Raw genomic sequence first — 57,671 nt, forward strand, 5'->3', positions numbered from 1 at the left:
AAATCCACCTACAAACACAGATGAATTATTAGATATTAAGATAGACGGGAACATTATCTCAGCTGTTGAGGCTGGTATTGTTCCCGTTTTTTCTGATGAAGTTATTGATGCCAAAGGATGCTATGTTATGCCGGGCTTCATTGATATGCATGTGCATTTCAGAGATCCTGGCCAGACTGCAAAGGAGGATATTGAGACTGGTTCGAAGGCTGCAGCAAGAGGCGGTGTTACCACAGTTCTTGCCATGCCAAACACAAAGCCAGTGGTAGATAATCCTGAGCTTGTAAAGTACGTTCACGACAAGGGCGCGCAGGTCGGTTTGACCCGTGTTCTTCAGGTTGGCTCTGTCACAAAGGGGATGGAAGGCAAGGAGCTTTCTGATTTACAGGGAATGATTGATGCAGGAATTCCTGCCATTTCCGAGGATGGTAAATCTGTTATGGATTCAGGTCTTTACAGGGAGGCTATGAAGATAGTTGCAAAGGCTAATGTGCCAGTGCTTGCTCACTGCGAGGATATCAATCTTGTTCAGGGCGGCGTCATGAACATGGGAGCAAAATCTGATTCTATGGGCGAAAAAGGAATCAGCAACGCAGTTGAAAACATCATCGAGGCTCGTGACATTATGCTAGCAGAAGAGACAGGTGCAACCCTTCATCTTTGCCATTGTTCAACAAAGGAAAGCTACCAGATTTTAAAGGAAGCTAAGGAGGCAGGCATCAAAGTCTCTGGCGAGGTTTGCCCACATCATTTCACCCTTACAGAGGATGACATTGTGCCAGGTGATGGCAATTACAAAATGAATCCTCCAGTTCGTACAAAAGAGGATAGAGAATTTCTTAGACGAGGATTGGCTGAGGGAATATTCGAAGTGATTTCCACAGACCATGCTCCACATACAGCAGAGGAAAAGTCAAAGGGCTTTGCATCTCCATTCGGAATTGTTGGTTTGGAAACCTCTGCAAGTCTTACATATACAGAGTTAGTATTATCAGGTTTAATCACACCACTTACAATGGCTGCATATATGAGTAGCAATCCTGCTGGCATACTTGGCCGCGACGATTTAGGAAACATCGCACCAGGAAAGGCTGCGGACATCACAATTTTTAATCCTAGCATAGAGTATGAAATTCATGCAGCAGACTTCGTAGGAAAATCAAAGAATATGCCTTACGAGGGCCGAAAGGTTCACGGCCGTGTCGTGAAGACAATCTTTGGTGGTAGTGTGGTATTCAGTTGTTAATTATTATGGAAGCAGTATATTAATTAGATGAGCTAGTAGGCATCAAGCTCTGAGGTCTCTCAAGTGAACCATTCTAAGTTGAGCGGAGAGACTCTCAGGCTTGTAGCCGTAACTGGCGGACTAGGAGGATATATGATACAAAAATTAATTAATCAGATCCAAGAAAAGAACGCACCTATAGTGGTAGGCTTGGACCCAACACTTAAGCTGATGCCAAAGTCACTTGTTGATGCTCACATCAACGAGCATGGTCAGACCTTGGAAGCAGTGGGAGAAGCCATGTTTGACTACAACAAGCAGATTATGGATGCTTGCTTTGATTTAATCCCAGCGGTAAAGCCACAGATTGCCATGTATGAAAGCTTCGGCATTCCAGGAATGATTGCTTACAAGAAGACAGTGGATTACGCAAAGGAACTTGGTCTTGTTGTTATTGCAGATATCAAGCGTGGAGACATCGGTTCAACATCAACAGCTTATGCCCTTGGGCACCTTGGTTCTGTTCAGGTTGGTGATTACAAGTATCAGGGCTTTGATGCAGATATGGCTACAGTTAATCCTTATCTTGGTACAGATGGTGTAAAGCCATTTGTAGATGTTTGCAAGGAAGAGGACAAGGGTATCTTTGTGCTTTGCAAAACTTCAAATCCTTCTTCTGGTGAGTTCCAGGACAGACTTATTGATGGCAGACCTCTTTACGAGCACATGGCTGAAAAGATTGAGGAGTGGGGCGCTGAGACAATGGAAGGCAACTACACAAACGTTGGTGCAGTTGTTGGTGCTACTTATCCTGAAATGGGTGCAAAGCTTCGTAAGCTCATGCCTCATACATATATCCTTGTTCCAGGCTACGGCGCACAGGGAGGCAAGGGCGCAGACCTTGTAAACTTCTTTAATGAAGATGGACTTGGTGCAATCGTAAACTCAAGCCGCGGAATTATCGCAGCATATCAGCAGGAAAAATATGCAAAGTATGGCGAAGAGCATTTCGCAGAAGCCAGCCGCGCAGCGGTTGAGGATATGCTTGAGGATATACGTAGCGCATTATAATAAGACACCTCATCAGTCACCTTCGGTGACAGCTTCTCCTCAAGGAGAAGCCGAAAAGGAGATAAAATGAAAATAAAAGAAACAGCAACCGTTTTAGGGCAGCAGGAGCTGGCAGCCGGTGTATACAGCCTTTTGCTTCAGACAAAGATTGTGGACTATGCCATCCCAGGGCAGTTCATCAGCATCTTTTCAAATGATGGCAGCAAGCTTTTGCCACGCCCAATTAGTATTTGCGAGATAGATAAAGAATATGGAACTCTCAGAGTGGTGTACCGTGTGATGGGCCAGGGAACAGAAGAGTTTTCACATCTTAAAAAGGGAGACAAGATTCAGGTTATGGGACCACTTGGAAATGGGTTCCCACTTGAAGGTGAGACCGCAATTGTTGTGGGCGGTGGAATCGGTGTTCCTCCAATGCTTCAGCTTGCCAAGGAATTGCCAGGCACTGTCACAGCAGTAATGGGATATCGTAATGATGACATGTTCCTTACTGAGGAGTTTACTGATGTGGCAGCAGATCTCATCATCGCCACAGATGACGGATCCGTTGGAGTGCATGGTACTGTTGTGGATGCCATGAAAGAGAATCAGCTTACAGCAGATGTTATCTATGCCTGCGGTCCAAAGCCTATGTTGAAGGGGGTAGCTGAGTATGCTGCTGAGCATGATATAAAATGCTACGTCTCAATGGAAGAAAGAATGGCCTGCGGTGTTGGAGCATGCCTGGGCTGTGTATGTCAGTCTACCGAGGTTGATGACCACAGTCACGTGCACAACAAGCGTGTTTGTAAGGATGGGCCAGTATTCTTGTCAACGGAGGTGGTATTATAATGAAGACTTCAGTTAATATTGCAGGTGTTGAATTTCAGAATCCAGTTATGGAGGCTTCAGGAACCTTCGGTTCAGGTATGGAATACTCTGAGTTTGTTGATCTAAACAAGCTTGGCGCGGTGGTTACAAAGGGCGTTGCAAATGTGCCATGGCCAGGAAATCCTACACCAAGAATCGCAGAGGTTCGCTCAGGAATGCTTAATGCCATCGGCTTGCAAAATCCTGGTGTGGAAGTATTCTGCGAGAGAGATTTAAAATTCCTTGAAGAATTCAAAAATACAAAAGTTCTGGTTAATGTTTGCGGTCATTCCGCCGAAGAATATATTGAAGTAGTTAAGAGATTGGCTGACGAGTCAAGAGTCGACATGCTAGAGATTAACATCTCATGTCCTAACGTAAAAGAAGGTGGAATCGCCTTCGGTCAGGACCCAAAAGCTGTGGAGGAAATCACACGTCAGGTTAAGGCTCACGCCAAGCAGCCTATTGTAATGAAACTTTCGCCAAACGTCACGGATATTAAGGTTATGGCAAAAGCGGCAGAGGCTGGGGGTGCAGATGCTATTTCACTCATCAATACTCTTACAGGAATGAAAATCGATGTAGAACGTCAGCAATTTGTTCTTGCAAATAAGACCGGTGGTATGTCAGGTCCAGCAGTTCATCCTATAGCAGTAAGAATGGTTTATGAATGCTCAAAGGCAGTAAAGATTCCTATCATAGGAATGGGTGGTATTTCAACTTGGGAGGATGCCATCGAAATGATGCTCGCCGGAGCTACAGCCGTTTCAGTTGGAACTGCAAACTTCTATAATCCTACAGCGACACTTGATATTCTTTCAGGCATCGAGGATTATATGAGAAGGAAAAATATTGACGACATCAACTCTATAGTGGGTATTGTATAATCCCAACGGATCGCAACAATTTTATCCCTCTTGGGAATCAGTAAACAGTAGTTTACAGTGGGAAGAATTATAAAAAATTTGGTTCGCTACAATATAAAGATAATTGGGTACTGGTTCACTGAATGTTCAGACAATATTCTCAGAAACTTCCGTGACATACTTTAATAATCTTGCTACACTTTATATACGTCGACAGAAAATTATCTTTATATATAACGTTTACTTTAGATTTCGAAAGGAGGGGAGCTGATGAAGTTCAAGAAGATAGGTGAAGACAAGATCCGTTGCGTCATTACCAAAGAAGAAATGGAACAGAACGGAATGGAGCTTGGTGATTTCGTCAGTGACCAGGAGAAAACCCAAAGCTTTATCCGGGATATATTAGCTGAGGCATGCGAAACCTTAGGTATTGAAACCCATGCCAAGGCTTACAGCGTTCAAATGACAGTTATGCCACAGGGTGATGTTGCTTTACTCATATCCCCAGATTCAAGTTCAGGTCTGGCTACAGCAATAGAAGAATTAAAGAAGCACTTAACAGGCTTGCAGGAAACCTTATCTACTACAAAGCAGGAAGCTCCAATTTCTGGTAGCACTGCAGATGTTCCTGTTCAGCCAGCACAAGCACTCAGAGATGAGAAGGATGAGGTTACAAGCCAATATCTTAACACTCCTCTTTGGGCTATACTTCCAGACTTAGATTCTTCTATTGAGCTTTGCAAACACATACCTAAGTTTGCTGGAATACAGAGCGTGCTCTATCGCTATGGCGATGACTACTACGTAAAGCTTAACTTCGAGCTTACACGTCGTCAGATATCAGCAGTAATTCTTGTTATTGCTGAGTTCGCAACACAGATGTTTACAGAAAGCTTCGATGGAGCCTTCTTACTAGAGCATGGCGATGTAATCTGCGAGGACTGCGTAAATGTACTTTCACAGATTTAATCAGATAATAATAAATCCTAGGTGCTAATTTGCACCTAGGATTTTTTTGTTGAATGAAGGTATCTCCTAGGAATTCAAAATGTTGAATACTTTAAAAATTTAATATTTTTTCACAATCATTATTCAAATAGTAAATATAATTTAAGGTAAGTATTATTATATTTGGAAACAGATGGAAAGGAAATCCTGTATATGAATGAAACACAGGACTATAATTAATCTCGAGGATATAAAGATGAATAAAAAAAGACTGTGTGTGGCAGTGCTTATATTATTTGCTATGGTGCTTGGAATCTATGGTCTCTGGAAAATAAGCCGTGAAGGAAAAATTGTTCCAGCAGAAGATGGTTCTGCATATTATTTTATTGATACTAATGGTGATATTGTCTGTGATACACCTTTTCAATATGTGTATTGGAAAAAAATAGGATATGTAGAATTTTATAAAATTGAAAATGGAACCCGTCAAAAAAAATATGGTTACATTGATAGTTCTTTTGACTTAATTAAAAACAAGTGCTGGAGTACATTTGCAGATTATGAAATGGTTAATATTAGAGATGGGTATATAGTTACAATAGATAGATATCCCTCTTCAACTTTAAAAATTCTTGATTATGATTTAAATGTAAAGACTATAATCAAGGATGTTCAGATTAATAGCCCATATTCTTTCTTTTCGTCTGATGATATTATTAGTGTAAAGGCTAAAAATGGATTATGGGGAGCTGTAGATATAGATGGAAATTGGATTCTAGAACCGAAATATGATGAATTGAGCTGGTTTAAAGATGGTTATGTAGGTGCAAGAATAGAGGATTTATGGGGGGTGCTTGATTTGTCTGGAAACTGGGTTATCCCTCCTCAATTTTATAGCCAAATATTCCCTAATAAAGCATATTTTCCGGTAGATGTTAATGAAAATTATTGGGAGGCCTGTACTATTTTTATTAATATAAATGGTAAAAGATTAAATGATGAAATGTATTATTCTTTATATACAGGACATGAATTTAATGAAGGTTTAGTAAATGTTGCTGTAGGTGATCGAGTAAATCATTTAGTTGGTTTTATAAATGAAACAGGTGAAGAAATCATCAAGCCACAATATGAAGAAGTATTTGGTTTCTGCAATGGTTGCGCAGCAGTTTCAAAAATAATTGATGGGAAAGAAAAGTGGGCATATATCGACAAAAATGGGAATAATATAACAGATTTTATATTTGATAAGGCTTACGCGTTCAGTGATGATGGGTATGCAAAGGTAAAGCTTAATGGAAAATATGGGTTTATAAAACGAGATGGCTCTTGGCTTCTTGAACCCCAGTTTGATGATGTTACATCATTTTCGTACGGATATGCAACAGTTAAGCTCACTAAAGGACAAAAGATAAAGAAGTAAACAAGATTTTCAAATAAATCCTAGGTGCTAATTTGCACCTAGGATTTTTTTTGCATTCTCAATACGTTCAGCTGATGGTGATTCCACGCCTTCAAGACGATATGGAATTCCAAGCTCGTCATACTTTGGAACACCTAAGGTATGATATGGAAGTACTTCTACCTTTTCTACGGTTTTAAGAGTATCAATGAACTCTCGAGTATGTTTTAGATAATCATCGTTGTCACTGCCACCTGGAACAAGCACGTGTCGAATCCAAATTGGAATGCCCATGTCGGAAATTTCACGGGCCATCTCAAGAATATTTTCATTAGAGACACCAGTCAGCTCTTTATGAGCTGCTGGGTCTATATTTTTGATATCAAGTAAAACTGTATCTGTGAGGCTCATAAGCTCCTTCCACTTGGTGTAGAAAGGCTCGTCATGGGTGAAAGGCTGGCCTGCTGTGTCGATGCAGGTGTTGATTCCTTTTGATTTAGCCTGTCTGAATAAATCTAGCATGAAATCAATCTGAAGCAATGGCTCGCCACCACTGACAGTGATGCCGCCTCCATTTTTCCAGTAAGGTTTAAAACGAAGTGCTTTTTTTAAAAGCTCCTCAGCGGTGAACTCTTGTCCTTGCGCCTCAGCCCAAGTCTCAGGGTTGTGACAAAAGGCGCATCTCATCTTGCAACCATTAAGGAAAATAAGGTAGCGCACACCCGGACCATCCACAGCCCCAAAACTTTCCAATTTATTAATATATCCTATTATTTCACTCATTTAACACCTCATCAAAACGGGAAAGCAGGGCCCATGCAAATTGCCTTCGGCAATGGGCCCGCTGTGGCAGACGCGCAACTCCCACTAAAGTGGGACCCTCCCGTCTGCGCTTTATAAAGCCTCGTGGCAAGTACGAGAAATTACATCAAGCTGCTGCTCCTTTGTTAAGTCGATGAACTTAACAGCGTATCCAGAAACGCGGATAGTAAAGTTTGCGTACTCAGGCTTCTCTGGATGCTCCATAGCATCAATAAGTTTCTCTTTACCAAATACGTTAACGTTAAGGTGATGAGCACCCTGATCGAAGTAACCATCAAGAACGTTAACAAGGTTTGCAGTACGCTCCTCATCTGTGTGACCAAGAGCTCCAGGGTTGATGGTCTGTGTATTTGAAATACCATCAAGTGCCTCTTCATATGGAAGCTTAGCAACAGAGTTGAGGGAAGCGATAAGTCCGTTTACTTCTGCGCCGTATGATGGGTTAGCACCTGGTGAAAGTGGTTCACCAGCTGGACGTCCATCTGGAAGAGCACCTGTAGCCTTACCATAAACAACGTTTGATGTAATAGTAAGGATTGATGTTGTAGGCTCTGAGTCACGGTATGTATGGATATGACGAAGCTTGCCCATGAATGTACGAAGAAGCCAGATTGCGATTTCATCAGCTCTGTCATCATCGTTACCGTAGCGTGGGAAGTCTCCCTCGATTTCAAAGTCCTTTGTAACACCGTTCTCATCACGGATAGCCTTAACCTTTGCATACTTAATAGCTGAAAGTGAGTCTACACAGTGTGAGAATCCAGCGATACCTGTTGCAAATGAACGGCGTACATGTGTATCGATGAGAGCCATCTGGCATGCCTCATAGTAGTACTTGTCGTGCATGTAGTGAATCATGTTAAGTGTACCAACATAAAGGTGTGCAAGCCAATCCATCATCTGATCGAACTTCTGCATAACCTCATCATAGTCAAGGTACTCAGAAGTGATTGCCTTGTATTCTGGTCCAACCTGGTCTCCAGATTTCTCGTCAACACCACCGTTGATAGCGTAAAGAAGACACTTAGCAAGGTTTGCTCTTGCACCGAAGAACTGAAGCTCCTTACCTGTCTCTGTAGCAGATACACAGCAGCAGATTGAGTAATCATCGCCCCATGTAACACGCATTACATCATCGTTCTCATACTGGATTGAAGATGTAGTAACAGAAATCTTTGAAGCGTACTTCTTGAATGACTCAGGAAGACGGCTTGAGTACATAACTGTAAGGTTTGGCTCTGGTGAAGGTCCCATGTTCTCAAGTGTGTGAAGGAATCTGTAGCAAGTCTTTGTAACCTGGTGACGACCGTCAAGACCGATACCACCAACCTCGAGAGTAGCCCAAACTGGGTCACCTGAGAAGAGCTGGTTGTAAGACTCGATACGAGCAAACTTGACCATACGGCACTTCATTGTGAAGTGATCGATGATTTCCTGTGCCTCTGACTCTGTGATGATTCCCTTTGCAAGGTCACGTGTGAAGTAGATATCAAGGAAGGTAGAAACACGACCTACTGACATAGCAGCACCGTTCTGTGTCTTGATAGCTGCAAGGTAACCGAAGTATAACCACTGAACAGCTTCCTTTGCGTTTCCAGCTGGCTTTGAAATGTCGATGCCATAGATAGCAGCCATTTCCTTCATGCCCTTAAGAGCATTAATCTGATCTGTGATTTCCTCACGAAGCTGGAAGTCGTAACGACGCATACCCTGACGCTCTGTTGCAGCGAAATCTGCCTGCTTCTTTTCAATAAGGTAATCGATACCGTAAAGAGCAACACGACGATAATCGCCTACGATACGTCCACGTCCGTATGTATCTGGAAGACCAGTAAGAATCTTGTTGTGACGTGCCTTCTTCATCTCTGGTGTGTAGATGTCGAATACGCCCTGATTGTGTGTCTTGTGATATTTAGTAAAGATTTCGTGAAGCTTCTCACTTGGCTCGTAACCGTACATTCTGCATGACTGCTCAGCCATTGTGATACCACCGAAAGGCATGAATGCTCTCTTAAGTGGCTTGTCAGTCTGAAGACCAACAATCTGCTCAAGGTTCTTTGTCTCTTCTGAGATGTAACCTGCACCGTGAGAAGTAAGAGATGAAACGATATCAGTGTCCATATCAAGAACACCGCCCTTAGCACGCTCAGCTGCCTGAAGCTCCTGAAGCTTGCCCCAAAGAGTGTTTGTTGCCTCTGTAGGGTCTGCTAAGAAAGACTCGTCTCCATCGTATGGAGTGTAGTTTTTCTGGATGAAGTCGCGGACATCAATATTGTCTCTCCAAACGCGACCTTCAAAACCGTCCCATTGTTCGAAATCGTGATTTGCCATTATTATTTCCCTTTCCATTGTAAATAAAAATGAAGTGTTAATAACTACTAGCTAGGGGGTATGTTAAATCAGTCTATGGACAGTAAGACGTATCTAACAGTCTAGCCGTTGTATACTATACCATATAGTTGTCAAAAAATTAACAAGCCTATTAATAATTTTTCTCATTACTTGTATTTATATAAAGACAATGACGCATACCATTATTGTTGGTAACAATAGAACAATTTGTTGTACTCATTTCCTTATTTAAATCTGCACCTATGTCTTTATTTTTAATTGAATTAATTTAAAGTTTTTTCACATATTCTGGGGCGAAAACGTTTAGAATGAACAATTGAAAACATATATTTTTGAAGGGAGTAGAGATAGAATATGAGAAAAGAATGGAAAAAGGTATTAGCATTATCAGCTGCCATTGCAATGACTTCAGGAATGCTTGCTGGATGTGGTGACAAGACAGAAGAGGCTGCAACAGAAAACACCCAGGCGACAACAGAAACTACAGAGACTACTGAAGCAAAGACCGGAGCACCTTACTTTATTAAGGGTGTATATGCAAACTATTCAGCAGAGCTTGAGAATCCTACAAAGGACTACTTCTATGTTTTTAACGACGAAGGAGCAGGACATACTGAGGATGCTACAACAGGATTACCATTTTCTTGTACACAGGAAGAGGGCAAGGTTATATTTACCTTTGGTGGCGAAGGTGAGTCTGAAGAGAACCTTATTATTACAGATGTAAAAGATGATTTTATCTATGGTTATTTTGAGGATGTGAAGGATAAACCTCTTGTGTTTGAATTTTTACCAGACGTAGATCCTGACACATTTGTTGCAGAGAACTATTTGAGTGATGGCACAAGTAATGTTTATAGCGATGCAAATGGTTGGAGTGTTCATTACAATCCAGATCTTATAACAGTAAACACTCAGGGGAATGTAACTACCTTCGTTTACACTGGAGATTGCCCAGGAACTTGCATGGTATCAGTAACCTATGATGTAGATATGAAGGCAAAGGAAAAGAGCGAGGCTCTTGCAAAGGATTACGGGGAAGGTTCAAATGTTAGCGAAGGTATCTTCCCAGGCACAGAGGATGTAAAGGGATACTGGGTAACTAACGGTCCATCAGAAGGTGGCCCTGGCATGTACAACACAGCAATCTTAAGAGACTACATGGATGGATATCTTGTATTCGAAGACATCACTCATGTAGGCGGTGACGAAGAACAGGATATGGCAATATCTGATGCTTTGGCTGGTATTATTGATTCACTGGAGTTTACTAATAACTAGAACAAGTTCGCAATTTGTATATTAATTATTCTTAAATAATGAAGAAGGTGACGTTTGAGGACGTCACCTTTTTTTATTGTCTTAGTTGCTAACGTGTTTTGACTTCATAGGACTTCTTTTGAGACTGCTTAGGGCATATAAGATTCCTTTGGACATCCTCATTTATCGCGGCAAGACGAAAGTATGCGGGGCCGGGAGATATCCATTGATAAAAAATGGTAATTTTGGAGGAAATTTTATCAATCATAAAATGGAGTTATTGGGTTTAAGGGGCATGCCGCGATAAAAAAATTCCCAAAAACATGATTTTTTATCAATGGCCTAACGGAAAATAGGGCTTTTTATTACTGTCGATAGAATACATATCCTTGTATGCTTCCGTAGAAATAATTATCGGTAGCACCTGCAATATAGTAAGTGATTCCTGGCTGATCAGCTCCAAAGGTATGAACTACTAGCATTGGACATAATCCGTTGGCAGATCTGTCTGTAACATCCCAGGTATATAAAGTGTCACCATAGTAATCTAACAATGGATAATACAAATATGCTCCTTCTGCTGTCAATCGCATAGCGCAATTATCTTCTGGTGAATACCAAGTTCCTGTATAATCTCGCTTCATTAAATCTGCAAAATTCATGAATTTGTTAGTATTCTTTGGGCCTTCACAAGTCTTCTTAAAGGTTGCAAATTCCTCTGCTGTAATTGGACCTGTTTTTGCTGTGCTTTGAACAGATGCTTCTTTGTTTTCTTGTACTTCATTTTGAGTGTCTGTTTGAGCATCCGCTTGAGTATCTATATCCTCTGTGTATAAGTTTTCATCAACAGATTTAATAGATGAAATGCTATAACCACTAAAACAGCTATATGGATTCTTAGTCAGCATTACATCATAGTACTGTGTGTCACTTGCAACTACAATATCTTCCCCATTTGACGTGGTATGTTCAACGCCGATTGTTGCATGCACAATGACATCATCGCCCTCAAGTTCATAAGCATAATCTTCAAAATATGCATCGTTAAGGTATGACGCAGCATCATTATAATCAAGAGGCTTATCAAACTTAAAATCAACCTTTTTTCCTGTTAGAGAAAACTGCATATATTCAGCCTGCTCTTCGCTAATCTTATTATCATTTTGCTCTGTTATAAAATTCAAATAATCAAAAGCATAATGCGAATTCAAAAGAAAATGTGATACAAAGTATTCTTGCCAATCATCCTTGTTAGTATCATTTGTATTAAAGTTTTGATATGAATATGCTAGTAAAGCAATGGCTCCTTTTAAATCCTCTGAAAGCTTAAACTTTTCAGGATATACATATTCCTTCACACCTATCTTTTCAAAATCAAATTCATCTTCAGGTGCAGTTGAAGTGCTTTCTTCTAAGTTACCTTCTGAATTACTTTCTGTGGTAACGGTTGCTTCCTGCTCAGCTTTTTGTTCTACATTTGCATCGTTCAGTCTGCTGACCATCCAATACACAAGTAAGCCTATCAATAGTACAAATGCTATGCCAATTAATACTAGTGAAATAAATCTTTTTTGTCTCTTCTTTTTGTGTCTCATTATTATTACTCTTTTCATATATTTTATGGTGTTCAAGAACCAGATTTGATTTTACTACTTCAGGAAGATTATTCAACAAAAATAATAAAGAAGGACTAGTGGATTTTCACTAGCCCTTAAATCTTACTTATATTCAGGTGTGATAGTCTGGATAGTTCCATCAGCATTGAAGTTAAGCTCGCAATACTTTACATTGCGGCGGTGGTTGATTCCGTTTGAAAGCTCACAATCATGATAGAAGAGATATGTCTTTCCATGGTAATCAACAATTGAGTGATGAGTGGTCCAGCCAAGTACTGGCTCAAGGATACGACCTTGATATGTGAAAGGTCCATATGGTGAGTCTGATACCGCATATACGATATAGTGTGTTGTACCTGTTGAGTAAGTGAAGTAATACTTATCACCGCGCTTGTACATCCATGGATCTTCGAAGTATCTTCTATCCTCATCTCCGGCTAAAAGTTCTTTGCCATTTTCATCAAGGATAACAAGGTCTCTTGGTTCTTCAGCAAAGCCTGTCATATCATCCTTCATAAGTGCAACCTTTGGCCATACAGCATGCTCATTCTTTGGTGGCTCTGTGCCGTTTGGATCAAAGCTTCCTGTGCGGTATTTCTCAAGCTGGCCGCCCCATAATCCTCCGAAATAGAAGTACACCTTTTCATCATCATCGATGAAAGAGCAAGGATCGATAGAGAAGCTTCCCTCGATGCATTCCTTTCTAGGAGTGAATGGTCCTTCAGGTGATTTGCCTTCAGCAATACCAAGTCTGAAGTTTCCGTCCTTGTCTCTTGCAGGGAATACTAAGTGATAAATTCCATTTTTAAATACGCAATCTGGAGCCCACATTTGGTTGCTTACCCATTCTACATCGTCCTGATGTAAAACCATTCCATGGTCAGTGACTTCATCACTGTTTTCATCCATAGAGAAAATGTGGTAATCCTCCATTTGATATTCGTCGCCGTTGTCGTTGTCTTCCCCGTTGTGTGGGATGTCATGTGATGGATAGATGTAAATCTTATCCAAGTAGACATGTGCAGATGGGTCTGCAGTAAAAAGATTAGTAACAATTGGGGTGTTTTGTGCTTTCATTTTCTATTCTATTCTCCTTATCCCTTCACAGCACCTGCAGTCAATCCATCTACAATCTGGTTAGAGAAAGCGCAATATACAATGATAGTTGGTATGATTGCGATGATGATGGCTGCAAACATTTGTGAGTAGTTTGTATTATAAGGTCCGACGAATTTTGAAAGAGAAACAGGAAGTGTTTTCTTCATATCGTCAGATATAAATACCATTGCAAGTAAGAGTTCGTTCCAGTTACCGACGAAGGTCATAAGACCTGTTACGAACAAACCGGTTTTGCCAAGTGGAAGGCAAACCTTAAAGAAAATTTGGTAGATTGATGCGCCGTCGATGCAGGCACTTTCAATCAATTCGTTAGGCATTCCTTCAAAGAAACCAACCATAATAAAGATGGTGATTGGAAGAGCGAAGGTAAGGTATGGAAGAATCAAACCTGTAAGGCTGTTTGAAAGTCCAACCTTCGCAAAACGTGTGAAAAGTGGAATAAGTACGCAGTGTACTGGAATCATCATTCCTGTAAGGAAATATACAAGTGCAAGATGTGCACCTCTCCAGCGAAGTCTTGCGATTCCAAAGGCTGCCATTGAGCCGATAATCATGCTAAGCACTAAGGTTATAACGCACACAAGGAATGAGTTAAGTGTTGCGATACCAAGCTTGCCGGCTGTCCATGCAAAGGTGAAGTTTTCAAAGGTTGGATTCTGTGGTAGCGCAAATGGTGCGGTGAAAATCTCTTTGTTGGTTTTGAAGGCTACGTTGAAGGTCCAAAGCAATGGAGCTAAATAAACTACAGCCATAACCACCAAGAAGATATATATAATAATTTTCCATATAGAAACTTTTTTCATGCTAATCTCCTAGTCCGTCAGTTACGCCTACAAGCCATAGATATCTTCTGCTCAACTGAAGAAAGTTTCACAGAAGACATCTATGAGCTTGATGTCTACTGACTCATCTAAAATCCTCAGATTCATATAGACTTTTTATATGAATCTATTATTTTTACATCTCGTATGGTTCTGTTTTTACTACCTTGTTAATAAATAATGTAACGGCCAAGCAAAGTACCAAGAGCAACACGCCGATGGCGCTGGCATAGCCATACTTAAAATATTTAAAGCCTTGCTGGTAAAGGTGAGTAGCAAGAACCTCTGTCTTGTGGTTTGGTCCACCTTCTGTCATGTTGAAAATCATATCGAAGAATTTTAAAGAACCAATTGCATTTAGTGACATTGCGGTTGCAACCATAGGTCGTATGAGCGGGAGAGTGATATATCGGAAGCTCTTGACCTTGTTACAACCATCAATGTAACTAGCTTCATAAAGTGATTTGCTTATGCCGGAAATCTGTGCCATGTAAAGCATCATTGACTGTCCAACATATTGCCATAACGCAACAAAGGCGATTACCCACATTGGAAGGATGATGAAACCTTTTGTATCCATCAGCCATAAAGGTCCTTCAATACCAAACTTCTGGATAAGCTGGTTGATACCAAGCTTTGGGCTGAAGATGAACATCCACAAAAGACCTAAAGCTGCAGATGAAAGAACACATGGAAGATAAATAATGTTTTTGAACAGGTTTCTTCCTTTATCTATATTTGTTAGAAGAGCCGCTAAGAAGAGGCCCATAATAAGCTGTGTCACACAGGAATAAATCAGAAAGAAAATTGAATTCTTTAAAGCGATGTGAAGTGTTTTATCCTGAATTAATCCTTTATAGTTTTTTAATCCTACAAACTTTGCAGGAGTCAGAGCATTGTAATCGCAGAAGGAATAATACACTGACTGTAAAATAGGAATGAACAATATAAACGTAAATAATATTAATGCTGGTGCCATGAATATAACGATGGCTTTTTTGTTTCTTAATAATTTATCCATAACTTGTTTTCCTTACATGATTTTTGGTAAAAGAAGTGGGGCGCAGGGAAGTTGCGCCCCATATAATAAAGGTATTGAAGAAAAAGAATGTTATCGGCAGTTTGCCTGGTAGTACTCTTCCATGTCTTTTGCGGCATCAGCAGGTGTTAAATCACCAAGGAATACTGAAACCATTGTGTCATCGAAGTGTGCACCTGTTTCTGTTGTAGGCATTGACTCGTTGTAGAATCCGAATGTGCCCTTTGCATTTTCAAAGATATCCATTACATATGAAAGCTGAGCTGGAGCAGCTGATGCATCGTACTCAACCTTTGTTACAGGAATCTTTCCACCAACTTCTGCTGTATACTTCTGAGCTGTGTCATCTGTGAAGTACTTCATGAATGCTGCGCAAGCTTCAGGATTCTTTGTTGATGAGCTCATGCAAAGTGAATCTGACTTAGCAATAAGTCTTTCAACACCTGGGAACTGGAATACGCCACACTTAGACTCGAACTCTGGGTTCTCACCGTTGATCTGACCGATTGCCCATGAACCCTGGATAAGGATTGCAGCTTCTTCGTTGTAGAAGTTTGCTGTAGCAACGTCGTTTGTATCACCAGCAGCTGTTGTCTGGAAGTACTTAGAAAGGTCTAAAAGCTTATTAGCAGCAGCTTCAAGTTTTCCATCCTCCCATGAAGCAGAACCATCTGCAAGCTTAGCAAGGTCAACGCCTTCAGCTTCGCAAAGGTAACCAGCTACCATTGAAAGACACCAAGCTGTACCAGCTGAGATAGTGATTGGTGTGTAACCAGCCTTCTGGAGCTTGTCGCAAGCGTCAAGCATTTCGTCCCAGTTTGTAGGAACCTTTGCGCCGGCCTTTTCAAACATCTCTGTGTTATAGAAGCAGCAAGCTGCAGCTGTGTTAAGAGGTACAGCGTAAATCTTGCCGTCATATGTCTGCTGTGTAAATACTGCATCACTTGTGAAGGTATCCTTCCAACCATCTGCAAGATAGTCATCAAGTGGAGCTGCGATACCAGGAGCTACATAATCTGTAAGCTGTGGACCTGGGCTGACGATGAATACATCAGGTGTCTCACCTGCAGCAACTAAAGCATTTAATTTGTCGTAGTACTCTTCAAGGTTTGTTGTAACAACGTTTACGTGATACTGACCTTCATAATCTTTGTTGAATCTCTCAACGTTCTCTTTGTATCCAAGAGATATAAGATCCTGAGTAGCATCAAGGTCATCCCAGAACATCCAAGTGATTTCTTGAACGCCGTCGCCTGACGCTGAATCAGATGAAGATGATGAACCGCAACCAGTGAAGACTGATGCGACCATCAATGCTGACATTAAAGTCGCGATGAGTTTCTTTTTCATTACGTCTCCTCCTTTTTTGACAAATGATAATCCCCCGATTTTGCTTCATTTGTCTGTTAACTTTTTTATTAATTTAAATCTATCACACAATTTGTTCACATTCTTTAAAATTGTTGTTAGTTGATTATCAAATCTTGCTCTTGTTTTAATAATCGGAAACTGCCGTTTGTGAATAATCTATGAATTGGATAGCTGGATATAGTGTATTATTGACAAAAATGGTGCTGAAAAGAGAAAACTACTTGTGCATCCTCTTGATTTTTTTTAGTATAAGCGCAAAAATTGTATGAGCAATATTTTTCAATTATTGCTCTGGGGTTAGGACATCAAGCATCATAGAAAGGGAGAAGAAATGATAGAAAACCTTGATGGCATTTTTGAGACTGTAAACTATAAGCAGAGTACTAGTATTAAGCTCTATGATAATACTCAGTACGAGGATTATCCTATGCATTGGCATCCTGCAATTGAGATAGTTATGCCAGTCGAAAACAACTATAAGATGATATTTTCAAACGGGGAGGTTGTTCTGAAAGAGGGGGATATTTGTATCATTTGTCCAGGCTGTGTTCATTCTATTGTGGCACCGCCTACAGGTCGACGTATTATTTTTCAGCCAAACACAACCACTCTTAGATTTATGAGAGAGGTGGAAGTGCTGTTTTCAATTATGTCGCCATATTGTGTAATCACTCCTGAGGAGTACCCAACAATTCACCATACTATTAAAGATATGCTGGTGGAGATTAGGGAAGAGTATATGTCAAGTGCTCCATTTTCAGAGGTGAACATTTATAGTAAACTATTGGAGATGCTTGTTCTTATTGGGCAGAATTATTCCAACACAAGTAATAAGAGTGCAGATTACAGTCCTATTGTAAAGGAAGAGTATGCGCCAAAGTTTTTGGAAATCTGTGATTATATAAACGAGCATTGTTCAGAGGACTTAAAGCTAGATGCCATTGCTGATATGAGTGGCTTTAGCAAGTTCTATTTTGAGAGATTGTTCAAACAGTTTACAGGTACAAGCTTTTACAAATATGTTAATCAAAAACGTATAGCTAAGGCACAGGAGCTTCTTGTAGAGCCTGGTATTTCTGTAACTGATGTGGCAATCAATTGTGGTTTTACATCCATATCTTCGTTTATACGAATGTTTAAACTTCAAAAGGGATGTACACCTACAGAGTTCAAGAGCATGTATTGGACTACAGAAGTTAAGAAAGCATAGGTAAAGATTTGTAATGAGATTAATTTTGGTAAGACATGGACAGACGGATTTGAATGTTCAGAAACGACTTCAGGGAAGCTCGGAGATTCCTTTAAATGAAAGGGGCCGTCAGCAGGCTGCTGAGACTCATCAGTTTGTAGTAAAAAATGGTTTAGTTCCAACAAAAATTATATCAAGTCCTTTGGGACGCGCCATTGAAACAGGATGTGTGGTGGCTGGAATCGACATTAGTCAGTATGCTATAGACTCAATATCAGCAGAGAATAAACCGTCTCAAGTGGAAATCGATGATAATCTCATTGAGATGGCCTTTGGCATATATGAGCAGAAAAATATGGATGAAGAGAATCCTGCATTTATAGCAGAGTGTTTTGATCATCCTGAAACTTATAATCCTCCAGAGGGTGGAGAGAACTATGACCAGGTTGTTGCCAGGGCGGCTGCCGTTGTAGAAAAGCTTCGCAGTCGTATTGCCTCAGGCGAGTTTGGGGATAGCGACATTGTCATGCTTGTAAGCCACGGGGCTCTTAGTCATGGTATGTTTGAATACCTGAAAAAGACTCCTAGATCGGCTTACTGGGATGTAGATTTCAATAACTGTGCTATAGCAGAAATTTTCTTATCTGAAGATGGCAAATCGGACGATTACAAGTTTATATCTGACGGATTTGAGAAGAACTGGTAAAATAGAGGTATAGTATTGAGGTCTATTGGAAAAATAATTTAGGAAGTTCTAGAAGATAAAGCTGGAAGATATAGCTGGGGAAGAGAGTTTACATGAAGAAAACACAGGGGATTTTAGAATACTTCTTTATCATCTTGGGAGCGGTTATGGCTAGTTTTTCTGTTGCCTTGATTTTGCTTCCAAACGATGCTATAGACTATGGAACTGCAGGGGTGGCAATCATAATTAGTAAGTTGACTGGGCTGTCCTTGTCATTATGCGTAGTTTTTGTCTTTGTGCCTTTCATATTTGCAGGTTTTTTGGTGCTTGGAAAGAAGTTTACCTTGAAGGCAGCTATAGGCTCTTTATTCTATACTATTGGCCTGGATTTTTTTGAGAAGATTCCTTTTGAGCTGAATACAGAGCACTTTTTGGCAGTTGCCTTTGGTGGAGCAATCCTTGGGGCAGGCCTGTCATTGATTCTTCGAAACGGAGGCTGCATAGACGGTTCAGAAATCTTAGCAAACATCATCATAAAGAAACTATCTGATAAGACTGGCCGCAACTACAGTATGACACCGGTGTTACTTTTGTTCAACGCTATGGTTTACGCTACGGTGTTTGTGGTAATTGATGTGACAGCAGCCCTTCTAAGCTTGCTGGTTTATGTGGTGGCAACAGCAATCATCGACCATTACACCGACCACTTTGAAGCTATCAAGCAGGTCACAATTATCACCCAAGATCCTGATAACATCATTGCTGACATCAAAGAACAGCTAAACAAAACCTGTACCATCATGGATTCCAGAGGTGCCATCGCAGGAGAGAACAACACACTTATTTGCTACATAAGCTACTTTGAACTTCCTATTATGAAGGACATTATATCCGCTCATGCAGGAAGCTTCAGCACCGTGTCTACTATTGATGAGATATTGAGGTAGAGGATATGGTATAATCTTGGCAGGAGGACAGATTATATGACCTTCTAAGAGAGGGTATGGAAAAACAGGAGCATCAAATCCATTTTGGAAGTGTTGTTCCTGTTATTTTTTTACATAGGTGACAATATCCTCAATATATCACTTCTTTACAGCTCCCCCTCAAAGAATTCAATTAACCTGTTTACGTTAATATCTGAATGTTCTACTTCCCTAGAATATAAGTAAATAATCTGTTGAAGTGATGCATCCTTGTCAGCTCCGTGGAGCATCATAAGCCAGCGGGTGCTCTGTACAGCAATCATTGTACGGGCGTAAATCTGACCATCGTAGGCAGCACCGCAGAAATAAGTAAACAATAAACATTCTAAAATCTTTTGGAACTTAAACTCTACATCAGCTTCAGGATACATAGCAGATTTCCAAGCTACAAAATCCAAGGTGTGATTCTTCCAGAAATCTTGGGCATACTTGATAGATTCACGCCATGATTCTTCAAGCACTTCCATTCCAAGAAGCACATCCATGGTGTTGGTACAATGCTCTAAGGATAAAAGTGCGCTTGTTCCGGCGCAATCAAATTCATCATCAAAGTCCACATCATCCATATCAAATATAGCTCCATTGTCGTAAAGTCGCTGAAGCTTTAATCCCATTCCAGCAATTAGACTCATTCTGTCTTGTAAAGATAATTCCTTGGCTGCAGCCAATTGAAGCATTTTATCTCTGGCATAATCCAATCTATCAAATAATAAAAGATCAAATTCCTCAAATTCATCTGGATCATCAAAGGTTTCATCTTCCGACTCATCCACATCAAACTCATAATCAGGTTCTAAAATCATGCGAGTAACCTCTGGGCATGAAAGCGAAAGTGAATATTCTCTAATATCCTGGAATTCTTCCACATGTCTAGGAAACATTTTACAGGTATAACAAAGCTTGTCCTCACCTAAAGTGGAATGAAGGTCGCAGAGTCCATTGTCATTTAACATTGAGCAACGGGTATTATTCTGACGGAAGCACTTTTCATCAAAGTTGATGCCACCTTTTAGTCTATCGCCAAAAGAACTTTTTTCTGCGCTGTATCGATCAAGACTTTCGTCATCTATCATAATCTGCCATCCAATACAGCAGCTTTTTGGACATTTATCAGCTATACATTTAAAATCGTCATAGCCAGTTTGTTTTCTATAAATCATATATGATTCCTTTCATTAATAAACCTAAAAATATGGTAGCACGGAACTTACTTTGTATACAATGGGATTTTTGGTGGATTATATGATAGAATACAAAAGTTGAATTATAGAATTGAGGTTTAAACGATGAAATTTCCAAAAGATCCAGTAATGCTGCTTTCAGCGGTTAACACAGCATTACGTGATTATTATAAGAGTTTTCAAGAATTAGTGGAGGATAATGAAGTAGATGGTGACGAGATAATCGCAAAGTTAGCCAGCATCGATTATCACTATGACCCAGCTATGAATAAGTTCAGATAATTATGAAAAAATTTTTCGCAGCTTTAATTAAAACTTTATTAGTACTTGTGATTATAGGGGCCGTGGGCTGGTATGCTTTTGGCGCTGATGGACCATTTTCAGAACAGGGGCAACAACTCTTAGCCAAGATTAAAGGCACACAAGGTGTTGAAACTGAAGCACAGCTGGAAGAAACTTCTGATGACACTGCATTGATTGAAGAAAATAATCAAGAGGCTTCAGAAGTTGAACCTGAAATCACCGACCAGAATATGACTACAAAAATCGTATTTACCGGTGATGTAGAGCTTAGTGAGTATGTTCAGTCAAATTACACCGCAAGCGGAGTTAATGGGGTTTGTGCCCCTGAAATCCAGCAGTTGATGCAAGATGCAACTTACACAATGATTAACAATGAGTTCTGTTTTTCAGAGCGTGGACAGCAGGCTCCTGACAAACAGTATACCTTCAGAGTTAATCCTTCATATGTCAGCTTGCTAAATGACCTTGGTGTGGATATTGCTGGTCTTGCCAACAATCATGTGCTTGATTACGGAAAAGATGCACTTACAGATACCTTCACCACTTTGTCTAATGCAGGTATTGATTACACCGGAGCAGGAAACAGTCTAGAGGATGCCAGCAAGCTTATTGTAAAGACTGATGCCAAGGGGCGCACCTTCGGATTCCTTGCAGCTAGCCATGTTATTCCTGTTGGAAGTTGGAACGTTCTTAACTCACAGCCTGGTGAGTTTTGTTTCTACGATGAAACTGATTTATTAAACTCAATTACTGCAGCCAAGCAGCAAGTGGATTATTTATTTGTAATGGTTCACTGGGGCGTGGAGCACACCATAGAGCTTACTGACTATCAGCCAAACGATGCTCACAAGTTTATTGATGCAGGTGCAGATGCGGTCATCGGTATGCACAGCCACTGCCTACAGCCAATTGAAATGTACAATGGCAAGCCAATTTTCTACAGCCTTGGAAACTTCATATTCAATCAGACAATAAAATCTGGTGGTGGCGGAGCTGTGGAAATCACCTTCCAAGAAAATGATGATGTGACCTATAGAATTATTCCTATTACAGCCAGTGGCGCATGCACCAGCATAGACCCAGCCGGCTACAGCTATATGGAGAGTATTTCTAATAATATTAAGATTTACGACGACGGATTAATCACTGAAGTGCAGTGAGTAATAATTGACAATAAATTAACAAAAATACAAAAAAGTACAAAATCAAAAACAATGCTCAAAACCACTGTTTTTTCATAAAAAAGTAGTATCATAACTATTGGTTTTAGAAAACTAACAATCTTTTAAAGAAAGAAAAGAGGAAATAAATTATGGCAGGATTTGGAGCATTAATTGACATCCTTAAAAAGGATCCTAAGAAAATCGTTTTTACAGAGGGTACAGACCCACGTATTATTGAGGCATCTAGCCGTCTTCTCGGTTCAGATTTCCTTCAGCCAATTCTTATTGGTAACGAGGCAGAGATTAAGGCAGCTGCAGAGGATGCTGGTTTTAACATCCGCGGTGCAGTTATCATCGATCCAGCAAACTATGATAGATTCGATGAGATGTGCGAGCTTTTCTGTGAGCTTAGAAAATCAAAGGGCGTTACAATGGAGCAGGCTAAGGCTACATGCTCAGCAGCAAACTACTTTGGTACAATGCTTGTAAAGATGGGCGTTGCAGATGCACTTCTTGGTGGTGCTACATACTCAACAGCTGATACAGTTCGTCCAGCACTTCAGGTTATTAAGACAAAGCCAGGCAACAGCATTGTTTCTTCATGCTTCATCATGGTTCGTAATCATGCAACAGGTGATCGTGAAGTTCTTGCTATGGGTGATTGCGCTATTAATATTAAACCAAACGCTGAGGAGCTTGCTGAAATCGCAGGTGAGACAGCAGCTTGTGCTAAAATTTTTGGTATTGATCCAAAGATTGCTATGCTTTCATACTCAACACTTGGCTCAGGTAAGGGCGAGGATGTTGATAAGATGAATCAGGCAACAAAGCTTGCTAAGGAAAGATATCCTGAGCTTGATATCGATGGAGAGCTTCAGTTTGATGCAGCAGTTTCTCCACGTGTTGCTAAGACAAAGTGTCCAGACTCCCCAGTAGCTGGTCATGCAAACACATTCATCTTCCCAGATATTAATGCTGGTAACATCGGATACAAGATTGCACAGCGTCTTGGTGGATTTGATGCTTACGGCCCAATCCTTCTTGGACTTAATGCACCAATCAACGATCTTTCAAGAGGATGTAATGCACAGGAAGTTTATTCAATGGCAATTATTACAGCTGCTCTTGCATAATTGTAAATAATAAGATATAAAATATCTTGGCCCCTATCCGTTTGGGTAGGGGTTATTTTATTGAAATTAAGAGAGGATTTTAGTTTTGGAAGAAAAGAGAGGTAGCTTTGGATCCCGCTTGGGCTTCATATTAGTTAGTGCAGGATGTGCAATTGGAATTGGAAACGTTTGGAAGTTTCCATACGTGACAGGAGAAAACGGAGGTGCAGTGTTTGTATTGTTTTACCTTTTGTTTTTGGTTGTTATGGGTCTTCCAGTTGTGACCATGGAGCTAGCAGTTGGTAGAGCTAGTGGGAAGACAATCCTTCAGGGATACAAAAAGCTTGAAAAGCCAGGCTCAAAATGGCATATCCACGGATGGTTTGCCATGGCAGGCTGTTATATATTGATGATGTATTACACAACTGTAGCAGGTTGGATGGTGAATTATTTCTTTAAATTTGCTTCAGGTCAGTTTGAGGGCGTGAAGACTGATGCGGTAGGTGATGTTTTTGAAAAGATGTTAGCTAATCCTATAGAGATGGGATTATTTATGGCAATCACAGTTATCTTAGGTTTCTGTGTACTTTCACTTGGTGTTGAAAAGGGCTTGGAGCGTGTAACTTCAGTGATGATGTTGGGGCTTTTATTCTTGATTATTATTCTGGCTGTTCATTCTTTAACACTTCCAGGTGCAGCCAAAGGTGTAAGCTTCTACCTTCTTCCAGATTGGAAAAAAGCTACTGATGTAGGCCTATGGAAGGTGATTAGCTCAGCTATGAACCAGGCATTTTTCACCTTAAGTATTGGTATTGGTAGTCTTGAGATATTTGGTAGTTATATGTCAAAGGATCATGCTCTTACAGGTGAATCTATCAGAATTTGTGCGTTGGATACCTTTGTAGCATTGATTTCAGGACTAATTATTTTCCCTGCTTGTTTCAGCTACAATGTTGAGCCATCTCAGGGACCTTCACTTATCTTCGTCACATTGCCTAGAATCTTTATTAACATGCAGTGGGGCAGATTATGGGGAACCATGTTTTTTGTTTTCATGACCTTCGCAAGCTTCTCAACTGTTACAGCGGTATTTGAGAATCTTATTGCAATTCTTTCGGATAACTGGGGATGGTCAAGAAAGAAATCAATTATCGTAAATGCGATATTCATTCTTGTGGCAAGCTTACCTTGTGTGCTTGGTTATAATGTATGGAGCAACGTTCACCTTATTGGCGCAAGAGACGTGCTTGATTCAGAGGATTTTATTGTTAGTAATTTACTTCTTCCAATCGGTTCTCTTATTTTCCTTCTTTTCTGTGTTACAAAAGCAGGATGGGGATTTGATAAATATATGGAAGAAACAAACACTGGTGCAGGAATGAAAATGCCAGGAATATTCAAGAATTACTTTAGATTTGTTCTACCTGTTTTAATTATGATTATTATCCTTCAGGGGTTAATCTAGATTTTGGAGATTTTAAATGAGTAAGTGGTTATTGCAAAGAAAAAGTGCAGATTATGCAGGTCTTAGCGCAAAGCTTGGGGTGGATCCAGTTATAGTTCGCCTCATGGTTAATAGGGGACTAAATACCTATGAGGAGATGGAGGAATATCTTCATCCATCGCTTAATAGCTGTGGAGATCCACATTTATTTGCAGATATGGATTTAGCCTGTGAGCTTCTCATGGAGGCCATTGATGAAGGGCAGAAGATTCGCGTGGTAGGTGATTACGACGTGGATGGAATAATGTCTACCTACATTCTCACAAGCGCAATTAGAGAGGTTGGTGGTGATGTGGACTATGCTGTACCTCATCGAATGGTGGATGGCTACGGTATTAATCCTGACATGGTGCAGCAGGCCTATGACGAGGGTGTGAGATTCATCATCACCTGTGATAATGGAATTGCTGCAGCGCCAGCTATTGATCTTGCAAAAGAGCTTGGTATGACTTTTGTTGTTACTGACCATCATGAGGTTCCTTTTGAGGTTGCCGAAGACGGTGAGACCAAAATCCAGAAGCTTCCAAATGCAGATGCAGTTGTTGATCCTAAACGTGATGATTGCCAATATCCTTTCAAGGGGATTTGTGGTGCCCAGGTGGCTTGGAAGCTGACAGAGGTTCTTTTTGAGTTCCTTGGCTTGGAAAAGGAACAGTCAGACGCATATCTTCAGTTTGCCAGCATTGCCACCGTATGCGATGTTATGGAACTGAAAGGTGAAAACAGGGCGACAGTTTATCACGGCATCAAAGCCATAGAGCACACTGATAATATTGGTATCAATGCTCTTTTGGCGCGAAATGAGCTAAAAGGAAAGCCACTTAGCTGTTACCATCTTGGATTTATTATTGGACCTTGTCTTAACGCCAGCGGTCGTCTTGATACTGCAGGTCGTGCTATTGAGCTTTTGATGGAGGAAGATCAGGCCAAGGCTCTTGCAATGGCAAACGAGCTTGTTGAGCTTAATGCTCAGAGAAAGAACATGACTCAAATTGGCATTGATAAGGCCAGAGATATGATTGAAAATAGCGATTTGATTAATGACCGCGTTCTTGTAGTTTACATTCCAGAGCTTCATGAGTCTCTTGCTGGAATTGTAGCAGGAAGAATTCGCGAGGCATACTGTAAGCCTGTGCTTGTAATCACAGATGCAGAAGAAGGTGCGAAGGGAAGTGGTCGTTCAATTCCTGCTTATAATATGTTTGAAGAACTTACTGGCGTGAAGGATGTGTTCACCAAATTTGGCGGTCATCCTATGGCAGCAGGCGTTTCTCTTCCTACTGAAAAGATTGATGAATTGCGTCAGCGCTTGAATGAGAGATGCACTCTAACTGAGGATGATATGCAGGAGGTTATAAAGATTGACTGTGACATGCCTCTTTCATATATCACTGAAGAATTGGTGGATAGCTTAGATATGCTGGCGCCTTTTGGAACAGGAAATACAAAGCCATTGTTTGCCTTGAAGGATGTGGCGATTTTGAAAGCGGCCTACATCGGAAAAGAAGGCCAGTATTTAAGACTTACCGTTGGAACAGAAAACGGTGGCACAATGACTGCAATGTTGTTTAGAAATGTACCTGAATTCGAAAATCTTGTAGATGAAAAATATGGTGCTGGTACCTGGGATGACCTTTGTGCGGGTCACAATCCAGGCGTTAAAATGAGCATCATCTACGAACCATCAATAAATGAATTCCGTGGCAACCGTAGCATACAAATTATGCTAGAAAACTTTAGGTAATAAATGAGCCGGTAGGCATCAAGCTCTTATATCTCTTAAGTGAAGCTTTCTATAGCTGAGCGGAGAGATATAAGGCTTGTAGCTGTAACCGGCGGATTAGCGGTCTTTTATTAGGTGGATTATTCCAATTATGATTCCCCTTATCAATGCAAAGATGAGGAACATCAGCATAAATCCCCATATACCAAAGACTATGTCCTTGAAATCCATCACACCTGAGTGTGATACCTTCTGCCCAATTTCTATTGCAAAGGTTATCAAAAGTACAAGTGTGAATACATAAATCCATGTGATGACAAGCACATGGTCTGTCTTGGCAAGGAGGGTGAATAGTGGATGAATCAGAAATACCATAATCATTCCTATTGCTCCAATTACAATAAAGTGAAGTTCCTTGTCGGTGAAATATGTTTCATATGCATCATTCAATGACAAAATATATGTATGTGCCCGTGCAATTATGTTTAAAATGCCATATAAAAATGTGTTCATAAAATGTCTCCTCTGTGTTAAAATTGTGAATAGATGTAAACAAGATAGGCTTGTTTTATAACGAATTTCTTCTTAAGGGAGGTACGAATTAAAATGGGTAACGTATTAGTAGCGCAATCTGGTGGCCCAACAGTGGCAATCAATGCTAGTCTTGCAGGTGTTATCGAGGGCACCTTAGGTTCTAGATATGATAAGATTTACGGTTCTATTAATGGCATTCTTGGAATTAAGAATGACAATGTACTTGACCTAACTGCCGTTGTGGCAAACGATCCTCGTTTTTTAAAACGTCTTAAAACAACTCCTGCTATGTATCTTGGCTCATGCCGTTTCAAACTTCCTAGTGTCGACTCAAATGATCCTATCTATGATAACTTATTCGAACAATTTAAAAAATACCAAATCGAAGCATTTTTCTATATCGGTGGAAATGATTCCATGGATACAGTTGATAAGCTTTCTGCATACGCAGCAAAGATTGGTTCTGATATTAGATTCGTAGGCGTTCCAAAGACAGTAGATAATGATTTGTGCATTACAGATCATACTCCAGGATTTGGTTCTGCAGCTAAATATATTGCGACTTCTACAATGGAAGTTATCTTTGATGCTCAGATTTATGACAATCCTAGCGTTACAATCATCGAGGTTATGGGAAGAGATGCAGGCTGGCTTACAGCGGCTACAGCTCTTGCAAAGAACGAGTGCTGTGATGGCCCAGACCTTATCTACTTACCAGAGGTTCCTTTTGATAAGGAAAAGTTCATCAGCGATTTGAAAGCACTTCTTGATGAAAAGACAAATGTTGTTGTTGCTGTTTCTGAGGGAATCAGAGATGCAGCAGGTGAATATATTTCAGCATCTACAGGCACTCTTGACAACTTTGGTCATGCACAGCTTTCTGGTGCAGGCAAAACTTTGGAATATCTTGTAAAAGAAAAGCTTGGCGTAAAGGTTCGTTCTATCGAGGTGAATGTTCTTCAACGAGCAGCAGCTCATATGTCCAGCCTTACAGATATCAATGAGTCAGAGGCTATTGGTAAAAAAGCTGTGGATATTGCTGAAGAGGGTGTTACAGGTGCCATGGTTACAATGGAACGAATCAGCAACGCTCCATACGAAATCAGATTTGATTATGCAAAGATTCATGACATAGCTAATGAGGCTAAGGAGGTTCCAAAGGATTGGATTAATCCTGAGCACAATGGTGTTACCTCTGATATGGTTAAATACCTTCAGCCACTTGTTATTGGATTGCCAGATGTTGAATATAAGGATGGTCTTCCAGTATATGTTTCTCGTTAATGGGATGATTGTAATTTTATAAAGAAACAGATTTAAAAGAGGCAAAGGAGATTTGCCTCTTTTATCAAATGTAAAAATTCTAGAAAGGGCAGCATTATGGGAATTAAAGAAATAAAGCTAAGTGAAATTGGCGATTTTAAAATTGGGCAGGCAGAAAATAAGGAAGCTGCAACAGGTGTAACTGTTATTGTGGCTCCACAGGGAGCGCCTGTAGGTCTTGATATTCGTGGTGGTGGCCCAGCAAGTAGAGAATCTGGCCTTATGGACCCACTGGCAGCAGCTGAGATTGTCCATGGGGTGGTTCTTGGTGGCGGCTCTGCCTTTGGTCTTGATGCAGCAGGTGGTGTCATGAAATATCTTTCAGAACATGGCATTGGTTTTCCAGTAGGGGATGTGGTTGTTCCACTGGTATGTCAATCAGATATCTTTGATCTTGGAATTGGTCGCAGTGATGTATATCCTGATAAGGAAATGGGGTATCAGGCTGCCAAAAATGCCTTTGAGATAGGAGATTTTGGAAATTACAAGGATGGAGATTTCGGCTGTGGCTGTGGAGCTACTGTTGGAAAAATCCTTGGAATGGAACGATGCACCAAAACCGGCGTAGGCTCTTATGCTGTTCAGTTAGGTGAATTAAAGGTTGGAGCAATTGTTTGCACTAATGCAATTGGGGATATATACGATTATGAAACTGGAAAGAGGATTGCAGGGATAATGTCCGAGGACGGAAAGAGCATGAATGATTTATCCTGCGAGGATATTCTTCTTTCAATGGCAGAGAGTCCAGCTGCAACTCAGAATGATACAAAGCCTGTAACAAATACAACAATTGGTATTGTTATCACCAACGCTAGCTTCAACAAGACTCAGCTGTGCAAGCTGGCGGGCATGACTCACGATGGATATGCGAGATGTATTCGACCAATTCATACATCCATGGATGGAGATAGCATCTACGCAATGTCTGTTGGACAAGTGGAATCAACCTTGGATATTGTTGGAACATTAGCTAATCAGGTTATGTGCGAAGCAATTCGTAGAACAGTAAAATAAGGTATAAAAAGGGCTTCCTGGAAAGTGATTCAGGAAGCCTTGTTTATTAGGATTAGATAACATTTAAAGATAATCGATTGTAATCGTGTTCTTCCAATAGGGATAATACTCTGCGAGCGTGAGAGTATTGAGTTCTGTTAATGGAAAAAACGTATATTATGTCAGCACCATTATAGTTGTGTCTCAAGAATAATGGAACTCTGTGATAAGTCTTTGAAAATGGAACTGACTGCTCCAGTAGAAGACTTGTGGTTCGTCTAGATACGATTCGATTTGTTGTTTTGCATAAAACTATATCTTTACCGACATTTTTTGATAACTTTGGTTTCTTTCTCATTTCTATAACCTTCTAATTTATGTGAATATCCACCCTTTTACCCATAGATTCAGCAACCTTAACCAAGAAATCCAAGGATGGATTATATTTCCCGCTCTCCATCCGGGAGATGTTGGATTTTTTGGTGCCCACAAGATCTGCAAGAGATTCTTGAGTCAAATTTAACTGATGACGGGTGTCACGAAGCTCTTTGGCAATGGAATGTCGTGCCGCTAAAGCCTGGGGCGTGACAACTCCATTTTCGTATCGATTCTTCATGCCTACCACCTCATGCTTATAAGTTATCATATATGATAACAGAAAGCAAGGAGTTTCACAATATCCACATACTAATTCTTTCAAAAAAAGAGGGAATGTACTAAAATAGTAGCTAAAAGGAAAATGACATAAGGGGGACACTATGGTTTCAAAAAAACAACGTTTCATTACATTTCTTTTTGTGATTATTCTTGCAGCAGCTATCGTAGGTGGCGTGTTTGCAATTACTTATTTTAAAGGCGGTGTTACATTCCCTTGGCAGGTAACAGTGTCAACTACTGAAGAAAAAGAGACAGCTAGCGAGCCTAAGGAAGAACCAAAGCTCGTAGTTAAGGAAAAGGCTAAAGATACAGAAAAAAAGACTGAAGAAACTAAGCCTAAAAAAGAAACTAAGGTAGAGAAAAAGGAAGAGGAGCCAGCTCCAACTTACCTTGGTAACGGAACAAAGCTTAAGTATTATGGTCAGCTTTCTGTTGACGGTACAAAGCTTGTTGATGAAAATGGTGACGATGCACTTCTTATGGGCGTCAGCACACATGGAATCAACTGGTACCCAGATTATGCTTCACCTGAGACTATCAAGTCTTTAAGAGAGGACTGGGGTATCAATGTAATTCGTCTTGCTATGTACACCAGCGACTACAATGGATACTGTGTTGGTGGCAAGGAAAACCAGGAAAATCTTAAGAATATTATTGATGATGCAGTAAAGGCTGCCACAGATAATGATATGTATGTTATCATTGATTGGCATATCTTAAATGACAACAATCCTAACGAATACAAATCAGAGGCTATTCAGTTCTTTGGTGAGATGGTTCGTAAATACGAATCAAATGAAAACGTTATCTATGAGATTTGCAACGAGCCAAATGGTGATACCACTTGGGAAGATATTAGAGATTATGCTAATGAGGTTATCCCTGTTATCAGAAATGTAAACGAGGATGCTATTATTTTGGTGGGTACACCAAAGTGGTCTAGCGACCTTTACTCAGTGCTTGATGATCCACTTGAGTTTGATAACATTATGTACACTTATCATTTCTATGCAGCAACACATGGTGCTCGTGAAAGAGATAAGCTTAGAACAGCTCTTGAAGAGGGCTTGCCAGTATTCATCTCAGAGTATGGTCTTGTTTCAGCTGATGGCAATGGAGAAGCTGATTTAGATGAAGCTGATGATTGGTATGACTTAATGCAGGAAACAGAATTCAATCTTTCATCTTGCATGTGGAACTTCTCCAACAAAGATGAAGGTTCTGCTATGATTAATTCTGATTGTGATAAGCTTGAAGGCTTCACAGAGGATGAGATTTCTGAGTCAGCACAATTCTTGTTAGATACTATTGGAAACTATCATGATTCCACTTTTGAAGATGGTGTATATTTGAACAAAAATGGTCAGAAGACAGATAAAGAAAAAGTCTCTGATAGTAAAAACAATAAAAGTAAAAAATCAGAGAAGCTTTCTCAGTATGAAGATGAGAAGGAAGATATAGAGGAAGACTTAGAAGAAGATTCTAGGGAATCCTTAAACAAAGATTCTAAGAGTGACAGCTCAAAGGACAAAGATTCTAAGAGCAATAGCTCTAAAGATAAAAATTCAAAAAAGACTAGCAATAGTCAGAAGAATAGAAGATAGGAGTAATATTTAGTAATGACAACAAATGAGAAAATCGCAGCATTGCGTAATTTAATGAATGAGAGAGGTATCGATATGTACCTCATTCCTACAGACGATTTTCATTCATCAGAATATGTTGGAGAGCATTTTAAGGCTCGTAGCTTTATGACAGGCTTTACAGGTTCAGCAGGAACCGCAATCATCACACAGAAGGAAGCTCATCTTTGGGCAGACGGACGTTATTTCGTTCAGGCTGCAAAGCAGATTAAGGATTCTGAGGTTATTTTGGAGCGTATTGGTGAGCCTGGTGTTCCAGAGGTTGACGAGTTTATTGAAAAGAATTTCTTGGATGGTGGTTGTCTTGGCTTTGACGGTCGCTGTGTTTCAGCTAAGAATGCTGCAAAGTATTTCGAGATAGCTCAGAACAAGGGTGGTGAGCTTTACACTACAGAAGATTTGGTGGATATGATTTGGGAAGATAGACCACCTCTTCCAAAAGCTACTACATGGGTTCTTGAGGAGCAGTACTCAGGCGAGAGCATGCAGGCAAAAATCTATCGAATTCGTGAAAAGATGAAAAATAATAAGGCAGATGCACATCTTCTTACTAGTCTTTACGACATTGCCTATGTGCTTAACATCAGAGGAAATGATATTGCAAACGTACCAGTTTTCCTTTCTTTCCTCCTTATTACAGATGAGACAATTATCCTGTTTACAGATACCACAAATTGGCCAGAGGAGGTAATGCAGTACCTCAATGATAACAGCGTTAAGCTTTATCCTTACGATATGATTTATCATTATCTTCAGAGTGCTGATTTGGCAGATAGAAGCGTACTTCTTGACCAGTCAATTGTTAACTACAACATGGTTAAGGCTTTGAAGGGATCAGCTAAGATTATCGACGGAAAGAATCCTTCTGAGCTTATGCGCGCAATCAAAAATGAAACAGAAATTAAGAATACAAAGCTTGCTCACATCAAGGATGGTGTAGCATGTACAAAGGCTATCAAGTGGGTAAAGGAAAACATCGGCAAGACTCCTATGACAGAAATCACTGTTTCTGATTATTATGAGGCAAGACGTAAGGATCAGGAAAACTTTGTTGACCTTTCCTTTGATACTATTTCAGCTTATGGTCCTAATGCAGCAATGATGCATTACAGTGCTAAGCCAGGTTCAGAAGCAACACTTAAGCCAGAGGGCTTCTTACTTGTTGATTCAGGTGCTCACTTCCTTGAAGGTACAACTGATATTACACGTACCATTGCCCTTGGACCTCTTACACAGCAGATGAAGGAGTATTACACTGTAGTTCTTCGTTGTCACTTAAGACTTCTTGCAGCAAACTTCCCTAAGGGAGTTACTGGTGCAAACCTTGATATTCTTTCTCGTGGCCCAGTATGGGATATGGGACTTGATTACCGTTGTGGAACAGGTCACGGTGTTGGACATATTCTTAATGTTCACGAGGGACCAAACCGTTTCCACTGGAGAGTACTTGAGGGACAGAATTCTGCAGAGATTAAGCCAGGCATGATTACAACTGATGAGCCAGGTTTATATATTGAAGATGGTTTTGGAATCAGAATCGAAAACGAGCTTCTTTGTGTGGCAGGTGAAACTACAGAGTATGGCGACTTCCGTCATTTCGAAGCAATCACTTACTGCCCAATCGACCTTGATCCAGTTATCCCAGAAATGATGACTGAGGCAGAAAAGAAGACTCTCAACGAGTACCACGCCTTGGTACGCGAAACATTAAAACCATATTTAACAGATGAGGAGAATGACTGGTTAGCTAAAGAAACCAGAGATATCTAAAAGGCTTCCCCTTGAGGGGAAGCTGGCAGCTTTAGCTGACTGATGAGGTGTTTATGAAATTATTACTAATGGATGGCCACAGCATTGCCAACCGAGCATTTTATGGAGTTCCAGATCTTACAAATAGCGCCGGAGAACACACCGGCGCCATTTTTGGTTTCCTAAACATGATGTTTAAGTTTATTGAAGATGAGCAGCCAGACAACTTTGCAGTTGCCTTTGATGTTCACGCTCCAACCTTTAGACATAAAATGTACGAGGCATACAAGGGCACTCGTAAGCCTATGCAACCAGAATTGAAGGAACAGATTCCTCGTATTCAGGAAATGCTTAAGGCAATGGGCGTACCGGTAATCACTAAAGAGGGCTGGGAGGCTGACGACATCCTTGGCACTCTTGCCAGAATGGGCGAAGAAAAGGGCTTTGATGTTACTATTGTTTCTGGAGATAGAGATCTTCTTCAGCTTGCAACTGACAAGGTCAAGATTTCCATTCCAAAGACAAAAAAAGGTGGCACAGAAATTGAAAACTATTATGCTGCAGATGTAAAGTCGACATATGATGTTACACCAAAGCAGTTTATTGATGTAAAGGCTCTTCAGGGAGATGCCAGCGATAACATCCCTGGTGTAGAAGGCATCGGACCAAAGACTGCTCAGAAATGGATTGCAGAATATGGTTCAATCGAGGAATGCCATGCTCACGTTGATGAAATGAAAAAGGGCAAGGTCCTCGACAATTTTATTGCACAGTGGGATATTGCAGTTCTTTCTAAGGAGCTTGCAACTATAAATGTGAATGCGCCTATAGAGCTTGAAGAAGGCAGTACAAAGCTTGAAAATCTATTTACAGAAGAGGCATATCTTCTTTGTAAACGCTATGAGTTGAAGAAGTTATTGCCTAGATTTGAAAGCACAGACACTTCAAAGGTCCAGGATAATACATCTGAATCCTTTAAACGTATATACGAATTATCTGATGTAGAGGATTTCTTTTCAAAGCTTAAGGCAGCTGGCAAAGATTTTGTTGGTGCAAGTATTATGGCTGGCGATGATAGGAAAATCAAAGGCGCAGCCCTTTCAGTAGGAGACGCTACAATCTATGTGGATTGTGCGGGCCTTATTACTCCAGATTATCTTGCTCACAAGCTTATTGAGGTTAGCAAGGCTGGTGTGAAGCTGTGCTTCTGGGATTTAAAGAATGCTATGCATTTGATTTTCGACCTTTTAGCTGATAGCGAAAAAGAACAGGTGCTTGCATTGGGAGGAAAGGCAGAAATCTTTCCAACAGCAGTTGATGTAGCTGTGGCTGCATATCTTCTTAATCCTACTAAAAAGGAATATACAGCAGACGATATTGCAAACGAGATTCTTGGAATCCTTATTCCAGCCCAGGCAGATTTGTTCGGAAAGAAAAAGCTTTCTGCAGCTTTAGAGGATGACAGCCTTCTTGAGGCAGTTACAACCTATGCTTGCTATAATGCTTATGTTGCCTATGCAGCTTTTGAAAAGGTGATAGCAGAGATTAAAGAAGAGGGAATGCTTGATATTTATGAGAAAATCGAGATGCCTCTGGCTTACACCTTATTTGATATGGAGCTTCAGGGTATTGCTATGGATGCAAAGGCCTTGGCGGAATATGGAGACAAGCTTCAAATTCGTATAAACGAATTAGAGCAAAGCATATACAGTCAGGCAGGTGAGGAGTTTAATATCAACTCACCAAAGCAGCTGGGTGTCATTCTTTTTGAAAAGCTTGGAATAGAAGGTGGAAAGAAAACAAAGACTGGATATTCAACAGCTGCAGATGTTTTAGAAGAACTTTCTGCTACAAATCCGATAATATATGATATATTAGAGTACAGACAGTTGACAAAGCTGAAAAGCACCTACGCAGATGGATTGGCTGCATGCTTAGATGAGGATGGAAGAATTCGTTCCACCTTTATGCAGACTGTGACAGCCACTGGAAGAATCAGCTCTACAGAGCCTAATCTCCAGAATATTCCAATCAGAATGGAGCTTGGAAGAGAAATCCGTAAGGTATTCTATCCAAAGGATGGTTGCATTTTCCTTGATGCAGACTATTCTCAGATTGAGCTTAGAGTGCTTGCTCATATGTCAGGTGATGAAAATCTGATTAATGCCTTTAAGGCAGGGCAGGATATACATCGTTCCACTGCATCCTTGGTGTTTAATACTCCTTTTGAGGAGGTTACAGATTTACAGCGCCGCAGTGCAAAGGCAGTAAACTTTGGTATTGTTTATGGAATCAGCGCCTTTGGTCTTGCAAAGGATATCGGTGTTGGCAGAAAGGAAGCCCAGGAATATATCGATAATTATTTCAAGGCTTATCCTAAGATGCACCAATTCCTTGAAGGGCTTAAGACCTCTGCTACAGAGCAGGGATTTGCAACCACCATGTACGGTAGACGTCGCCCTGTGCCAGAGCTTAAATCATCTAATTTTATGACCAGACAGTTTGGTGAGAGAATTGCTATGAATTCTCCTATCCAGGGAACGGCTGCTGACATAATCAAGATAGCTATGGTAAATGTTCACGATAGACTTTTAAAGGAAGGCTTGAAATCAAAGCTTTTACTTCAGGTTCATGATGAGCTTTTGGTGGAGACTTACGAGGATGAACGTTCTAAGGTGGAACAGCTTATAGCTGAAGAAATGCAAGGAGCAGCACAACTTTTAGTGCAACTTGAAATTGATATGAATTCTGGAAAGACTTGGGCGGAAGCTCACTAAGCTTTCCCGCTTTCCGGAGTTTTATATAAACTAGGTAATATTAATTAATAATTTTTTTAGGAGGATAATTATGAGTTTTCCAAGAAAACAGATTAAAGCCAATGCAAGAGCTGCTTTATCAGCTAACTATTGGCCAATTGTAGGATACCCATTTTTACTGGGACTTTTGTTAGAGGCAGCACTTTCTGTATTTTTTACAGTAGTCATTGTTGCTCTTTTAGCAGTTGTAGGTTTTAGCGCAGGCCTCGAAGGTTTATTTGATGGTTCTGCAGGAGTTGGATTCCTTGTAGGCTTCTATATTATTTATATGGTGTCTATAGTAATCATTTGCCTCTTTATGAATGTAATCACTGTTGGTGAGTTGAAATTCTATTATGAATTCTATAGAGGTTCAAAGGGTGACTTCGGTACTTTCTTTGAAGGCTTCAAGAACCACAGAATGTGGAGAATCATCGGTGGTATGTTCCTTATGGCATTAAAGCTTATGCTTTGGCCTATTCCAGGATACATTCTTATGCTAGTTGGTATAGTTATGGCTGAGATGGACACAATGTGGGTGATTTTAGCCGTAGTTGGTGGAATCCTTTACTTTGCAGGTTGTGTCATGACTATTATTAAGGGCTATCAGTACAGAATGATTCCTTATCTTTTGATTGACCGTCCAGACCTTACTATCAAGGAATGCTTTAAGATGACAAAGCAGATGACAGATGGTTACAAGGGTGCTTTATTCGTAATGGACCTTTCATTCATCGGTTGGGTACTTTTATCACTTCTTACATGTGGTATCCTCATCATCTTCTATGTTGGACCATACATTCACTTAGCAGAGGCAGGATGCTATGACTTCCTTAAGAGAACTCGTATGGGCCAGCCAGGACCAAGACCAGGTCAGCCAATGCCAGGCCAGCCAGTTCCAGGCCCACAGCAGTTTGGACAGGGATATGTACCTAACGGAGTAGATAATGCTAATCAGGGACCAGTGTTCCAGTCAGCTTCATTTGAGCCACAGGCTCCTGCACAGAACAACTTTGCACAGCCTGTAGAAACAGTTGCACCACAGCAGCCAAGTTTTGAGCAGCCTGTAGAGCCAGTTGCACCACAGCAGCCAAGCTTTGAGCAGCCAGTTGAAACAGTTGCACCAGAACAGCCAAGCTATGAGGCTCCAGTTGAGCCAGCACAGCCTGAGCAGACTTTTGACGCATCTTCACCTTCAGGTGAAAACACATACGGTCCTAAGGTTGTGGAGAACGACGATATTTTTGACGAGTAAAACATGAAATTTATAGGAATTACAGGGGGCATCGGCGCTGGCAAAAGCACGGTGCTCTCTTTGCTAAAGGAAAATTTTAATTGTAAGGTTTTATTAGCTGATGAGGTGGCTGCCCAGCTTATGACGCCAGGTCATCAGTGTTTTGATGAGGTGGTTGCTTTGCCGTGGCCAACCTCTATTTTGGATGAAAAGGGACAGATTGACAGGCCACTTATGGCTAAGTATATGTATGCCTCAGATTCTCTTAGAGAAGGGGTTAATAAAATCGTCCATCCTGCTGTTGAAAAAGAGGTACTAAATCAAGTAGAGACCGAGAAGAAACAGCACAATATAGAGTACTTTTTCTTTGAGGCTGCATTGCTCATAGAATGTGGATATGGTAAACTTGTTGATGAGATGTGGTATATCTTTGCGAGCCCTCAGGCCCGTGAAAAACGCCTGATGGAATCACGAGGATACACCAAAGAACGTATTCAGAATACCTTTAAGGTTCAGCGTGGGGATGAGAGCTTTCGAGAGCACTGTGACCGTGTTATCGACAACAGTGGCTCAAAGGAAGAAACACTCAAACAGCTTAGAGCCATACTAAAGGCATCTTACTAAGGGGAAGTGTTACTATGGAAAAGAAGGACATTGTATTTGGGTTGGATATTGGAACTAGAAATGTCATTGGTACAGTGGGGTACCTTGACGGAGAGGAGTTCCACGTTATTGCACAGACTATTCGCGAGCATGATACACGTGCCATGCTGGATGGTCAGATTCACGATATTGGGCGCGTTGGTGCCACCTGTGATGAGGTGAAAAAAGAGCTGGAGGAAATGACCGGACTCACTCTCACAGAAGTATGTATCGCTGCCGCTGGTCGTGTGCTTCGTACAATCACCACTCATGTGGAATTGGAGTTCCCTGAGGAGACAGTGGTTACAGGCGAAGATCTTCACACTCTTGATATGCTTGGAATTGAACAGGCTGGAAAGGAGATTAAGGGTGAGGAGGATAACAAATACAAGTTTTTCTGCGTAGGATATTCTACCGTTAAATATTATTTGAATGGTGATCTGTTTTCTTCACTAGAAGATCACAAGGCTGATGTTATTGGTGAAGATATTATTGTTACCTTCCTTCCAGAGGATGTAGTTGATGGTCTTTATTCGGCTGTAGGTAAGGCAGGTCTTACTGTTGCAAATCTTACCTTGGAGCCTATTGCTGCTATCAATGTTGCAATTCCTCAGAACTTTAGAATGCTTAACATCGCTCTTATTGATGTTGGCGCAGGTACCTCCGATATTTGTGTAACCAGAGACGGAAGTATCATTGCCTATGGTATGATTCCAATGGCAGGTGACGAGCTGACAGAGGTTCTTGTTCACGAGTTCTTGGTTGATTTCGCCACAGCTGAACAGATAAAGAGAGCATCCACTGAAGGTGGCAACATCACATATGAAGATATTATGGGAATCAGCCACACCATCAAATCAGAGGATGTTTACAAGCTTACAGATCCTGTTATGAAAAAGATATCAGGAGAGGTTGCTTCAAAAATCAAAGAGCTTAATGGTGACAAATCAGTTTCTGCTGCCTTTGTTGTTGGCGGTGGCGGAAAGATTCATGGCTTCACAGAGGCTCTTTCAAAAGACCTTGATATCGTTAGCGAGCGTGTTGCACTTCGTGGCGAGGAGGTCATGAAAAACATTGTCTTCGAGCAGAATGATATTCAGAAGGATTCACTCCTTGTTACTCCTATTGGAATCTGCTTGAACTATTACGAGACAAAGAACAACTTCATCATGATTCATTTCAATGGAGAGATGATGAAGCTTTATGATAATGGTCAGCTTACAATTGTAGATGCTGCTATGCAGGCAGGCTTCTCAGCTGATCAGCTATTCCCACGTCGTGGACGTGAGATTAATTTTACAGTCAATGGTGTAGCGCGAATGATTCGTGGTACAGAGGGAGAGTCAGCTGTGGTTACTATGAATGGTCGCCCAGTTGGAATTAACACACCTCTTGAGTTCAACTGTGAAGTTGAGCTTACTCCTTCCACAGTTGGTGAGGGTGGTAACGGCACCATTGCAGATTTGGCAGAGTTCACCACCGAATATATTTACTTCAATGTTTGTGGTCACAGAGTAAAGTGTCCAAAGTTTGTTGAAGTAAATGGTTCAATGGAGCCACCAACTTATTCAGTTAGGGATGGAGATGTTATTGAGACACGTCCATTCTATACAGTTGGACAGTTGGCAGAATTTATGGATGTCACTATTGATGATAGATATGAGATTCTTGTGAATAATCGACCAGCTAGTGTTGATTCACTGGTATATGAGAACTTTGTTATTTACTGGACCACCACAAGTCCTGTTGCGTATGCTGGGGACTACTTGGCTGAAGACGGCGAAGGACTTCCAGGGGATTATGAGGCTGAGCCAGTGGAGCCAGAGTCAGTTTCAGATGTTCACACAAGAATGAAGATTGAATCTGTAGATATTCCAATTGTTGTTAATGGCAAACGAATGACTCTTTCTGGAAAGAAGGAATACATTTTTGTAGATATTTACAAACTTATTAATTTTGACCCAAGCGAGGGTAATGGACGTCCGCTTATCATAAAGATTAATGGACAGAAATGTGGTTACTCAGATGAGCTTAGAGCCAATGATGAGGTTGAGTGTTATTGGTATGGCGAAGCGCAAGCTTAAGTGTACACAAAAATAGTTAGTAATTAAGCCTGGTAAATAGGCTGATAAGGAAGTAATAAATTAATGGATTTTTTTAGTATTGCAAGTGGTAGTAGTGGTAATTGCATTTGTGTTGGAGATGACAACACACATGTAATGATTGATGCAGGTATTTCAGGTAAGAGAATAGAGGCGGGAATGAATCAATATGATTACACCACCGCTGATATGGCAGGCGTTTTGGTTACTCATGAGCATTCAGATCATGTGTCAGGCCTGGGAGTAATCGCTAGAAAATACCACATTCCAATTTATGGAACTGCTGCTACCATCAGAGCAATACGTTCTATGAAAAGCCTTGGGGCTATAGACGACACACTTTTTCACGTTGTTAGGCCTGACGAGGATTTCTCTATAGGTAGTCTTAATATTCACCCATTTCATATTAGTCATGATGCTGCAGACCCAGTTGCATATCGTATAGAAAATTCAAAATCTAAGGTTGCAGTATGTACCGACTTAGGTTATTATGATGGCTATATTGTAGAAAATTTAACAAATTTGGATGCCTTATTACTTGAGGCAAATCATGATATTCACATGCTGGAGGTGGGTTCATATCCTTATCCTCTCAAACAAAGAATTTTAGGGGATTATGGTCATCTTTCAAACGAGGCCAGTGGAAAGCTTTTAAGCTCTGTCCTCCATGATAATATTAAGCATGTCTTCTTAGGCCATTTGTCTCACGAAAACAACTATCCAGATTTGGCGTACGAGACCGTGCGCTTAGAGGTTACAATGGATGAAACCACCCCATACAATGCGAAGGATTTCAACATTACCGTAGCCTCCCGCAGCGACGTATCGGAGCGCGTTATCTTGTAAGTAATTATTTTAAGTGAGCTGGTAAGTAACAATCTCTTAGGTTTCTGAATGAAGCGTGTTAGCTGAATGAAGAAACTCTAAGGATTGTTACAGTAACCAGCGGACCAGAAAAGGAGAACTCATATGGAAAACAAAGTAATTATTACCGTAGTAGGTAAAGACACTGTAGGTATCATCGCTAGAATCTGCACATACTTAGCAGGAAGCGGAGTTAATGTTTTAGATATTACTCAGACTATCGTCCAGGGGTTCTTCAACATGATGATGATTGTTGACATTGAGAAGGCTTCTAAAAACTTCGGCGAGATCCAGAAGGATCTTGAGACTCTTGGTGAGGAAATCGGAGTTCAGGTAAAGGCTCAAAAAGAAGAAATTTTTGAGAAGATGCATCGTCTATAAGTACTTTGCCGAGCTTGTTAAGGCAAAGTGCTTATGATAGCACACCCCTCTTTGCCGTAGGCAATCATTCATGGGTGTGCTTTCTCGTAATATTAGGAGGATAACATGGTCAATATAAAAGAAGTAATCGAAACAAACAAAATGGTGGAAGAGCAGACACTTGATGTTCGTACCATCACCATCGGTATCAGCCTTCTCGAGTGCATCGATTCCGATTTAAAGCTTGTTAATGAAAAGGTTTACAATCGCATTACAACGGTTGCAAAGGATTTAGATAAAGTAGCAAAGGAAATTGAGCGTGATTATGGTATTCCAATCGTAAATCGTCGTATCTCAGTTACTCCTATTGCTTTAGTTGGTGGCGCTGCTTGCAAGTGCCCTGCTGATTTTGTTTCTTTGGCACACACTCTTGATAAGGCAGCTGAGGCTGTTGGTGCCAACCTCATTGGTGGTTATTCTGCCCTTGTTTCAAAAGGTATGACCACTGCTGATGAGATGCTTATTCGTTCTATTCCACAGGCTCTTTGCGAGACACAGAGGGTTTGTAGTTCTGTAAATTTGGCTTCCACAAAGACTGGTATTAATATGGATGCAGTCCGTCTTATGGGCGACATTTTATTACAGGTAGCTGATCGTTCGAAGGACAGAGATTCTGTTGATTGTATGAAGCTTGTTGTGTTCTGTAATGCTCCAGACGACAACCCATTTATGGCTGGTGCCTTCCACGGTGTAACAGAGGCAGATGCAATTATCAACGTTGGTGTTTCTGGACCAGGTGTTGTAAAGAAAGCCCTTGAGCAAGTTCGTGGTGAGAGCTTCGAGGTTCTTTGCGAGACTATCAAAAAGACAGCCTTCAAGGTTACTCGTGTTGGTCAGCTTGTTGCACAGGAAGCGTCAAAGCGTCTTGGCATTCCATTTGGTATTATTGATTTATCACTGGCTCCAACTCCTGCAATTGGAGATTCAGTTGCTGATATTCTTTGCGAGATTGGTCTTGAATATGCTGGTGCTCCTGGTACTACAGCTGCTCTCGCAATGCTCAACGACCAGGTTAAGAAGGGCGGCGTTATGGCCAGCTCTTATGTAGGTGGTCTTTCTGGTGCTTTCATTCCTGTATCTGAGGATCAGGGAATGATTAACTCAGTAGAGGCAGGTGCAATCACTCTTGAAAAGCTTGAGGCCATGACTTGCGTATGTTCAGTTGGTCTTGATATGATTGCCATTCCTGGTGATACACCAGCCACAACAATCTCTGGTATGATTGCAGATGAGATGGCTCTTGGTATGGTAAACCAGAAGACAACAGCAGCTCGTCTTATCCCTGTTATCGGCAAGGGTGTGGGCGATACAGTTGAGTTTGGTGGATTATTTGGTTATGCACCAATCATGCCTGTGAATAAGTTCTCTTGTGCAGATTTTATTAATCGTCAGGGACGCATTCCAGCTCCAATTCATTCATTCAAGAATTAAATAAGATTATATTTTGACACCGCATCTGTCAGCTTGCTGACGGATGCGGTGTCTTTTTTATTTACATTTTTTTCATAAAAATCTAGTATAATCACATTGTTATATGTTTAGTCTTTTATTTTCCATTTAGAGGATAATTATGAATAAAAAGAGATTATTGATTGGACTAGTTTCATTGCTGATATTCATTCTATTGATGGTTTTTATCAATAATAAATATCAAAAGTTTGAAAACAATCAAAATAATATTTCAAAAGAAGATGAAATACCGCAGGATATCATTGATGCAGCAAAGGGATATAAGGTAACTGAGTATGGTGGAGCCTATTCAATTTATAATAGCTACAATGCTTCTGATGCTGTTGACTTGTCAGATAAAAATGGTAAGACCACAGAGCTAGAATTGCTAGATGCTTTAATTTTTGGATTGGGACAGAATAGAAAATTCCTTGATGAAAGAATGTTGTTTAAGGGATATGTGGTGGCTATCAAGGAATTAGACAAAACAAATCACTACAATACAGAAGTTACTATTTCAGATACAAAAGATGATACAAACAATACCATTGAGGTGTATTTTAACTGGTATGATGAACAGCCTATTCATCCGGGAGACATTCTGTTTGGAAAAGGCATGCTTAGATACGAATTTGATAAAGATTATAATATTTCAAACGTATACATTAATGTTGAATTTAGCAGTGAAGTATGCTTCTTTTCAGAGGACGATGACACTATAAATTATGATGAAAAGAAGGTTGAAATAAAGGGAGAAGGTCTTGAATTAGTAACGGTAAAGGGTTGCAGGAGCATTATTGGCGAAAAACTAGATAGACCTGTAATAAAGACAGAAGGTAATTTATATTTGGTGGATAAGGAGTACAGATTATATTATGACATCAAACATTTTCCATATGACTATATAAGTCTAAGATACAGGGGAAATAATGGAAATGATGATTGGCTACTTTCTGAAATTGGAAAGAAAGTTACTGTACGGGGAATATTGTATTCAAACCATAAAGGTCAGATTTGGATGTATGGTACAAGGATTAAGTAATAGGGATTATATATGGATAAAAATAGATTGAGCGTACCAAAGAAAATAGCCGTTTGTCTTGTAGTTATTTTATTGCTACATGTGATTTCTTGTTTTCATTTTCAACTATATCGAGTTTTTTGTGCGAAAATATACTATAAGGTAAAATACAATATATCTCTTGATTATGCTGGCAGTATTACAAGTGATTCTATTCTTCTTAAGATGGAAGATGGCAATGATATATGCTGCATTCAAAATATATTTGGTATTGTCAAATATGATAGTTATGTTTCCTACAAATATGGTATGGAAGCAGCGGAAGAAATCCAAGAAATTGCTGATAATTATTTTGATGAAAGCCATACAGTTTACGGAGCTTTTGCAGATGGAGCGGCTGCATTTTATATGTATCCAATTAGAAAATGTAAAACCTTGGAAGGTTATATTTCACAGGATGAGGTGGAGGAAAATCATGTTATCTTTCTTCAACTTCCAAATGATAAAGATGATATAGATGACAGCACAATTGATGCCTTTTGGGAGGAGTGTAAAGACTTATATTCTGGTAGCACCTATAAAATTTATATTACAAGAATTCCTAGGAAGATATACGATGGAACTAAGGATTTAAAAGCTTATCCAATGGAAAAAGAAGCAATGTTTGTTCCAGAAAAATCTCAGTTGTTCTTAGAAAGTATCGATAAATATGGAACAGCAGATTATATGTGTGGGCATGATATAAATGATTATAATGGATTTATCATAAAACGATGTAATTTCAAAGATGGTGAAATCTGGGACTAATTTTATATGAGGAGGGGTTATGGCATATTTTCCAATGTTTGTAAATTTAACTGGGGCAAATTGTTTGGTTATTGGTAGTAGTGATGCGGTGTTGCGCAGGTCCGATGCGCTTCTTGATTTTGGGGCTAAGGTGAGAGTAATTGATAAGGATGAGTTTACGACCGATGATTTAAAGGGAAAGAAGGTTGTCCTTGTTGATACTGAAGATGAGGAAATTAATCTTCAGATTTCTATGCTTTGCAAAGATGCAGGTATTCCTGTTAATATATTAGGTAGACCGGATCTGGGCACCTTTAGTTTTCCATCTTATGTAAAGGAAAGAGATTTGGTGGGGGCATTTTCTAGCAGTGGCAAGAGCACAGCTTTGGCAAAGTTTCTTGCAAATAAAGAAAAGGAAACTCTCACTCCAAAGCTTGGTGAATTAAACGAAATGCTTGGAAAGTGGAAGCAGCCAATTGAGGAGCTATTTCCACTTAAAGCTAGTCAGAATAGTGCCTTTGAGCAGCTAATTGACTATGCATTATGCTACGATGGAATTCCTACCGATGAAGAAGTAGAGGAACTTCTAGGTGCTATTTCCATGACATTATAGTCCGCTGGTTACGGCTACAAGCATTATATTTCTACATTCAGCTGAAGAAAGCTTCATTTAAGAAATATAATAGCTTGATGCCTACCAGCTCATTTTAATATCTTAAGGAGAATAATAGAATTATGAAATTTCCAAACTTCCTCCACGAGGGGGATACGATTGGGCTGGTGGCGCCTTCCTTCGGGTGCGCTGATGAGCCTTACAAAAGCTGTATGGATGCAGCAATAAAGAGATTTGAAGGAATGGGCTACAAGCTTGTGGAGGGTCCTAACTGTCGAAGAAATGATGGTATTGGAATCAGCTCTACCCCTGAAAACTGCGGCAAGGAGCTTACAGATTTTTATTGCAGTGACGACAATGATATGCTCATTGCCTGTGGTGGCGGAGAGCTTATGTGTGAGACCCTTGATCATGTGGATTTTGAGGCAGTAAAGGCTGCCAAGCCTAAGTGGTATATGGGCTATTCTGATAACACCAATTTCACTTTTTTGCTTAATACAATTTGTGATACTGCGGCAATCTATGGGCCAAGCATTGGAGCCTTTGGAATGGAAAAACTTGAACCAGCCCTAGAAGATGTCCTTCAGGTTATCACCGGAAAGAAAACTACAGTTTCGGGCTATGATAGGTTCGAGGTAGAGTCCTTAAAGGATGGGGCCCATCCATTTGTAGGCTACAATCTTACAGAGAAAAAAGAACTTCGATTGTTTATGGGTGAATCTGAAACCAATCGAGTGCCAGAATTCTCAGGAATTATTACAGGAGGATGCTTGGATTGTTTGGCAAATCTTGTAGGTACCAAGTATGACAAGGTGGCATCCTTCAATGAGAAATATAAGAATCAAGGTGTGGTTTGGTTCCTAGAGGCTTGTGATTTAAATGTTATGTCTATTAGACGTGCACTTTGGAATCTTGATAGAGCCGGTTGGTTCGTAAATACGAAGGGATTTATTATTGGTCGTCCGGCTTTTGCATGGAAACAGGAAATGATGGGCCTTGATCAGTATAACGCTGTGACAGGAATCCTTGGAAAGTATAATGTTCCTATTGTCATGGATGCAGACGTTGGACATTTAGCACCTGCTATGCCTATTATCTCAGGGGCACAGGTGTCCGTTGAGGCGGCAGAAAATATTACTTTGAAGTATCAGGTATAACCACTGGCAAGCTGGGTTTGAGAATTGCCAGTCTAAATCTATAAAGCTGAATAATTGTCAAAAAATTCTCTCTCTTTTGCGTAATGAGTGTTATAATTGAAATAACAATTTACGTTTAGGAGGGGGAATTTTTATGTCTACAAGAATTTATGATTGCTTGAAGGCCATTGGTGAAAGAATCATTGAGAATAAAGACTTTCTCACTGATTTAGACCGAGAGATTGGTGATGCGGATCACGGTGTCAATATGGCCAGAGGTTTTCAGGGAGTAATCGAAAAGGTGCCAGAGGATGAGGCTGATATTGGGGCAGCCTTAAAGAAAGCAGGTATGACTTTGCTTTCCACTGTTGGTGGTGCTTCTGGACCATTATATGGAACAGCTTATATGGAGGCAGCAAAGGTGTTTGCTGGCAAAACTGAAGTTACTGGGGAGGACTTCAAAGCGTCGCTGGCTGCGGCTATAGAGGGTATCAAAAAGAGAGGTCATGCTGAAAAAGGCGAAAAGACCATGCTTGATGCATTGATTCCAGCTTATGACACTTTGTCTGAAAAGCTGAGTGGGGGCTCAGAATTTTTAGAAGCGTTAGAGGCTGCATGTCAGGCTGCAAATGAGGGAGTAGAGTTTACAAAGACAATAGCGGCAACAAAGGGACGTGCAAGCTACTTGGGAGAGAGAAGTATAGGCCATCAGGATCCTGGTGCAACCTCTCTTACTATCACATTGGAAACGATCAGAGACTTCCTTAAAGGTTAAAGGAATAGCTAAAATAGGGTTTTTACAAGATACAATGTACAAAGATTAATTGGGGGATTTTTGTTATGGTAGGACTTGTTCTTGTTTCTCACAGCGCTAAAATCGCTGAGGGATTAAAGGATTTAACCGCCGAAATTGCACCAGATCACAAGGGAATTATAAGTGCAGGTGGAATGGAAGACGGTTCTATTGGTACAGATGCAGTTCGTATTTCCGAAGCAATTCGTCAGGCTAATGACGGAGACGGGGTAGTTGTGATGGCAGATCTTGGCAGCGGAGTTATGAGTTCAGAGACAGCAATTGAGCTTTTGGAAGACGAAGATATTAAAGTAAAGCTTGCAGATGCGCCAATTGTAGAAGGCACTATCGCAGCGGCTGTTAGCGCTATGGTGGGCAGCGACCTGGAGGCTGTCCTGAAAGCGGCTGAAGACTGCCGTGGTGTGCGTAAGATAAATAATTAAATATTTTATTACTTGGGGGCTTTTGATGAGCTGGTAGCCATCAAGCTCTTATGTCTCTCAAGTGAAGCATTCTTAGCTGAGCTGAGAGATATAAGGCTTGTAGGTGTAACCAGCAGTTTAAAGGCAAAGAATTATCTAGGAGGAGATTATTTATGAAGAAATTAATTAATGGGGTTGATAATATTGTTGATGAAATGCTTGAGGGTATGGTAGCGGCTTATCCTCAGTACGTTAAGAGACTTGACGGTTTTGACGTACTTGTTAGAGCAGGTGGTTCAAAGGGAAAAGTAGCTCTTGTTTCTGGTGGCGGTAGCGGACACGAGCCAGCACATGGTGGCTATGTTGGAAAGGGAATGCTTGATGGAGCTATCGCAGGTGCTGTGTTTACATCTCCTACACCTGACCAGGTATATGAAGCCATTAAGGCAGCTGATGGTGGCAAGGGTGTTCTTCTTGTAATCAAGAACTACACTGGTGATGTTATGAACTTTGAAATGGCTGCTGACATGGCCCGTGACGAGGGTATCGAGGTTGAGCAGGTTATTACAGCTGATGATGTTGCTGTTGAAAACAGTACATGGACAACAGGTCGTCGTGGTATTGCAGGAACTATTTTCGTTCACAAGATTGCAGGCGCTTGTGCAGAGGCTGGTGGAAGTCTTGCTGAGGTTAAGAAGGTTGCTGAGAAGGTAATCGAAAATGTTCGTTCAATGGGTATGGCTATTGACGCTTGTACCGTTCCTGCAGCAGGAAAGCCAAGCTTTGACTTAGCTGAAGATGAAATCGAAATTGGTATCGGTATCCATGGTGAGCCTGGTGTAAACCGTGAAAAGATTAGCTCAGTAAACGAAATTGCTGACAAGCTTCTTAATAAGATTTTTGCAGAGGGAATTTATAATTCTGGAGACGAGGTTGCTGTGATGGTTAACGGCATGGGCGGAACTCCTCTTATGGAATTGCTTGTAGCCAACAAACATGTTAAGGAGGTTCTTGATTCCAAGGGCATTAAGATTGCAAAGACCTTAGTTGGAAACTACATGACATCTCTTGATATGGAAGGCTTCTCAATCACCTTACTTAAGGTTGACGATGAACTTAAGAAGTATTTGGCTGCTCCAGCAGATACACCTGCTTTTGTTCAGGCATAGACCGCCGTAACTAGATAATCTAAATAGCATTCCGGCTTCTCTATTATAGGGAGGCCGGTTTTTTGATGGTTTTTTATTGTGGTAAAACAAAAGACAAAAAGAAGGGGATAAGCTATAATTGAGACACTGAAAGATGTGAAATAGTATGAATAAAAAGATTAATTTTGATATAAAAAGAATTTTTGAGGCCCTTTCATTTATAGCTGCTGTTGTTTTGCTATATGCTTTTTTCGATTTTGTAGGAATAGGGTGTCCAATTAAATATGCTACAGGAATATCCTGTGCTGGATGTGGAATGACCAGGGCTTGGATTGCTCTAATTAGAGGTGATATCACAGGAGCATTTCACTATCATCCGCTGTTTCCACTGCCACCGGTGGTTTTGCTTATGATTATCTACAGGAAAAAGATAAATTCAAGGGTTTTTAAAGGTGTTATAGCCCTTATTGTGGTGGCGGCGTTTGTGGTTTACATTATTCGAATGATGTCTCCGGCAGATACTATTGTTGTGTTTCATCCTCAGGATGGAGCTATTGCAAGGTTAATTAAAAAGTCTATTGAGCTAACTAAAAACATCATCAATTAAGGAGGGGGAACTATGGCAGTTTACAGATGTAAGGCTTGTGGGTACATTTTTGATGAGGAAAAGGAAGGCAAAAGTATCAGGGATATCGATTATTGTCCAAGATGTAAACAGCCTGACGACAGGTTCGAACTAGTTGAAGAAGACAAGAAAGAAGAGAAAGAAAATGACTAATATTTTATTTGTATGTCACGGCAGCATATGCCGTTCGCCAATGGCAAAGTATGTTTTACAGGATATGGTGGAAAAAAGAGGGATTGCACAGGATTTTTTTATAGACTGCGCAGCAATGACCTACGAGGAAATTGGAAATCCAGTGTATCCTCCAGTGAGACAGGTGCTGAATGCTCATGGAATTAATTGTGAGGGCTACGCAGCCCGTCATGTTCGTAAAGACGAATATAGAGACTATGATTACATCATTGGAATGGATGCAGAAAATATGCATGACCTGGCCTATGAATTTGGACCAGACCCAGATAGAAAGATTTATAGACTCTTGGATTTTACGGACAGGCCGCGAGATATAGCAGATCCTTGGTATACACGTAAGTTTGATGTTTGCTATGAGGATGTTATCAGAGGCTGTGATGGCTTGTTAAAGGAATTAGGATATTAAAATTATTATAAGAGAGAATTCCCTATACACTAAGAGCTTCCACAAGAAGATAAGTAGAAGAGAGGATAAAAGGTTATGAAACTTGGAATAGCAGGAAACGGAGTGATAGTACAGGAAGTATTATCCTTCATAGATGAGATAGGCTTTGAGGAAATTTGTATATGCGGTAGAAAGCAGAGTATGGAAAAGCTTCAGGCTCTTGCAAAGCAGTACAAGCTAAGTACCGTATATACGGATTACGATCAAATGCTTTCATCTGATATAGATGTGGTTTATATTGGCGTGTTAAATGATTTACATGTGGAGTACACCAAAAAAGCCCTAGAGGCTGGAAAGCATGTAATATGCGAAAAGCCAATGACAATCACTGCAGCAGAACTACAGGAGCTTGAAGCCCTTGCAAAGGATAATCAGGTTATGCTTTTTGAGGCAATGAGCATCTATCATATGCCAGCCTACAAGCAGCTTCAAAAGGATGTTAAGCTTGCTGGTGATTTGAAGATTTGTAACTTCAATTATAGTCAGATGTCTCGACGCTATAAGGCCTTTCATGAGGGAACATCCACACCAGCAGTATTTGATGCAGCTCATAATGGTGGCGCGCTTAGAGACTTAAATGTTTACAATATTTCCGCTATGGTTGGATTGTTTGGCAAGCCAAAGAATGTAAGCTACACTCCTAATATGGAAAAGGACGTTGATACAAGTGGTATTCTTGTGGCTGACTATGGTGAGTTTAAATGCCTTTGCACGGCGGCTAAGGATTGTGCTGCGCCTGGTCCTGCTACAATCCAGGGAGTAGATGCTACAATCTGCATTTATCCTCATGTAAATGGCATGACTGAGTACGACGTGCTTTTCAATGACGCCGATACAGACACAAAAGAAGTGGATATGGGAGATGGTAGTCATCGCCTGTTCTTTGAGTTTAAGGAATTCAAACGCATTATTGAAGAAAAGGATGTTAAGACTCAGGAACAAATCATGCAGTATAGCAAATGGGTGGCAGAAATCATAGACCAGGCTACTGCATAGAGTCAGTTTTTACTATAAATATTTGGTTTTATTAGGGCAGTTGTTCAAAAGAACAGCTGCCTTTTTGTATAATTTCACCATTAAGAACAGCTCTAATTCTCCGATATAACTTATGAATTCTAGGCACAGGGATGTGTGTAAATATATTGTGGATAGTTTATAGCAGTTACAAGGAGGTACAGGCTATGGTTGGAATTAATGGAATATCGAATCTGTATAATCAGTATGATTCAAGCAGATTGAATAAAAACAAGAAAACTGAAAATGCTTCGACATCTGAAGTAAAGAAGTCTGAAGCTGCTAAGCCTGAGAACAGTGAAGGAAAACTTTCTACTAAGGGCAAGGATTTTTTAAATAGTCTTCGTGAAAAATACAAGGACTATGACTTTATCGTTGCAGATTCAGATAACGATAAAAAGGCCTTGGCAGATGCCAGTGATAAGGAAATTGCAGTTCTTTTATCTAGCTCAGAGCTAGAGCGTATGGCGGAAGATGATGACTATGCAAAGGAAAAGCTAAGTCAGATGGAAACAGCCATTGATATGGCAAAGAAGATTAATGAGCAATTGGCTGAGGACCCAGAGTTTGCAGAGGACGCTGGAATTAATAAGATTACTATCGAGCTTGGTGATGATGGCTCTATGAAGCTGTTTGCAGAGTTGGAAAAATCTTCTGCAAAGCAGCGTGAGCGTATAGAGGCCAACAGGCAGAAGAATAGAGAAGCTGAAAAGGCCGAAGCTAAAGAGGCTGAAGAAAAGCGAATTGAGGATAGAAGAACAAATCCTTATGAAAAGGCTGCTGAGGAATATCGTCAGAGAACAACAGTGGAGGCTAGTTCCTTTGAAGAGCTAATAGCAAAAATAAAAGGTGTTGATTGGGAAAGCATTCCATTTGATGAAATCAAAGCCGGGGATAGAATCGATTTTGCAGTATAACCAGAATATTATGATAGACCTAAATCTTCAAAAAAGGTTTAGGTCTATTTTTTGTTGAAAAAAGGTCATATATTTGAATATAATGTATTCACTATGGGTTTTATAAAGAATGTATTTGGTAAGAAAAGAATTATGATAGCCACAATAGTGGTTGCAACTATAGCATTAATAGGAATTCTTGTGGGAGTATTTGGTTTTGGTTCGAGAAATACCAGCCACAAGGAAAGATTGGTGGTAGCATCACCCCATCCGGTGGACTTTGTTAAGCCTCTTATTCATGAGTTTGAATTGGAGACAGGAATTGAAGTTGAGCTTATAAGCTGTAGCTCTTCTGAGGCAATTTCCCTTATAGAGGAGGATGAGTCTGTTGATGTTATGTGGGGTGGTTCGGTGCTTTCTGTAGGAAAGAACACTGATAATTTCTATGATTATAGATGCAAATCTTATGACAACATCTATCCAGCATATCAGAATATCGCTCCTGGAGTTACATGTTTTTCAGATGTCCCAAGTATACTTATCGTAAATACGGATATTGCAGGTAATATCATCATAAACGGTTATGAGGATCTACTTAATCCTAAGTTGAAGGGGAAGATTGCCTTTGCAAATCCTGCTCATTCATCTTCGTCCTTTGAGCACCTGGTGAACATGCTATATGCCATGGGGCAAGGAAAGCCAGAGAAGGGCTGGGATTATGTAGGGAAGCTTGTTAATCAGCTTGATGGCAATATCTGCGGAAGCTCCTCAGAGGTGTATGAGGGTGTTGCCAACGGAAAATATGTGGTTGGGCTCACCTTTGAAGAGGCGGCTATAACCATGCTTAACTCAGATAAGCATGTAAGGATTGTCTACATGGATGAAGGCGTGGTTTCTACCTGTGATGGTATTTATATAAACAAGAACACAAAGGCCTTGGATAAAGCTGAGACCTTTGTAGATTTTATGACTAGCTATGACACCCAATCCTTCATGGCTAAGAATTTGGGCAGACGTTCCGTTCGTACGGATGTATCTAATTCTGTTTCTGTACTTTCAAAAGATCAGATTAATATGCTTGAAGTAGACAGAGATGAAATTATCTCTAACAAGAGCCAGTGGATTGATAAGTTTAATCAGCTGATAGGGGAGGATAACCATGGAAAAAGAGATTAAATCCTTCCAGGAAAACATACGTAGAAGCTTTATTGTTTATTCCATTACACCTGTAATTGCTATAACAATGGTGGCTATGGTTATGTTCATAGCAACTTGGTTTATAAACGTTAGAAAAACCACTATTGAAGAGAATCGACAGGTTACCGGACAGATTCAAACTGTCATGGAAAACTATTGCGACATTATAGATGAAGCTGGAAATCTAATAGATGGTAAGAATGCTTTTAAAATCAAAAATGAATTATATTCGTTGATTTATGAGAAAACCTGCGAATATGATGACATTGGAGATTTGATTATCATGACCAATACCTTGGACGTGGTTTTCTCCAGCAAGGATACTTCATATAGATTCTTAACAGATAGAGAATTTATAAACTGGGGTGTGCTTAAGGCTGCCAAAACTAATTTAGGTGAAATTCAGACTGTACTCATTAATGACAAGCTTTGTCTTGTGAAGGGGGTAGGGGATGAAGGTTTGCTTAAATACTATGTGGCCTATGTGGTGCCAAAGGAGGTGCTGCAGCAGTACGTGACCAGCGATGAAAATATGGTATGTGTTACCGACCAGGTAGGTTGGTATTATGTTTTAAATAACAGAAGTATTGTTGATAGTTTGGGGCAAATTAAAACTGAGCTGGAAGATAATAATGGGGTAACCTCTATTGATGGTCACAGATACTATAACATTTGTAGCCAGCTTGAAAATGGCTTAAAAATCTACACCGTAGCTGACATAGAAAAGAGCCTTAGGTTGATTGAAATACTTATTGGCATACTGGCAATTCTTTTCATTATCATCATATTTGCCTCTTACAAAAATGCTGGTCGAAGCTCGGTGGAATACACTAGAGATGTAAAGAAGATTGAAAATGCTTTTGAGGCAGTACAGCAGGGAGATTTTGACGTCAGCCTAAACATAGATAGCAGCAAGGAGCTGCAGACCATTGGCAAGGATTTTAACGAGATGCTTGAAGGTCTAAAGACTCAGATTGCTCAGAATCAAGAGCTTGCAGAAAATGCTGCGTTTTCTCAGGTGAAACAGCTGGAAAGTCAGTTCAATCCACACTTTTTATACAACACTTTGGATAACATCCGCTTTATGGCAAAGATAGATGCCAAGGCCGCTGACAAAATGATTGTGTCCTTATCAGGACTATTGCGATACAGTATTGGCGGTACCAATGAAGAGGTTACAGTAGCAGAGGATCTACAAAATCTTCAGTATTATCTTAATATACTACAGATAAGATTTAACAAGAGATTTGCTTACAGCATCCATGTGTCGGAGGATATATATGACTGCCTGATTCCAAAGCTTGTGGTTCAGCCTCTTCTTGAGAATGCCATCAAATATGGTTTCGGAACAAAAGAAAAGCTTACAGTAAAAATATCTGGTTATCAGATACAGGATAAGATAGTTTTCGCCTGTGTAGATGATGGTGTCGGAATAGAACCTGATTTATTGGAGGAGATAAAGGCGCAGCTTGAAAGCAATCAAAATATATCTTCTCATTTGGGACTATATAATATCCATCGAAGAATTCACCTTATGTATAAGGGGGATTACGGCTTGGATATTACAAGCGAGAAAAATATTGGAACTACGGTTAGAATAACCATTCCAAAGCATAAACAAGATATTTAAGGGGTATTGGGGAAATAATGTACAGAGTATTAATAGCAGAAGACGAGGATATCATTCGTAAGGGAATTGCCTATACCATGGATTGGGTGTCTATGGGCTGCACCATTGTAGGTGAGGCTGCCAACGGTAAGGAAGGCATAGATAAAATCAAGGAGCTTGAGCCGGATATTGTTTTGGCAGATATAATGATGCCACTTATGGATGGCATTGAAATGATTCGTACAGGAAATGATATAGCAGATTTTAAGTCTATCATTATGACTAGCTACGCTGATTTTGAATATGCAAAGCAAGCCATCGATATGGGGGTTAGTGCATATTTGATGAAGCCGGTAGATGAGGATGAATTAAAAAAGAACATCCAAAAGGTTACCACAGAAATTGAAAAGGAAAGACAGCTAAAGCAGATTTCAGAAAAGAATACGGTGTACATAAAAACAGATAATGTGAACGACTACGTTCAGCACATTATTGATGCCACCAAGGAAAACTATGCTGACAAGATTTCCATCGAAAGCTTTTCTGAGGAGCTTGGTGTTTCTGCCAGCTACTTATCAAGAAAATTTAAAGAATCCACAGGTGCAACATATCTTGATTTCTTAAACAAGTACAGGGTGCAGCAGGCTATCAAGCTTTTGGAGACTGGCAAGTACAAAATTTATCAGGTCTCAGATATGACAGGCTTTACAGATTACAAGCACTTCAACACTGTATTTAAGAGATATACTGGAAGTGCTCCATCAGATTTTTTGAACTAGTTCAGAAATTCGGATAATAAAACAGAAAATTGGGTATTTGAAGAAAGCGATTTTTCTTATCATCTTTTTATCAAGTGAAACACGAAAGGAGAAGAAAGGATGAAAAGAAAAATCGCTTTAGCTTTAGCGGGGGTTATGGCACTTGGTTTAGTTGGTTGTGGTAGCGGCTCAGATGGTGGCGCTAAGACAACTGATGAGGCAGCACAGGCTGTTGTAGATGAGTCAGGTGAGCTTGACGATTTAATTTCAGCAGCACAGGAGGAAGGAACATTAGTCGTTTATGGTTCTTGCGAGGAGGATTATCTTGCAGCAGCATGTGATCACTTTGAAGAGCTTTATGGAATTGATGTTCAGTATCAGCGCCTTTCAACAGGTGAGGTACAAAGTAAGATTGAAGAGGAAAATGGAAATCCATCAGGTGATGTTTGGTTTGGTGGAACAACAGATCCTTATAACGTTGCTGCATCAGAAGGCTTATTAGAGCCATATGAGGCAATTAATGCAAAGCACTTATTAAGCGATGAGTACAAGGATGCCGATGGAAATTGGTATGGAATTTACAAAGGAATTCTTGGTTTCATGGTTAACAAGGATGAGTTAGAAAGAATGAAGGTAGATGCTCCAAAGGATTGGAAGGATTTACTTGATTCTAAGTATCAGGGATTAGTTTGGATGTCAAACTACAATACAGCTGGTACAGCAAAGCTTGTTATTAATACAATGGTTCAGAAGTATGGACATGATGAGGGTGTTAAGTATCTTACAGATCTTGATAAGAATATCGAAGTATATACAAAGTCAGGATCAGGCCCTTCTAAGAATGTAGGAACAGGTGAGTGTGTTGTTGGTATCGGATTCTTACATGATGCATTAGCACAGATCGTTGATAACGGATATGGAAACATCGATTTGATTATTCCTTCATCAGGTACATCTTTTGAGATTGGTGCAACAGCAATCTTCAAGGGTTGCCAGCACCCAAATGCTGCTAAGCTCTGGATTGAGTATGCACTTAGTCCAGAGTGTGTAGAGCTTGCAGCTCAGAACGGTTCATATCAGTTCTTATTACTTGACAATGCTAAGCAGCCAGAGGTTGCAGAAGAGTTCGGTCTTGATCCAGACAACGTTATGGATTATGACTTCGAAGATGCAAAGGAAAATACAGCTCAGTATGTTGAGGACGTTATGAATGCTCTTGGCAGCGCAGCAGATGATCGTTTCGAGACAGAATAATTAAACATAAGATTTTTCAAGGCGGATGCTTAAGTTCATCCGCCTTGTTAAAAGCATAGGAGGGAGATAAGATGGCAAAAAGTCAAAGCGCCAGCCTTGAAAGGAAAAAGCTTTTAGCGGATCCTATCCTGGTTTCGACCATTATCTTGCTGGTAGTATTTCTTACAGTATTTATTTTATATCCTCTTGCAATTTTGCTGGTGGATAGTTTTGTTACAGAGGACGGAATCACTTTAGATGTATTTAAGAGAATTATGGAATTGTCCAATTTTAGAAGGGCAATCACAAACACATTAAAGGTTGGTTTTTTAGTTGGAATAGCATCAGCTTTAATCGGCTTGCTATTTGCTTATGTAGAGGTATATGTAAAGCTTAGGACAAGATTTATTGAGGGATTATTTAAATTGGTTTCTATGCTTCCTGTAGTATCACCACCATTTGTATTATCACTTTCAATGATAATGCTTTTTGGTAAGGCAGGAATCATCACACGATTCATATTTAAGATTTATGACAACAGCGTGTATGGTTTCTGGGGAATCGCAATCGTTCAGACACTTACCTTTTTCCCAGTCTGCTACATGATGCTTAAGGGATTGCTTAAGAATATAGATCCATCCTTGGAAGAAGCAGCTAGAGATATGGGTGCTTCAAGATTTAAGGTTTTCATGACAGTAACATTCCCATTAATTCTTCCAGGTTTAGGAAATGCTTTCTTGGTAACATTCATTGAGTCGATTGCAGATTTTG

Annotated in this window: 54 protein-coding genes (2 of these 54 cut by a window edge); 43 read left to right on the forward strand and 11 right to left on the reverse strand. The window is 40.3% G+C overall.

Annotation, left to right across the window (positions count from 1 at the left end):
• The 6 genes from BLR54_RS09910 to BLR54_RS09935 all read left to right on the forward strand — a co-directional run.
• A protein-coding gene (locus tag BLR54_RS09910; protein WP_090420389.1) for a dihydroorotase crosses the window boundary here: on the forward strand, positions 1–1,246 show its 3' portion. It extends 32 nt beyond the left edge of the window; only the last 1,246 of its 1,278 coding nucleotides appear in the window; its start codon lies off the left edge, out of view; it ends in the stop codon at positions 1,244–1,246.
• A gap of 132 nt (positions 1,247–1,378) precedes the next feature.
• On the forward strand, positions 1,379–2,296 hold the full coding sequence (gene pyrF / locus BLR54_RS09915) for an orotidine-5'-phosphate decarboxylase (RefSeq protein WP_090420392.1): 918 nt from the start codon (positions 1,379–1,381) through the stop codon (positions 2,294–2,296).
• 66 nt (positions 2,297–2,362) lie between these two features.
• On the forward strand, positions 2,363–3,127 hold the full coding sequence (locus BLR54_RS09920) for a dihydroorotate dehydrogenase electron transfer subunit (protein ID WP_090420395.1): 765 nt from the start codon (positions 2,363–2,365) through the stop codon (positions 3,125–3,127).
• Positions 3,127–4,032: a dihydroorotate dehydrogenase gene (locus tag BLR54_RS09925; protein ID WP_090420398.1), complete on the forward strand. Its 906-nt coding sequence runs from the start codon at positions 3,127–3,129 to the stop codon at positions 4,030–4,032. Before BLR54_RS09920 ends, BLR54_RS09925 begins: the two co-directional genes overlap by 1 nt.
• A 249-nt stretch (positions 4,033–4,281) precedes the next feature.
• Positions 4,282–4,980, forward strand: a complete 699-nt coding sequence (locus tag BLR54_RS09930; RefSeq protein WP_090420401.1) for an adaptor protein MecA — start codon at positions 4,282–4,284, stop codon at positions 4,978–4,980.
• A gap of 235 nt (positions 4,981–5,215) precedes the next feature.
• Positions 5,216–6,382 carry a WG repeat-containing protein gene (locus BLR54_RS09935; protein WP_176761918.1) on the forward strand — a complete coding sequence of 389 codons (1,167 nt, stop codon included), beginning with the start codon at positions 5,216–5,218 and terminating at the stop codon, positions 6,380–6,382.
• Positions 6,383–6,409: 27 nt separating this feature from the next.
• Here BLR54_RS09935 and pflA read toward each other — a convergent pair whose 3' ends face one another.
• Both pflA and pflB read right to left on the reverse strand, forming a co-directional pair.
• The gene (gene pflA, locus BLR54_RS09940; protein ID WP_090420407.1) at positions 6,410–7,144 is read right to left on the reverse strand and encodes a pyruvate formate-lyase-activating protein; all 735 of its coding nucleotides are present in this window, start codon (positions 7,142–7,144) and stop codon (positions 6,410–6,412) included.
• Positions 7,145–7,255: 111 nt separating this feature from the next.
• Positions 7,256–9,514, reverse strand: a complete 2,259-nt coding sequence (gene pflB / locus BLR54_RS09945; RefSeq protein ID WP_090420409.1) for a formate C-acetyltransferase — start codon at positions 9,512–9,514, stop codon at positions 7,256–7,258.
• Positions 9,515–9,889: 375 nt separating this feature from the next.
• On the opposite strand from pflB, the gene BLR54_RS09950 reads away from it, so the two are divergent.
• A complete protein-coding gene (locus BLR54_RS09950) occupies positions 9,890–10,816 on the forward strand; it encodes a hypothetical protein (RefSeq protein WP_090420412.1) in 927 nt (308 codons plus the stop codon).
• Positions 10,817–11,160: 344 nt separating this feature from the next.
• Here the strand turns inward: BLR54_RS09950 and BLR54_RS09955 are convergent, their stop codons facing one another.
• The 5 genes from BLR54_RS09955 to BLR54_RS09975 all read right to left on the reverse strand — a co-directional run bounded on the left by BLR54_RS09955 (position 11,161) and on the right by BLR54_RS09975 (position 16,740).
• Positions 11,161–12,390 (reverse strand): hypothetical protein, encoded by a 1,230-nt coding sequence (locus BLR54_RS09955; RefSeq protein ID WP_090420416.1) that lies wholly within the window; start codon positions 12,388–12,390, stop codon positions 11,161–11,163.
• A 123-nt stretch (positions 12,391–12,513) separates the two neighbouring features.
• Complete coding sequence (locus tag BLR54_RS09960) at positions 12,514–13,488, reverse strand: glycoside hydrolase family 43 protein (RefSeq protein WP_090420419.1); 975 nt, start codon at positions 13,486–13,488, stop codon at positions 12,514–12,516.
• Positions 13,489–13,505: 17 nt separating this feature from the next.
• The gene (locus tag BLR54_RS09965; protein WP_090420422.1) at positions 13,506–14,333 is read right to left on the reverse strand and encodes a carbohydrate ABC transporter permease; all 828 of its coding nucleotides are present in this window, start codon (positions 14,331–14,333) and stop codon (positions 13,506–13,508) included.
• A gap of 154 nt (positions 14,334–14,487) precedes the next feature.
• Positions 14,488–15,372 carry a carbohydrate ABC transporter permease gene (locus BLR54_RS09970; RefSeq protein ID WP_090420425.1) on the reverse strand — a complete coding sequence of 295 codons (885 nt, stop codon included), beginning with the start codon at positions 15,370–15,372 and terminating at the stop codon, positions 14,488–14,490.
• 90 nt (positions 15,373–15,462) lie between these two features.
• Positions 15,463–16,740, reverse strand: a complete 1,278-nt coding sequence (locus BLR54_RS09975; RefSeq protein ID WP_090420428.1) for an ABC transporter substrate-binding protein — start codon at positions 16,738–16,740, stop codon at positions 15,463–15,465.
• Between the two features lie 352 nt (positions 16,741–17,092).
• Between BLR54_RS09975 and BLR54_RS09980 the strand changes: the two genes are divergently transcribed.
• The 3 genes from BLR54_RS09980 (at position 17,093) to BLR54_RS09990 (ending at position 19,582) form a co-directional block, all read left to right on the forward strand.
• The gene (locus BLR54_RS09980) at positions 17,093–17,971 is read left to right on the forward strand and encodes a helix-turn-helix domain-containing protein (RefSeq protein ID WP_090420431.1); all 879 of its coding nucleotides are present in this window, start codon (positions 17,093–17,095) and stop codon (positions 17,969–17,971) included.
• Positions 17,972–17,984: 13 nt separating this feature from the next.
• Positions 17,985–18,656: a histidine phosphatase family protein gene (locus tag BLR54_RS09985; protein ID WP_090420434.1), complete on the forward strand. Its 672-nt coding sequence runs from the start codon at positions 17,985–17,987 to the stop codon at positions 18,654–18,656.
• A 92-nt stretch (positions 18,657–18,748) separates the two neighbouring features.
• A complete protein-coding gene (locus BLR54_RS09990) occupies positions 18,749–19,582 on the forward strand; it encodes a YitT family protein (protein ID WP_090420438.1) in 834 nt (277 codons plus the stop codon).
• Positions 19,583–19,728: 146 nt separating this feature from the next.
• Here the strand turns inward: BLR54_RS09990 and fliB are convergent, their stop codons facing one another.
• Positions 19,729–20,781 (reverse strand): flagellin lysine-N-methylase, encoded by a 1,053-nt coding sequence (gene fliB, locus BLR54_RS09995; protein WP_090420441.1) that lies wholly within the window; start codon positions 20,779–20,781, stop codon positions 19,729–19,731.
• 126 nt (positions 20,782–20,907) lie between these two features.
• Between fliB and BLR54_RS10000 the strand changes: the two genes are divergently transcribed.
• From BLR54_RS10000 to recJ, 5 genes are all read left to right on the forward strand, one after another.
• A complete protein-coding gene (locus BLR54_RS10000; protein ID WP_090420444.1) occupies positions 20,908–21,084 on the forward strand; it encodes a DUF4250 domain-containing protein in 177 nt (58 codons plus the stop codon).
• A gap of 2 nt (positions 21,085–21,086) precedes the next feature.
• Positions 21,087–22,265, forward strand: a complete 1,179-nt coding sequence (locus BLR54_RS10005) for a CapA family protein (RefSeq protein ID WP_090420447.1) — start codon at positions 21,087–21,089, stop codon at positions 22,263–22,265.
• A gap of 152 nt (positions 22,266–22,417) precedes the next feature.
• Complete coding sequence (gene pta / locus BLR54_RS10010; protein ID WP_090420450.1) at positions 22,418–23,401, forward strand: phosphate acetyltransferase; 984 nt, start codon at positions 22,418–22,420, stop codon at positions 23,399–23,401.
• A gap of 85 nt (positions 23,402–23,486) precedes the next feature.
• Positions 23,487–24,845 carry a sodium-dependent transporter gene (locus tag BLR54_RS10015; protein ID WP_090420453.1) on the forward strand — a complete coding sequence of 453 codons (1,359 nt, stop codon included), beginning with the start codon at positions 23,487–23,489 and terminating at the stop codon, positions 24,843–24,845.
• Positions 24,846–24,861: 16 nt separating this feature from the next.
• A complete protein-coding gene (recJ, locus tag BLR54_RS10020) occupies positions 24,862–26,628 on the forward strand; it encodes a single-stranded-DNA-specific exonuclease RecJ (protein ID WP_090420457.1) in 1,767 nt (588 codons plus the stop codon).
• A gap of 96 nt (positions 26,629–26,724) precedes the next feature.
• On the opposite strand, the gene BLR54_RS10025 is transcribed toward recJ, so the two are convergent.
• Entirely contained in the window at positions 26,725–27,120 is a 396-nt protein-coding gene (locus tag BLR54_RS10025) for a hypothetical protein (protein WP_090420460.1), read from the reverse strand.
• An 87-nt stretch (positions 27,121–27,207) separates the two neighbouring features.
• Between BLR54_RS10025 and BLR54_RS10030 the strand changes: the two genes are divergently transcribed.
• Together BLR54_RS10030 and BLR54_RS10035 are read left to right on the forward strand one after the other, a co-directional pair.
• Complete coding sequence (locus BLR54_RS10030) at positions 27,208–28,425, forward strand: 6-phosphofructokinase (protein WP_090420463.1); 1,218 nt, start codon at positions 27,208–27,210, stop codon at positions 28,423–28,425.
• A gap of 96 nt (positions 28,426–28,521) precedes the next feature.
• Entirely contained in the window at positions 28,522–29,478 is a 957-nt protein-coding gene (locus tag BLR54_RS10035) for a P1 family peptidase (RefSeq protein ID WP_090420466.1), read from the forward strand.
• A 52-nt stretch (positions 29,479–29,530) separates the two neighbouring features.
• Here BLR54_RS10035 and BLR54_RS14835 read toward each other — a convergent pair whose 3' ends face one another.
• Together BLR54_RS14835 and BLR54_RS10040 are read right to left on the reverse strand one after the other, a co-directional pair.
• On the reverse strand, positions 29,531–29,815 hold the full coding sequence (locus BLR54_RS14835) for a hypothetical protein (RefSeq protein ID WP_143008429.1): 285 nt from the start codon (positions 29,813–29,815) through the stop codon (positions 29,531–29,533).
• A 12-nt stretch (positions 29,816–29,827) separates the two neighbouring features.
• Entirely contained in the window at positions 29,828–30,073 is a 246-nt protein-coding gene (locus tag BLR54_RS10040; protein ID WP_090420469.1) for a helix-turn-helix transcriptional regulator, read from the reverse strand.
• Positions 30,074–30,215: 142 nt separating this feature from the next.
• On the opposite strand from BLR54_RS10040, the gene BLR54_RS10045 reads away from it, so the two are divergent.
• From BLR54_RS10045 to BLR54_RS10165, 26 genes are all read left to right on the forward strand, one after another.
• On the forward strand, positions 30,216–31,718 hold the full coding sequence (locus BLR54_RS10045; RefSeq protein ID WP_090420474.1) for a glycoside hydrolase family 5 protein: 1,503 nt from the start codon (positions 30,216–30,218) through the stop codon (positions 31,716–31,718).
• A gap of 15 nt (positions 31,719–31,733) precedes the next feature.
• Positions 31,734–33,527, forward strand: coding sequence for an aminopeptidase P family protein (locus BLR54_RS10050; protein ID WP_090420477.1), 1,794 nt, complete (start codon positions 31,734–31,736; stop codon positions 33,525–33,527).
• Positions 33,528–33,580: 53 nt separating this feature from the next.
• Entirely contained in the window at positions 33,581–36,283 is a 2,703-nt protein-coding gene (gene polA, locus BLR54_RS10055) for a DNA polymerase I (RefSeq protein ID WP_090420480.1), read from the forward strand.
• A gap of 70 nt (positions 36,284–36,353) precedes the next feature.
• Entirely contained in the window at positions 36,354–37,556 is a 1,203-nt protein-coding gene (locus BLR54_RS10060) for a DUF975 family protein (RefSeq protein ID WP_090420482.1), read from the forward strand.
• Between the two features lie 3 nt (positions 37,557–37,559).
• Positions 37,560–38,159, forward strand: a complete 600-nt coding sequence (gene coaE / locus BLR54_RS10065) for a dephospho-CoA kinase (RefSeq protein ID WP_090420484.1) — start codon at positions 37,560–37,562, stop codon at positions 38,157–38,159.
• A gap of 14 nt (positions 38,160–38,173) precedes the next feature.
• Positions 38,174–40,261: a cell division FtsA domain-containing protein gene (locus BLR54_RS10070; protein ID WP_242871236.1), complete on the forward strand. Its 2,088-nt coding sequence runs from the start codon at positions 38,174–38,176 to the stop codon at positions 40,259–40,261.
• A 63-nt stretch (positions 40,262–40,324) separates the two neighbouring features.
• Entirely contained in the window at positions 40,325–41,125 is an 801-nt protein-coding gene (locus tag BLR54_RS10075; RefSeq protein ID WP_090420488.1) for an MBL fold metallo-hydrolase, read from the forward strand.
• A gap of 123 nt (positions 41,126–41,248) precedes the next feature.
• Positions 41,249–41,524 (forward strand): ACT domain-containing protein, encoded by a 276-nt coding sequence (locus BLR54_RS10080; protein ID WP_090420491.1) that lies wholly within the window; start codon positions 41,249–41,251, stop codon positions 41,522–41,524.
• 105 nt (positions 41,525–41,629) lie between these two features.
• A complete protein-coding gene (locus BLR54_RS10085) occupies positions 41,630–42,994 on the forward strand; it encodes a PFL family protein (protein ID WP_090420494.1) in 1,365 nt (454 codons plus the stop codon).
• A 139-nt stretch (positions 42,995–43,133) separates the two neighbouring features.
• Positions 43,134–44,054, forward strand: a complete 921-nt coding sequence (locus tag BLR54_RS10090; RefSeq protein WP_090420496.1) for a hypothetical protein — start codon at positions 43,134–43,136, stop codon at positions 44,052–44,054.
• Positions 44,055–44,066: 12 nt separating this feature from the next.
• On the forward strand, positions 44,067–44,840 hold the full coding sequence (locus BLR54_RS10095) for a hypothetical protein (RefSeq protein WP_090420499.1): 774 nt from the start codon (positions 44,067–44,069) through the stop codon (positions 44,838–44,840).
• A 19-nt stretch (positions 44,841–44,859) separates the two neighbouring features.
• The gene (locus tag BLR54_RS10100; protein WP_090420502.1) at positions 44,860–45,432 is read left to right on the forward strand and encodes a precorrin-2 dehydrogenase/sirohydrochlorin ferrochelatase family protein; all 573 of its coding nucleotides are present in this window, start codon (positions 44,860–44,862) and stop codon (positions 45,430–45,432) included.
• Positions 45,433–45,554: 122 nt separating this feature from the next.
• Positions 45,555–46,589, forward strand: a complete 1,035-nt coding sequence (locus BLR54_RS10105) for a S66 family peptidase (protein ID WP_090420505.1) — start codon at positions 45,555–45,557, stop codon at positions 46,587–46,589.
• 133 nt (positions 46,590–46,722) lie between these two features.
• On the forward strand, positions 46,723–47,343 hold the full coding sequence (dhaL, locus tag BLR54_RS10110) for a dihydroxyacetone kinase subunit DhaL (protein ID WP_090420506.1): 621 nt from the start codon (positions 46,723–46,725) through the stop codon (positions 47,341–47,343).
• A 65-nt stretch (positions 47,344–47,408) separates the two neighbouring features.
• A complete protein-coding gene (dhaM, locus tag BLR54_RS10115) occupies positions 47,409–47,804 on the forward strand; it encodes a dihydroxyacetone kinase phosphoryl donor subunit DhaM (RefSeq protein ID WP_090420510.1) in 396 nt (131 codons plus the stop codon).
• A 152-nt stretch (positions 47,805–47,956) separates the two neighbouring features.
• A complete protein-coding gene (dhaK, locus tag BLR54_RS10120; RefSeq protein ID WP_090420512.1) occupies positions 47,957–48,952 on the forward strand; it encodes a dihydroxyacetone kinase subunit DhaK in 996 nt (331 codons plus the stop codon).
• Positions 48,953–49,097: 145 nt separating this feature from the next.
• Entirely contained in the window at positions 49,098–49,538 is a 441-nt protein-coding gene (locus BLR54_RS10125; protein WP_090420515.1) for a DUF2752 domain-containing protein, read from the forward strand.
• 12 nt (positions 49,539–49,550) lie between these two features.
• Positions 49,551–49,709, forward strand: a complete 159-nt coding sequence (locus BLR54_RS14965; protein ID WP_176761920.1) for a hypothetical protein — start codon at positions 49,551–49,553, stop codon at positions 49,707–49,709.
• Positions 49,702–50,154, forward strand: coding sequence for a low molecular weight protein-tyrosine-phosphatase (locus BLR54_RS10130; RefSeq protein WP_090420518.1), 453 nt, complete (start codon positions 49,702–49,704; stop codon positions 50,152–50,154). The genes BLR54_RS14965 and BLR54_RS10130 overlap by 8 nt, the downstream gene beginning before the upstream one ends.
• A 75-nt stretch (positions 50,155–50,229) precedes the next feature.
• Complete coding sequence (locus tag BLR54_RS10135; RefSeq protein WP_090420521.1) at positions 50,230–51,189, forward strand: Gfo/Idh/MocA family protein; 960 nt, start codon at positions 50,230–50,232, stop codon at positions 51,187–51,189.
• Between the two features lie 185 nt (positions 51,190–51,374).
• Positions 51,375–52,124 carry a DUF6033 family protein gene (locus BLR54_RS10140; RefSeq protein WP_090420523.1) on the forward strand — a complete coding sequence of 250 codons (750 nt, stop codon included), beginning with the start codon at positions 51,375–51,377 and terminating at the stop codon, positions 52,122–52,124.
• 93 nt (positions 52,125–52,217) lie between these two features.
• Positions 52,218–53,279 (forward strand): extracellular solute-binding protein, encoded by a 1,062-nt coding sequence (locus BLR54_RS10145; protein ID WP_090420526.1) that lies wholly within the window; start codon positions 52,218–52,220, stop codon positions 53,277–53,279.
• The gene (locus tag BLR54_RS10150) at positions 53,263–54,930 is read left to right on the forward strand and encodes a sensor histidine kinase (protein WP_090420529.1); all 1,668 of its coding nucleotides are present in this window, start codon (positions 53,263–53,265) and stop codon (positions 54,928–54,930) included. The genes BLR54_RS10145 and BLR54_RS10150 overlap by 17 nt, the downstream gene beginning before the upstream one ends.
• Before the next feature lie 17 nt (positions 54,931–54,947).
• Complete coding sequence (locus BLR54_RS10155) at positions 54,948–55,688, forward strand: response regulator transcription factor (RefSeq protein ID WP_090420532.1); 741 nt, start codon at positions 54,948–54,950, stop codon at positions 55,686–55,688.
• A gap of 99 nt (positions 55,689–55,787) precedes the next feature.
• The gene (locus tag BLR54_RS10160) at positions 55,788–56,921 is read left to right on the forward strand and encodes an ABC transporter substrate-binding protein (RefSeq protein ID WP_090420535.1); all 1,134 of its coding nucleotides are present in this window, start codon (positions 55,788–55,790) and stop codon (positions 56,919–56,921) included.
• Positions 56,922–56,992: 71 nt separating this feature from the next.
• Positions 56,993–57,671 carry the 5' portion of an ABC transporter permease gene (locus BLR54_RS10165; RefSeq protein WP_090420538.1) on the forward strand. 1,031 nt of this gene lie beyond the right edge of the window, so the window shows 679 of its 1,710 coding nt (coding positions 1–679); it begins with the start codon at positions 56,993–56,995; its stop codon lies off the right edge, out of view.

Source organism: Pseudobutyrivibrio sp. YE44 (assembly GCF_900104335.1).
Taxonomy (GTDB): domain Bacteria; phylum Bacillota; class Clostridia; order Lachnospirales; family Lachnospiraceae; genus Pseudobutyrivibrio.

Excerpts from the sequence above, each read along its gene's own strand:
- BLR54_RS09920 (WP_090420395.1), top strand. The coding sequence starts at position 2,363 with ATGAAAATAAAAGAAACAGCAACCGTTTTAGGGCAGCAGGAGCTGGCA.
- recJ (WP_090420457.1), top strand. The coding sequence starts at position 24,862 with ATGAGTAAGTGGTTATTGCAAAGAAAAAGTGCAGATTATGCAGGTCTT.
- pflA (WP_090420407.1), bottom strand. The coding sequence starts at position 7,144 with ATGAGTGAAATAATAGGATATATTAATAAATTGGAAAGTTTTGGGGCT.
- BLR54_RS10090 (WP_090420496.1), top strand. The coding sequence starts at position 43,134 with ATGAATAAAAAGAGATTATTGATTGGACTAGTTTCATTGCTGATATTC.
- BLR54_RS10005 (WP_090420447.1), top strand. The coding sequence starts at position 21,087 with ATGAAAAAATTTTTCGCAGCTTTAATTAAAACTTTATTAGTACTTGTG.
- pflB (WP_090420409.1), bottom strand. The coding sequence starts at position 9,514 with ATGGCAAATCACGATTTCGAACAATGGGACGGTTTTGAAGGTCGCGTT.
- BLR54_RS14965 (WP_176761920.1), top strand. The coding sequence starts at position 49,551 with ATGGCAGTTTACAGATGTAAGGCTTGTGGGTACATTTTTGATGAGGAA.
- BLR54_RS10070 (WP_242871236.1), top strand. The coding sequence starts at position 38,174 with ATGGAAAAGAAGGACATTGTATTTGGGTTGGATATTGGAACTAGAAAT.
- BLR54_RS10075 (WP_090420488.1), top strand. The coding sequence starts at position 40,325 with ATGGATTTTTTTAGTATTGCAAGTGGTAGTAGTGGTAATTGCATTTGT.
- BLR54_RS09980 (WP_090420431.1), top strand. The coding sequence starts at position 17,093 with ATGATAGAAAACCTTGATGGCATTTTTGAGACTGTAAACTATAAGCAG.
- BLR54_RS10040 (WP_090420469.1), bottom strand. The coding sequence starts at position 30,073 with ATGAAGAATCGATACGAAAATGGAGTTGTCACGCCCCAGGCTTTAGCG.
- BLR54_RS10050 (WP_090420477.1), top strand. The coding sequence starts at position 31,734 with ATGACAACAAATGAGAAAATCGCAGCATTGCGTAATTTAATGAATGAG.
- BLR54_RS09930 (WP_090420401.1), top strand. The coding sequence starts at position 4,282 with ATGAAGTTCAAGAAGATAGGTGAAGACAAGATCCGTTGCGTCATTACC.
- BLR54_RS09975 (WP_090420428.1), bottom strand. The coding sequence starts at position 16,740 with ATGAAAAAGAAACTCATCGCGACTTTAATGTCAGCATTGATGGTCGCA.
- BLR54_RS09965 (WP_090420422.1), bottom strand. The coding sequence starts at position 14,333 with ATGAAAAAAGTTTCTATATGGAAAATTATTATATATATCTTCTTGGTG.
- BLR54_RS10000 (WP_090420444.1), top strand. The coding sequence starts at position 20,908 with ATGAAATTTCCAAAAGATCCAGTAATGCTGCTTTCAGCGGTTAACACA.
- BLR54_RS10035 (WP_090420466.1), top strand. The coding sequence starts at position 28,522 with ATGGGAATTAAAGAAATAAAGCTAAGTGAAATTGGCGATTTTAAAATT.
- BLR54_RS10045 (WP_090420474.1), top strand. The coding sequence starts at position 30,216 with ATGGTTTCAAAAAAACAACGTTTCATTACATTTCTTTTTGTGATTATT.
- BLR54_RS09990 (WP_090420438.1), top strand. The coding sequence starts at position 18,749 with ATGAAGAAAACACAGGGGATTTTAGAATACTTCTTTATCATCTTGGGA.
- coaE (WP_090420484.1), top strand. The coding sequence starts at position 37,560 with ATGAAATTTATAGGAATTACAGGGGGCATCGGCGCTGGCAAAAGCACG.
- dhaM (WP_090420510.1), top strand. The coding sequence starts at position 47,409 with ATGGTAGGACTTGTTCTTGTTTCTCACAGCGCTAAAATCGCTGAGGGA.
- BLR54_RS10105 (WP_090420505.1), top strand. The coding sequence starts at position 45,555 with ATGAAATTTCCAAACTTCCTCCACGAGGGGGATACGATTGGGCTGGTG.
- pyrF (WP_090420392.1), top strand. The coding sequence starts at position 1,379 with ATGATACAAAAATTAATTAATCAGATCCAAGAAAAGAACGCACCTATA.
- pta (WP_090420450.1), top strand. The coding sequence starts at position 22,418 with ATGGCAGGATTTGGAGCATTAATTGACATCCTTAAAAAGGATCCTAAG.
- dhaK (WP_090420512.1), top strand. The coding sequence starts at position 47,957 with ATGAAGAAATTAATTAATGGGGTTGATAATATTGTTGATGAAATGCTT.
- BLR54_RS10100 (WP_090420502.1), top strand. The coding sequence starts at position 44,860 with ATGGCATATTTTCCAATGTTTGTAAATTTAACTGGGGCAAATTGTTTG.
- BLR54_RS10125 (WP_090420515.1), top strand. The coding sequence starts at position 49,098 with ATGAATAAAAAGATTAATTTTGATATAAAAAGAATTTTTGAGGCCCTT.
- BLR54_RS10155 (WP_090420532.1), top strand. The coding sequence starts at position 54,948 with ATGTACAGAGTATTAATAGCAGAAGACGAGGATATCATTCGTAAGGGA.
- BLR54_RS10135 (WP_090420521.1), top strand. The coding sequence starts at position 50,230 with ATGAAACTTGGAATAGCAGGAAACGGAGTGATAGTACAGGAAGTATTA.
- polA (WP_090420480.1), top strand. The coding sequence starts at position 33,581 with ATGAAATTATTACTAATGGATGGCCACAGCATTGCCAACCGAGCATTT.
- BLR54_RS09985 (WP_090420434.1), top strand. The coding sequence starts at position 17,985 with ATGAGATTAATTTTGGTAAGACATGGACAGACGGATTTGAATGTTCAG.
- BLR54_RS10080 (WP_090420491.1), top strand. The coding sequence starts at position 41,249 with ATGGAAAACAAAGTAATTATTACCGTAGTAGGTAAAGACACTGTAGGT.
- BLR54_RS09935 (WP_176761918.1), top strand. The coding sequence starts at position 5,216 with ATGAATAAAAAAAGACTGTGTGTGGCAGTGCTTATATTATTTGCTATG.
- BLR54_RS09955 (WP_090420416.1), bottom strand. The coding sequence starts at position 12,390 with ATGAGACACAAAAAGAAGAGACAAAAAAGATTTATTTCACTAGTATTA.
- BLR54_RS10025 (WP_090420460.1), bottom strand. The coding sequence starts at position 27,120 with ATGAACACATTTTTATATGGCATTTTAAACATAATTGCACGGGCACAT.
- fliB (WP_090420441.1), bottom strand. The coding sequence starts at position 20,781 with ATGATTTATAGAAAACAAACTGGCTATGACGATTTTAAATGTATAGCT.
- BLR54_RS10160 (WP_090420535.1), top strand. The coding sequence starts at position 55,788 with ATGAAAAGAAAAATCGCTTTAGCTTTAGCGGGGGTTATGGCACTTGGT.
- BLR54_RS10150 (WP_090420529.1), top strand. The coding sequence starts at position 53,263 with ATGGAAAAAGAGATTAAATCCTTCCAGGAAAACATACGTAGAAGCTTT.
- BLR54_RS10145 (WP_090420526.1), top strand. The coding sequence starts at position 52,218 with ATGGGTTTTATAAAGAATGTATTTGGTAAGAAAAGAATTATGATAGCC.
- BLR54_RS10085 (WP_090420494.1), top strand. The coding sequence starts at position 41,630 with ATGGTCAATATAAAAGAAGTAATCGAAACAAACAAAATGGTGGAAGAG.
- BLR54_RS10095 (WP_090420499.1), top strand. The coding sequence starts at position 44,067 with ATGGATAAAAATAGATTGAGCGTACCAAAGAAAATAGCCGTTTGTCTT.
- BLR54_RS10140 (WP_090420523.1), top strand. The coding sequence starts at position 51,375 with ATGGTTGGAATTAATGGAATATCGAATCTGTATAATCAGTATGATTCA.
- BLR54_RS09960 (WP_090420419.1), bottom strand. The coding sequence starts at position 13,488 with ATGAAAGCACAAAACACCCCAATTGTTACTAATCTTTTTACTGCAGAC.
- BLR54_RS10060 (WP_090420482.1), top strand. The coding sequence starts at position 36,354 with ATGAGTTTTCCAAGAAAACAGATTAAAGCCAATGCAAGAGCTGCTTTA.
- BLR54_RS09970 (WP_090420425.1), bottom strand. The coding sequence starts at position 15,372 with ATGGATAAATTATTAAGAAACAAAAAAGCCATCGTTATATTCATGGCA.
- BLR54_RS09950 (WP_090420412.1), top strand. The coding sequence starts at position 9,890 with ATGAGAAAAGAATGGAAAAAGGTATTAGCATTATCAGCTGCCATTGCA.
- BLR54_RS09925 (WP_090420398.1), top strand. The coding sequence starts at position 3,127 with ATGAAGACTTCAGTTAATATTGCAGGTGTTGAATTTCAGAATCCAGTT.
- BLR54_RS14835 (WP_143008429.1), bottom strand. The coding sequence starts at position 29,815 with ATGAGAAAGAAACCAAAGTTATCAAAAAATGTCGGTAAAGATATAGTT.
- BLR54_RS10130 (WP_090420518.1), top strand. The coding sequence starts at position 49,702 with ATGACTAATATTTTATTTGTATGTCACGGCAGCATATGCCGTTCGCCA.
- dhaL (WP_090420506.1), top strand. The coding sequence starts at position 46,723 with ATGTCTACAAGAATTTATGATTGCTTGAAGGCCATTGGTGAAAGAATC.